Genomic DNA, 56156 nt, shown 5'->3' on the forward strand with positions numbered 1-56156 from the left:
GTCATTTTCAGAAGACGAATGCACCAGTTAATTAGGTGTGGCGGCTGTTGTGCGGCCAGCTCCTGACAGTCCAATATCAGAAGTGATCTGCACCAATCTCGACTATGCTCAATACTCGTGTGCACCAAAGCGAGGTGAGCATGGCGACCGACACCCCACGGATTCCCGAGCAAGGCGTGGCCACTCTGCCTGATGAGGCTTGGGAGCGTGCGCGCCGTCGTGCGGAGATCATCGGCCCGTTGGCGCAGTCGGAGACGGTCGGGCACGAAGCGGCCGATACGGCGGCTCAGGCGCTGGGCTTATCTCGGCGGCAGGTGTACGTTCTGATCCGGCGTGCCCGGCAAGGCAGCGGCCTCGTGACGGATCTGGTGCCCGGCCAGTCCGGTGGCGGGAAAGGCAAGGGGCGCTTGCCGGAACCGGTCGAGCGCATCATCCGCGAGCTACTGCAAAGGCGGTTCCTGACCAAGCAGAAGCGCAGCCTGGCGGCCTTTCACCGCGAAGTCACTCAGGTGTGCAAGGCTCAAAAACTGCGAGTGCCGGCGCGCAATACCGTGGCCTTACGGATCGCTAGCCTTGACCCGCGCAAGGTCATTCGCCGGCGGGAAGGCCAGGATGCCGCTCGTGACCTACAAGGTGTTGGCGGCGAGCCTCCTGCCGTGACCGCGCCGCTGGAGCAGGTACAGATCGACCATACGGTCATCGACCTGATCGTGGTCGATGAGCGCGACCGGCAACCGATTGGCCGCCCGTACCTGACCCTCGCCATCGACGTGTTCACCCGCTGCGTGCTCGGCATGGTCGTCACGCTGGAAGCACCGTCTGCCGTTTCGGTTGGCCTGTGCCTCGTGCATGTCGCCTGCGACAAGCGTCCTTGGCTGGAAGGGCTGAAGGTGGAAATGGATTGGCCGATGAGCGGCAAGCCCTTGCTGCTCTACCTGGACAACGCGGCCGAGTTCAAGAGCGAGGCCCTGCGCCGGGGTTGCGAGCAGCATGGCATCCGGCTGGACTATCGTCCGCTGGGACAGCCGCACTATGGCGGCATCGTGGAACGGATCATCGGCACGGCGATGCAGATGATCCACGACGATCTACCGGGAACAACCTTCTCCAACCCGGACCAGCGCGGCGACTACGATTCCGAAAACAAGGCTGCCCTGACGCTGCGCGAGCTGGAGCGCTGGCTCACATTGGCGGTAGGCACCTACCACGGTTCGGTGCACAACGGCCTGCTTCAACCACCGGCGGCGCGGTGGGCCGAGGCCGTGGCGCGTGTCGGCGTGCCGGCCGTCGTCACCCGCGCCACGGCGTTCCTGGTTGATTTCCTGCCCATCCTCCGTCGTACGCTGACCCGCACCGGCTTCGTCATCGACCACATCCACTACTACGCCGATGCGCTCAAGCCGTGGATAGCTCGGCGCGACCGCCTGCCTGCGTTCCTGATCCGGCGCGACCCGCGCGACATCAGCCGTATCTGGGTGTTGGAACCGGAAGGGCAGCACTACCTGGAAATCCCCTACCGCACCTTGTCGCACCCGGCGGTCACGCTGTGGGAACAACGACAAGCTCTGGCGAAATTGCGTCAGCAAGGGCGCGAGCAAGTGGATGAATCGGCGCTGTTCCGCATGATCGGCCAGATGCGCGAGATCGTGACTGCCGCGCAGAAGGCCACGCGCAAGGCGCGGCGCGACACGGATCGACGCCAGCATCTCAAGGCGTCGGTTCCGCCGAACAAGCCGACGCCGCCGGAAACTGATGTTTCCGACCCGCAGGCAGACAAGCAGCCTCCGGCAAAACCTTTCGACCAGATTGAGGAGTGGTAGCCGTGGACGAATATCCCATCATCGACCTGTCGCACCTCTTACAGGCGGCGCAGGGATTGGCCCGGCTGCCGGCGGACGAGCGCATCCAACGCCTTCGCGCCGACCGCTGGATCGGCTATCCCCGTGCGGTCGAGGCTCTGAACCGGCTGGAAACCTTGTATGCGTGGCCGAACAAACAACGCATGCCCAACCTGCTGCTGGTTGGCCCGACCAACAACGGCAAGTCGATGATCGTCGAGAAATTCCGGCGCACGCATCCGGCCAGTGCCGACGCCGACCAGGAGCACATCCCGGTGCTGGTCGTGCAGATGCCATCCGAGCCGTCGGTGATCCGCTTCTACGTCGCGCTGCTCGCTGCGATGGGCGCGCCCTTGCGCCCACGCCCACGGTTGCCGGAAATGGAGCAATTGGCATTGGCCTTGTTACGTAAGGTCGGTGTGCGTATGTTGGTGATCGACGAACTACACAACGTCTTGGCCGGTAACAGCGTCAACCGCCGGGAATTCCTCAATCTACTGCGCTTCCTCGGCAACGAGCTACGCATCCCCCTGGTCGGAGTCGGCACGCGCGACGCCTACCTGGCCATCCGCTCGGATGACCAATTGGAAAATCGGTTCGAGCCGATGATGCTGCCGGTGTGGGAGGCCAACGATGATTGCTGCTCGCTGCTGGCCAGCTTCACGGCTTCGCTCCCGCTGCGCCGCCCCTCGTCGATTGCCACGCTAGACATGGCTCGCTACCTGCTCACACGCTGCGAGGGCACCATCGGCGAACTGGCGCACCTGTTGATGGCGGCGGCTGTCGCTGCCGTGGAAAGCGGTGAGGAAGCAATCAACCACCGCACGCTCAGCATGGCCGACTACACCGGCCCAAGCGAGCGGCGACGACAGTTCGAGCGGGAACTGATGTGAAGCCAGCGCCGCGCTGGCCGCTGCATCCGGCTCCCAGAGAAGGCGAAGCCTTGTCTTCGTGGCTCAACCGCGTGGCCCTTTGCTATCACATGGAAGTGTCCGAGCTGCTGGAGCACGATCTTGGTCACGGCCAGGCTGATGACATGGATACCGCGCCACCACAGTCGCTGCTGACAATGCTCTCCCGGCGGAGCGGCATCGAGCTGGATCGGCTGCGTTGCATGAGTTTCGCCGGCTGGGTGCCTTGGTTACTGGACAGCCTTGATGATCAGATTCCTGACGCTTTAGAAACCTATACGTTCCAGCTCTCGGTGTTGCTGCCGAAACTCCGCCGTAGGACGCGATCTATCACGAGCTGGCGCGCCTGGCTGCCCAGCCAGCCATTACATCGCGCCTGTCCACTCTGCCTGAACAATCCGGCAAACCAAGCCGTATTGCTTGCGTGGAAGCTGCCCCTGATGCTGAGCTGCCCGCTGCATGGGTGCTGGCTGGAATCGTATTGGGGCGTGCCTGGGCGGTTTCTCGGCTGGGAAAACGCCGACGCCGACCCACGCACGGCCAGCGACGCGATTGCGACGATGGACCGGCGTACCTGGCAGGCACTGACGACCGGCCATGTTGAGCTGCCGCGCCGACGCATCCACGCCGGATTGTGGTTTCGGCTGCTACGCACGCTGCTTGATGAGCTGAACACCCCGCTTTCGGCGTGCGGAACCTACGCGGGGTATCTCCGCCTGATCTGGGAACGCTGTGGGTATCCGCTGCGTGCTGGGCAAAGTCTGTGGCGACCGTATGAAACCCTGAACCTAGCAGTAGGGTTGCAGATGCTGGAGGCTGCGGCAACGGCAATCAGCTTGATCGAGGTGAGGGATATAAGCCCGCCTGGCGAGCATGCAAAGCTATTCTGGTCCGAGCCCCAAACCGAGTTCACCAGTGGCCTGCCGGCGAAAGCGCCGAAGCCCGAACCCGTCAATCACTGGCAACGTGCAGTCCAGGCCATCGATGAAGCCATCATTGAAGCGCGGCACAACCCCGAGACGGCACGCTCGCTGTTCGCGTTGGCTTCCTATGGTCGGCGCGACCCAGCTTCCCTGGAACGGTTGCGAGCCACCTTCGTGAAGGAAGGCATCCCGCCGGAATTTCTGTCACATTACGAGCCTGATGGACCCTTTGCATGTCTTAGACAGAATGACGGGTTAAGTGACAACTTTTGACGGCCTGAGCTTTCCGGCGCACACTGTCACATAATCGAACGTATATGTGACAGGTATGACATGCTGATCGGCTACATGCGGGTATCGAAGGCGGATGGCTCCCAGGCCACTGACTTGCAGCGCGACGCGCTGATCGCTGCCGCCATCGATCCGGCGCATCTTTACGAAGACCAGGCATCCGGCAAGCGCGAGGATCGTCCCGGCTTGGCGAGCTGTTTGAAGGCGTTGCGTTCAGGGGATACCTTGGTCGTATGGAAGCTCGACCGGCTCGGGCGCGACCTGCGCCATCTGATCAATACCGTGCACGATCTGACCGGGCGCGGCGTTGGCCTCAAGGTTCTGACCGGCCACGGAGCCGCCATCGACACGACGACCGCTGCTGGCAAGCTGGTTTTCGGCATCTTCGCCGCACTGGCCGAATTCGAGCGCGAGCTGATCGCAGAGCGCACAGTAGCGGGCTTGGCCTCGGCGCGGGCGCGCGGCAGGAAAGGCGGTCGGCCTTTCAAAATGACGGCCGCCAAGCTGCGCCTGGCGATGGCGGCAATGGGGCAGACTGAAACCAATGTCGGCGACCTGTGCCAAGAGCTCGGTATCACGCGACAGACCTTGTACCGGCATATTTCTCCCAAAGGGGAATTGCGCGCGGATGGAATACGACTGCTGTCCAAGGTGTAAAAGAAAAACTGGCCTCTACATGGTCAGCACGGATTCGAGGATGAAGGCGCTCATCGCGGCATCAATTCACCTATTCACGCCGTCAAATCAGCTTTTTTGTACTGCCATTTGACGCGATGACCGCAAATTGATTGTAAAGGCCACCACAACGATGAATAACACAGCGAATTGCGCTGAGAGTGTTTGCCACGACGGATAGATGCCCAGCAGATCAATGCGTGGGATCGATATTGGGCTGGTATGCAATAACCCTGCTTCTTGCAGACCTGCGATGCCCTTGCCTGCCAAGACCACGGCAAGTATGGCCACCAGCAGTGAGCTGGCAGCGAAGAACTGGCCAATCGGCAGGCGCGCACTGGTGCGCAGCAGTATGACTGCCAGCAGGGCCAGGATTCCCATGCCAGTGCCCAAGCCCGCCAGCAGGGGCCAGCCATTTCCTTCTGTCCAGAGCGCTGCGTAGAACAGCACCGTCTCGAACACCTCACGGTAGACGGCGACGAAGGCCAGCGAAAACAAGAACCATGCCGTGCGCTTGTTCAGCGCCGACGACAGCTTTTCCTTGAGGTAGACCTGCCAACGACCGGCAACGCTCTTCTGGTGCATCCACATGCCCACACCCAGCAAGACCACGGCGGCAAAGAGTGACGAAAAGCCTTCCGTTAGCTCCCGGCTTGCCCCACTGACGCCGACCAAGTAAGTTGCCACTGCCCATGTAATGCCGCCTGCGGCCAGCGCGGATGCCCAGCCTGCATGCACGTAGATCAATACGTCTTTCCGTTCGGCTTTCTTGAGAAACGCCAGCATGGCAACGACCACCAGCAGGGCTTCCAATCCTTCACGTAGCAAGATGGTTAACGCACCGATGAAGGCCGCCACGGCATCGTCGTCGGAGGGAGCAAGCACCTTGTCCGCTTCATCCAGCAAGCCGCGCAAATGCAGCTCCGCTGTCTGCACATCGGCAGGCGAACCATTGGCTATCAATGCCCGGTAGGACACCATCGCGGCTTCGATCTTCTCGAACAGCGGCCGATTGCGAGTGGCCAACGCCGGTTCGACCGGCTCGAAGCCATCGAGGTAAGCAGACAAGGCTAGCTTGGTCGCACCTGCACGGTCGTCAGCCAGCAATGCCGTCACGCTCTCACTGAGTTTGGCTTTGGCAATCGCGGTGCCCTTCGGACTGCTGATATTCAGCGCGCTCGGATTGGCGCGCAAATAGGCCGTCAGGGCTCTGGCGGAAGGCTCATCCAGCCTGTCCGCCAAGACATGCTCAGATGTTTGCGTCAGCACATCCAGACTGACGAGCGTCTGGCGAACCTGCGCGTTGGCTTGCCAGAGCTTGGCTCCTTCGTCCTTGTCGCTTTGCGTATAAGGTAGCGTGCCAACAAAGAACGCCAATGCCCATCGGTCTTCATCCGACAACGCGCCAAAGCCCTGCATAGCGGTGCCCTGGACACCGTTGCTGATAATTTGGTGTAGCGCGAATAAGCTGCGCTCGCGCGCCCGCATGTGATCGGCCAGCGCGGTCGGCTTGGGGTTGAGGGATGCCGCTAGGGGGCCATCACCGCGCCCTTGCTGACCGTGACAGGCCGCACACTGGGCCTGAAACAACTGCCCTCCCTTCGCTAAGACCGGCATGGCAGTCGGTGCGACTGGAAACGGGTACGCCTTTTGCACCGCACTGGACAGCGCGTGCGCCAGTTTTGCTACGCTGGCCGGATCGGCTTTGGCAGCTACCGCAGCACGCAAAGCGGTCGCTTGTTGCAACAAGCGACCCTTGTCGGTCTGGTCAGGTAATTCTCCCAGTTGACGTTCGGCTGTCGCTGAAAATTCCTGCATTTCAGCGTACTCCGACGATTTCAGGACCACACCGTTGGCTACCGCGCCGCCGTAATCGACGGCGACGTAGTCCAGAAGTTGCCAAATCTGTTTGGCTTTGAGTTCGGTGGTGTTGGCTGCGTAGCTTGGCCCGCCGATTAACGAGCAAATCGCCAACAGCAAAGCCATCAGCCAGCGATAGGGTAATCGGCAGGGCATGGGAATTCTCTGGTTAAATCATTGAGAATGATTATAATTCGCAATTGATCCTGTGTCCATCCTCTTTTCCCGGGTCTGCATCTGCATGATGAGCAAAGCAGCGCCCGACGTGATCGCCACGTCAGCGAGGTTGAAGGCGGGCCAGTGCGCGAGCCGCCAATGGAAGTCGAGGAAATCAACCACCTGTCCACGCAACATGCGATCCGCCACATTGCCGAGCGCACCACCAAGGATCAGGCTGTAGCCCATCGCTTCGAGACGTGGCCGTTGCTGGCACAGCATGCGACCCAGCCAAGCAGAAACAACCAGACCCAACGTGATGAAAAAGTAACGTTGCCAGCCGCCAGCGTTCGCCAAAAAGCTGAACGCCGCACCCGGATTCAGGACGTGAACGAGGTTGAAAAACGGAGTGATTTCGACTTGCTCACCGTAGGCAAACGTGCGAATGATGGCGAACTTGGTAAGCTGATCTGTCATGACAATAGTGGCGGCCACGGTGAACCAGATCCAGGCCGACGTGCGACGAGCCGATTGCCATACAGAGGCGGCCAGCGGAAGCAGCCACCGGGCGAGTGCCGTGCAGCTCCATCCCAGCGCCCACCCCGCCAACACATCCGCCGGGAAGTGCATTCCCGCAGCGATGCGCGACCAGCCGACCAACGTGGCATATAGCACCAAGCCGACGCGACCATGGCGGCCCATCAACGGCCAGAGTGCACCGACCACCAGCGCGGCATAGGTGGCATGCCCGCTGGGCAGGCTGTAGTGAAGCTCTTTGTCCCCGATGACGCGCACCAGCTCGCCAAGGACGGCAGGCGGGCGTGGAAAGTCGAACCATAGCTTCAAGACGGTGGCGACCAATAACGCCAGCAAGAAGGCCGCGCTAAAACCAATAAGGCGATGCCGAACGGCCGTGCCACGCGCCGCGTTAGTAGCCGATTTCGACCACCACCACAGACCCAACAGCATCAGCGGCGCTGTCCAGTAACTTCCCACGAGGCTAAAGAACCATGCCAGTGGTTCCAGCGTGGCGGGCGTGCCTGTGTTAATGACTTGAAACAACGCGATGTTCAGGCCACCCCAGTCATAGAGAAAGAGTTTCCAGCTCATCGACGCAACAGCCTCAAGCCGTTGCCGACAACAAGCAAGCTGGCACCCATATCGGCGAACACAGCCATCCACATGGTCGCGTGACCCGTGAAAGTGAGCACCAGAAATACCGCCTTGATGCCAAGGGCCAGCACAATGTTTTGCATCAGCACCTGTGCTGTCGCACGCGACAGACGCACGAAGGTCGGAATCTTGCGCAGGTCATCGTCCATCAGGGCCACGTCGGCGGTTTCAATGGCGGTATCTGTGCCTGCCGCTCCCATTGCAAAGCCAATGTCCGCACGCGCCAAGGCCGGTGCGTCGTTGATGCCATCACCGACCATGCCAACCTTGCCATTTCTGGACAATTGCTCCACTTCGCGCAGTTTGTCGTCAGGCAGTTGGTTGCCTTGCGCACGGTCAATGCCAGCTTGTGCGGCAATGGCCTGGGCCGTGTGGGGGTTATCGCCGGTCAGCATCACGGTGTTGATGCCCAGAGCATGCAGCTCGGCGATGGCTCTCCTGCTGCTGTCCTTGATGGTGTCCGCAACGGCGAATAAGGCATGTACCCCTTTTGCGCCTACCAACATCACGACGGTCTTGCCTACGGTTTCCAGCGCCGCGATGCGCTGCTCCAGCTCTGGTGTGCACTGCCCCAGCTCTTCAAGCATTCGGTGGTTGCCCAGATAGTAGGTCTCCCCGTCGATTTGGCCTTGCACACCCCGACCGGGCAGCGCGCTGAACTCGGCCACGTCGAGCAAGGCAACTCCATCCCGCTGCGCAGCCTGTGCCACCGCCTTGGATACAGGATGATCGGAGCGGGCCGCCAAACTGGCAGCGATACAGCGGCTATCGGAGGCGAGTGCGTTGCCCCATGCGACAAAATCGGTTTGTGCGGGCTTGCCGTGAGTGACCGTGCCGGTCTTGTCCAGAGCCAGCCAGCGCAGCTTGCGGCCTTCTTCCAGATAGACACCGCCCTTGACAAGAATGCCGTGGCGGGCAGCGGCGGCCAAGCCGCTGACGATGCTGACCGGCGTGGAAATCACCAGGGCGCATGGGCAGGCAACCACCAGCAGAACCAGTGCACGGTAAATCCAGTCCATCCATGCCGCGCCCATGAGAAGCGGGGGTAGCAGTGCGACGGCAATGGCTAGGGCGAACACGAGAGGCGTGTACCAACGGGCGAACTGATCGACAAAACGCTGGGTCGGTGCACGGCTACCTTGTGCAGCCTCTACTGCGTGAATGATGCGGGCCAAAGTGGAGTTGCTGGCCAAGGCAGAGACGCGGTACTCGAAGGAACCAGATTCGTTGATCGTGCCCGCAAACACCGGATCGCCGGGGGACTTCTCGACCGGGAGGCTTTCGCCCGTGATCGGGGCTTGGTTGACCGTGGAGCGTCCGTCTAGCACCTCGCCATCGAGCGCGATGCGCTCACCCGGTTTGACCCGGACTCGGCTGCCAATGGCGATTTGCTTGGCACTTACCTCTCGCCAAGTGCCGTCAGGCTGCTGCACCGTGGCCTGCTCCGGGGTCAGGTCGAGCAGTCCACGGATGGCGTTACGGGCGCGATCCAATGACTTGGCCTCGATCACCTCGGCCAGCGCGAAGAGCACCATTACCATCGCAGCTTCGGGCCAGTGGCCGATGAACATAGCACCCGTGACGGCAATCGACATCAGGGCGTTCATGTTGAGGTTACGGTTCTTGAGCGCGATCCAGCCCTTCTTGTAGGTGGACAGCCCCCCCGTCAAGACCGCGACAAGCGCCAGAATGACGACTGACCAATGATTGCCGTCGTGGAACCAGTAGACCGCTTCGGCCGCCGATGCAGCGATGAGGGAAATGCCGAGCGGCCACCAGTTGGTCGGCGTTGTCACAGGGGACGCGGATGGCGACGCGGCCACGGCCTTGTCCTCGACCTGCGCCTCGAATCCGAGTGCTTGTAGTGCCACAAGCACATCCGGCAGAACCCCGTCAGCATGGCGTACCGACAACGTGCGCTGCATCAGGTTGAAATCGAGATTGGCAACCCCGGCCACGGTGCCGAGCTTGTTGCGGATCAACGCCTCTTCGGTCGGGCAATCCATCTTGGCAATGGACAGCTTGGTCGTCTGCCCGGCCGACGCCTCATCCATGCGCACAGCTTGCATGCCGATGGCCTTCAGTGCCTGCTCAACGGGAGACAGCGAAGGCAATTCGTGCCGCACGGCCAAGGTACGCTGCATCAGGTTGAACTCAAGACCAACCACACCCGCCAGCCCAGCCAGCTTGCCTCGGATCAGCGCCTCTTCCGTGGGGCAATCCATGTTCTCGATGCGGTACACCGCTTGAGCCGATCCGGTTGCCAGCGGGGCTTGTGCCGTGGGTTGGATGATTGGCCCAGTCGAGCAGCCACACCCCTTTGAAGCGCATTCGCTCATGGATAACTCCTTCAAATCGTCTATTCAGCCTCCATTAAAAACTCTATAGTCGCTATAGAGTCAAGTGAAAAATGGAGATTGAGGCATGGAAATCAGAATTGGCGACCTCGCCAAGCGCTCTGGGTGCGAGGTCGTGACCATCCGCTACTACGAAAAGGAAGGGCTGCTGCCGAAGCCAGCGCGAAGTGGTGGCAACTTTCGGTTGTACAGCGATGTGCACATCGAGCGTTTGCAGTTCATTCGTCATTGCCGTTCGCTTGACATGACGCTGAGCGAAATCAGGATACTGCTGGGCCTACGAGATAACCCTGCTCAGGACTGCGGCGACGTCAATGCACTACTGGATGTCCATATTCGTCAGACCGAAGAGCGCGTGGAAGCGCTGTTGCAATTGAAGCGGCACTTGCTCTCGCTGCGTGAAAAATGCTCGGGCGCTCGACGAATAGAGGCATGTGGCATCTTGCAAGGTTTATCAGATTGCGATCATCCGGGATGCAACGCATAGCATGAAGTGTCTCGCACGCCGACATTGGCCTGCGATTTTGGGCTCGTGAGCGGCCTGCCTAATTGGCATCGGAGAAGGTCGTGCGGCTGACTTCTGATATTCCGTGCTGTCGTCTTCTGAAAATGACACATCCATCAAGGACTTGGGCGGGATTTTCGTTCTCGAAATCCTGTCTTGATTGTTCTTTCTCGATTGCTTAGGATGTTGGTGAGTTTCGAGAAGGAGAACATTNGGCGCGGCACGGGAATCAAGGCATTGCGATTCTCGAAAATAGTTCTTGAAATTCTATTCTTGATTGCATATCATCTCAACGAGTTTCGATAAGAAAGGATGCCCATGCGACCGTCTGTTGTGCTTGACATGAAGCGAAGCGCAGTGCGTGAAGCGGTAGGCCGCTTTCGCGCCGCGAACCCGCGCGTCTTCGGCTCGGTGCTGCATGGCACCGACCGGGATGGCAGCGACCTCGACCTGTTGGTCGATGCGCTGCCCGGTGCCACGTTGTTGGACTTGGGCGATTTGGAAGAAGAACTGAAATCGCTGCTCGGCGTTGACGTCGATCTGCTGACTCCCGGCGACCTGCCGCCGAAGTTCCGGGCCAAGGTGCTCGCGGAGGCGCAACCGATATGAGCGAGAACCGCCTGCCCGATTACCTCGACCACATTCAGCAGGCCGCAACCGATGCGCGCAGCTTCGTGGAAGGGATGGCCAAGGACGACTTCTTGGCCGACAAGCGCACCCAGCAGGCCGTCATCATGAGCCTGATCGTCATCGGCGAGGCGGCCACAAAGGTGATGGATGGCTACGTCGAGTTCACCCAGGCGCATGCCGACGTGCCGTGGCGCAGCATGCGCAATATGCGTAATCGCATGGCTCACGGCTATTTCGACATCAACCTCGATGTGGTGTGGGAGACGGTACAGGAATGGCTGCCGGCGTTGCTCCAGCAATTGCCCGCCGTGCGTCAGGATGCCGACGATGAAGACCGTAACGACAAAGGCATGGAGCCATGACCAATCAAGCCGCCGATGTTCGGCCCCTCTGGCGTGTTCGATCCCGCGACCTATGAGCCGCGCTCGGGCAAGACCTTCTGGATGGCCGCAACGGACGTGAGTTCGCTGGTGGGCAAGGAGGCAGCAGCCGACACGCTCATCGGCAACTGCACGACCGCACGACCAGCCTCCCGTTCAAATTCGAGTTAGAATTCATATCCAGCCTGTCTGGGGGCACTGTGAAAGAGGGATCTCCGATGACTGTTGAATCGAGAATATTTTCTGTAGCCGAGTATGTTCAGCCGTCCGAAGGCGAGCCTATTCGTTCCGTTGTGCTTGAAACCCGAGACTCAATTATCGTGGTTTGGCATGTCCATCCCGGGCAGGAAATTGCGGCTCACATTCATCCTCACGGCCAAGACACGTGGACTGTTTTGTCGGGAATGGCTGATTACTTTCAGGGCAATGGGATTGTTCGTGCCCTCAGGGAAGGTGAGATAGCCGTGGCAAGACCGGGCCAAGTGCACGGGGCGCGAAATACAGGTACCGAGCCATTTGTGTTCGTCTCGGTTGTGGCATCAGCCAATGCCGGTTTCGTATTGGCTGAGCGATAGAGCCCAATCTCTGGAGTTGGTCCAATGAGCGGTCGGGGAGATAGGTAACAGACATGCAGCGGACACGGCTGCTAAACCAGGTCGCAAACCTCCTTGCGTCGCAGCGTGCCGCAAGCGACGCGATCAATCGAATGGGGTCGGCATGAGACTGAACACCATCCAGTTCCCGACCGCGTAGCCGCCTGTCCTGCCGATCAGGTCTTGACCATCGACGCCTGGGATCAGTCCTGAATGTTCTTGGAGACCACTACGTTATGAGCCGCAGCCGCCGCAAAACACCCATCGTCGGGCACACGACCTGCGGCAGCGAGCGCGAGGACAAGAAGCTCTGGCATCAGCGCTGGCGCACCCGTGAGCGCACGGCGCTGACCAGCGCGTCGCCCGAAGCCCTGAGCGCCCATCTGCCCCTGCTGGAAAACCAGGCCAGCAGCGTCTGGTCGATGGGCAAGGATGGCCGCTCCTACTGGCCCGTCAAGCGCCAGGCCGCCACGGCGGATCGCATCGCCAATCACAAGGGACGCAACCCGCAAGAACGCGCCTCCCTGAAAAAGCGCCTGCTGCGCAAGTGGATGAGCAAATGAAGCTCTCCTTCCATCAGCACATTGCGCTGTTCTGGATGATCGGTGCTCCGGGCGTCTTCGCGCCCGTGATCGAGAACGCCAAGCGGCCCGATGCCGGCGCCGTCATGGCGTGGGGTGTCGCGATCGTGGCGGTGATGATCCTCTTCACCCCTTTGCTGCTGCGCTGTCCACCATTCCGGCGCTGGTATGGCCGGACGGATGCGCTGTCGGAGCGGCAGCGCCAGGCGCTTGCCGAGCGCGGCCTGCGCCGCTACTACCAGACCGCTTTCGATGACGGCTACGTGCCCCGCGTGATGCCCTACGTGTGGCGCATCATCTGGACGGTCGGCGGGTTGATGGCTGTGACCGCCGTACTGCCTACCAACACCGGACGGCCAGCCTTCGATGCCTTGGTGGTCTTCTCGACCTGGTATCCGATAGGCGTGATGCTGCTGGTTTTCGCGTCGAGGCCCCTTGGCCGGTTGATTCGCCAAAGAGCACAGGAGCGGCGGAAATGAGCACGTCAACCATCGAGGCGCTGGCCAGCGCCTGGGCAAGGATTGCCGAGGAAGCGGAATTCCCCGCTGACTACGAGGGGACTGCCACACCACAAGCGCATCGGGCTAGCGAAGCTATTCAGGAGCAGATTCGGGAGCGCATCGTCGCCACCAACGACATGCGGCTGTTCAGCCTGCTGCACCTGCTGGGTCAGGCGTCGCTGCGCATGGAGCAAGCGCTGTGGCCGGAGGATTACGAGCGGATGACGCGCGAGGTTGAGGAAGCCCTGCGGCAAGCCACCGACGCCAACGCCAGATCGTACACCCACGAAGAAGTGATGCAGGCGATGCAGGAACGCATCGACCGGGCGCGAGACAAGCCATGTTGATTGGCTATGCGCGCGTCTCGACGCAGGATCAGAACCTGGAGCTGCAACGCGAAGCCTTGAGCAAGGCCGGATGTAAAAAGGTCTTCGAGGACAAGGTGAGTGGCACGCGGGCAGACCGGCCTGGCTTGGCCAAGACGCTCGAAATGCTGCGCGAAGGCGATACTTTGGTCGTCTGGAAGCTCGACCGGCTGGGCCGGTCGGTCAAGCAACTGGTCGATCTGGTCGGCGAGCTGCACAAGCACGGTGTCCAGTTCAGGAGCCTCACCGACTCCATCGACACCGGCACACCATCCGGGCGGTTCTTCTTCCACGTCATGGCGAGCCTTGCCGAAATGGAGCGCGAGCTGACCGTCGAGCGCACCCGCGCCGGGCTGGAAGTCGCCAAGCAGCTCGGCCGCAAAGGCGGCCGCAAGCCGAAGATGACCGACAGCAAGATCGAGTCGGCCAAGAAGCTGCTGGCCAGCGGGGTGCCGCCCAAGGACGTGGCCAAGAACCTCGGCGTGTCCATTCCGACGCTGTACCGCTGGGTGCCAGCCTCCACGCACGCTTAGCGTGCTTTATTTTCCGTTTTCTGAGACGACCCCTTCATGCTGTCCTCGCGAAAGATGGCCCGGCGAACCTTGCGGCTGGCCGGGCCTGATTCAAGCGGCTGTCGGCTTACCCGCCGATGCCAACACCCTGATCAGGGGCGCGCTGCGGCTGCGGTTTGGGTTGCTTGGGTTCCTGGACGTGGAGTACAAGCTTCTCAGGCCGCTCTGCGCGCGCCTTGGCGATGTCGTACTGCTTTTGAGTCAAAAGCAAATGCTCTTTTTCCGGTTGCCGTGGCCAGACGATCGTGCGGGCGACGTGGGTCATCACCCAGCCGTCACGCTTGCGCTCAATCTGAGCTTCCAGGGTGTTTTGCGGGTACTTATAGGCTTTTGCTGTCGGCCCTTCAGGCTTGATGTAAACCACAGCACCGGGGCGGTCAGCCGCGGGGATTTTGAGCGCTTCAAGCCGTTCTTCCGCCTTGTCCGCAGCCAGCCAGATGGCGGATGGGGAGATCAGGTTTTTTTCGATCTTGCCGCGGGCGGCGTCAATCGCCGACTGGATCGCCTTTTCAGACGCCCTGTCAGCTTCCTCGCCAGTCTGCTTGTTCCGCCCGGCCCCGGCGATGAGGATGGGTTTTTCAAGCTTGCCGTTTTCTTTCATCATGATGCATATCTCCAAGAGATGGACGCGGTGTGACCCGCGCGGTCAGCGTGGAGCGGGCGCCCCACGCATAGGGATATGCACGGGGGCGGCACGAATAGAAAAAGCCCGGCGAACCTTGCGGCTGGCCGGGCTGACCGAAGCGGCAAGAACTCAATCCTTGCCCCTGCCTGTCTCTTTTGGCGGCGGCACGGCGCAGCGGGCGGCGAATTCGGGGTCTTTGTAATAGATGATCTTTTTTGCATAGATCGGCGCATGACCGGCCACGAACACCAGTTCATCCTCGGGCGGCAGGCGCATGCATTCGTCTGCTGTCAGTAGCGGGCGAGACACGATCTGCTCATTCGTGTTGACGTTCTGCAGCACCACAGCCAGGCGGTTGCCCGAATACTGCCGCTGCGTATGCTCCACCGTGGCCGTGCCCGCCATCTTGCTCAGCAGCTCCGCCGTCTCAATCTTGTTGGGCGCGTAGGCGATGCGGATGTGGCAGTTGCTGATGATGGATTCGTCCTTGGTGTAGGCCGCATAAAGCTGGCTCAAATCTTGAACGATGAGCAATGCCTTCATGCCATAGCCCGCGATGAACGCCAGCGCTTCCTGGAACACGTCCAGCTTGCCCAGCGACGGAAACTCGTCGATGGCCAGCAGCAGCCGGTGCGGGTAGCGCGACTTGCCGCCGCCCTCATCAAAGTCCATGCTTTCGGTGAGCCGCCGCACCGTCTGGTTCAGGATCAGGCGCAAAAGGGGCTTGAGGCGGTCCTTGTCCGACGGCGACACCACAAGGTACAGGCTGGTGGCTTGCTGCATCAGGGATTCCAGCGTGAAGTCCGAAACCCGCGTGTTCTCAGCCACAATTGGGTCGCGGTACAGCGAGAGAAACGACAGCGCGGTGGACTGCACGCCCGACGCCTCGTTGCCCGCCTTGTTGAGGAACGACTGCGCGGCCTGCGCCGCGGCCCGCCAGCCATGCGCCGAGAACTCATCGGCCAGGCCGTCGTTGAGCATGGCATGCGCCGTGTCGCGGATCGCGGTCATCACGGCGGCAGACCCCTCCATGCGCTTGCCTCCGCTGTCCTGATCTGCAGCAGCGTCGGCCAGTTGCTCGGCCAATTCACGGATCGGGCCGCCGTCGGACAAAATGGCCTGCACGGTGGAGAGCGACTTGTCCTTGATCGGGTCATACAACAGCACGAACAGCACGATCCCGGTCATCAGGTCGAAGCCGGTTTTGGCCCAGTGGTCGTTCAGGCCCTTGCCGTCAGGGTCGACAATCATGGTGGCGATGTTCTGTACGTCCTTGATCAGATTGCCGTCCATGCGGATTTCCATGAGCGGATTGAAGCGGGCCGAATCCGGGCTGGCCGGGTCGAACTTGATGCAGCGCTGACCCAACGCCTTGCTGCGCCAGCCGGATGTGAAGTGCCAGCATTCGCCCTTGATGTCGTTGACCAGCACCGAATGCTTCCAGGACAGCAGCGTGGGCAGGATGATGCCCACGCCCTTGCCGGAGCGCGTTGGCGCGAACGCCAGGATGTGTTCAGGCCCAGCATGGCGCAGGTACTGGTCGTCGTAATCGCCAAAAAACACCCCGCCTGCATTCTTTTCATCGGGCAGCAGTCCGGTGGCCTCGACCTCTTCGGGTTCGGCCCAGTGCGCCGAACCGTGCAGATCGTTCTTCTCGCCTGCAGCCTTGCGCGTGCGCCGGAATGCCAGGGCCACCGGCATCAGCAGCGACAGAAGCCCGCCCACACCCATGATGAGGTGCGCGTGCTCAAAGACTTTCATGACCGCCAGGCCGTAGTCGAGCGAGTTGTATTTCCACGTCCACACCAGGATGTCGAACGGGAAATACACGGCGGGCGCGATCATGGGTTTGCCCAGCATCGGACTCCACTGCAATGCCCAGGCGGCGTATTCCGTGGCGGCCCACATCGAGACCAGCACGATCATGGTGAACAGGCCCAGGGCCGTCCACACGAAGCGGGTGATGTCCTTCTGCGCGCGGGGGATGTGGTACAGGTCGGGTTGGTGTGTGCTCATTTCTTTGCCCCTTGGGGTTGGTTGGATACCTTGATATGCGCGAGACCGGCAACAAAAAAGCCCGGCGCGCATCCCTGTGGCCGGGCTTGTGCTGCGCGACAAAGTGCGGGGTTTAGAACGTCATCGCGTAGCCGACGCTGAAGCGGCTGACGTCGATGTTCAGGCCAGCGGACACGGGCAAGCGGGTGTAGTCGTAGCCGACCTGCACCATGCCAGAGCCAGCCGCAAAGCCCACGCCCGCGTTTGCGCCCAGGTAAGTGCCGTTTTCAGCGCCGGGCACGCCGGACACCCCGAACGAGCGTCCAACCTTCGCGCCGCCGAACAGTTCAACCGGGTCTGCATCGACCGCAGCCTTGACGCCAACAGCAACGTGCTTGGCGGTGTAGGCGTTGATCTTGTCGTAGCCGATTTCGGCATACGGGGTCACGGCAGCAGACTTGCTGACAGTCACTGGCATGCCCGCAAACACGGAGAACTGTCGGGCATAGACACCTTCGCCGTGGCCGTCGGCCAGATTGCCGCCGAAGGCGACCGGGCCAGCTTGATCGGAAACACCCAGAGCAGCCTGCGGAACCGAGGCTGAAACGCCACCGGCTCGGATGCTTGATGTCGCGATGCCGCCGGTCACGCTCAAGCCACCCGCAAAAGCAGGGGCAATGAAAGCTGCGGCGAGGGTAGATGCGAGGAAGAGTTTTTTCATGATCTATTTAAGAAGAGCAAGCGGAAGTCCCGCTTGCTCGGATATGAGAAAGGGCGGCACTGCGCGTCAGCGTTCCAACCCCACGGTCGCGCGCGGGGCAGGGCGGGACGGGCGCGATGGGATGTCGCGCTGCTCCGGCTTGAATCCCAACTCCGCTGCCTTTCGGTCTTCCTTGGCGAGGATCTGACGATGCTCTTCGATGGCCGGCGCGAACTTCTCTTTCAGATCGGGGTATTCATCGAGCACATGCTGAGGCGGCATGCTTTTGGGTTCCATGCCTGGCGGGCGAACCGCATCTAGCATGTGGTCGTACAGCGCGTTATTGACCCGGTTTTTGTGCATCATGCGCAGGGCATCCTCTGCGGTCGGCCCCTCGGCATAGCCCATCAGTTCACCACGCTGCGCGCTGCCGTTGAACACGGCCCACTCCCGCCCATGGTTCGGGCCGAGTTTCTGCGCCGTGGCAACGGTGGCGAACTCGGCAAAGGTCAGTTCGTGAGGCTGCTTGGACAGCAATTCATTTTCACGCAGAAGTGCCTCCTGCATCCTGTCGGACGCGGAGGGTGCGGATTGAACCTCGGGCTCACCCTTGCCGCGAATGGCCGTCACGCCCAGACTTTTTCCATGCTCAGCCATCAGAAGCTGTTTGGCCGCCTGGTCGAGTTCAGCGACGCGCTCCGTCGGCGACAAGCCGTCCTTGACGGGGACGGGAATGTCGTCCCATCCCTGTGCAATCACAAACCCGCTGGACTGGGTGTTGACGTTCAGGATTTTCTCGACGGTTCCCTTGCCGTGCGTGAACTCGCCGCCTTTGTTTCGGTTCTTGTCCAGCAGGAAGGTCTTTTCGTAGGAGCCGCCCTTTTTGCGCTCCCACCCGCTGGCTTCCAGGGCTTCATGCAGGGTTGGCGGTTTACCCGTGGGTTTGCCTGCCTCTGGATTCAGCCCGCCGTCCACGCTCGGGCCGATGTCTTTTTCTGGCACCAGGAAGGAATAGGTTGCCATCTCGGTGAGCAAGCCTTCGTGACGCCCCATGAAAGGATCGGACATGGAGACCGGCCAGCCGACGCCTTGCTTTCCGACCCAGTCCTTGACGCAGGCGGCTTCGCTCTCGCCCAGTCCGCTTTCATCGCGGTTGACCAGAGCGCTGCCCCAATGCGCGGGCGCGTCGATCTCGATGGTCTTGAGCTTGCCTTGCGCCGGTTTGGGCTGTTGTACTGAGTCAGCCGCCAATTCCGCCACATTTACCGAAGCCTGCCGTTCCTGCGTGATCTGCAGGGCCTGCTCTTTGGCGAGTACGTAGTCCACCGCCTTGCCCGCTTCGGCTGCGGCCCGGAAGATTTCGTTCTTATCCTGCTTGAGCACCTTGGCCCAGGACTGCAGATAGGCGGTGTGCTGGTCATCGTCGTGCGGGATGCCGGTTTCCGCCGACATGAACGCCGAGAAAAGCTCGGCGCGCAGTTCTTCCTTGGCGTACCCCTCGGAGCCGAACGCATGCTTGCCGGTAATGCCCTCACGGTTCAACCGCTTCTCAGCGCCCGTGGCGTGTCCCATTTCGTGCAGCGCCGTGCCGTAATAGCCCTCAACCGACTTGAACGTATCGCGTGGGGGGAGGGCGATCAAATCTCCTGCCGGGGAGTAATACGCACTTGAGCCTTGGTGCACAAAGCGCAGACCGTCTTCCTGCATCGCGGCCATCAGCCGCTCGCCGCGCTCAACGACCGGGATGTTCTGGCGGGGGGCGAGTGGCGGCAGGTTGAGGCCCTCGCATTGCTCCGCGTTGAACACGACGTAGCTGCGCCCGACCAGTAAGTTCAGATCGCGCTCGGCCTGTTTCCAGGTGTAGTCGCGGGACATAACCCCGGCCCCTGTGCGTTGTTCGTGTGTGACCGTGATCTGACCTGGCGACACGACGCGCCCGCCGACCAGATGCACGCCCTCAGCATCGACCCCGCGCTTCGCGTCGACCGCGACAACGCGCCCGCCGAGCGTGAGTTCGACATCCTTGCGCGTCCAGAACGGCTTGTTGTCCCAGCGCTCAATCATCACGCCTTTTTCGCCCTTGCGGACATGTCCGCCCAAGTCGTTCGACTGCTTGACGGTCATCCAGCGCGGGTCGGTGTAGCCCTTTTCCATCGCCGCTAGGCCCAGCACGACGCGGTTGCCGCCAGCGTAGGGTTTGTCGGACACTGCGTTGCGCGGCAGTCCCTGCATCGTGTACCAAGGCTTGTCCCACGGCAGTGCGTTGCTGGAGTCGATGGCGGCAATCACTTTGTCGGTGAACTCCTGGCGGAAGTCGCGCGGCGGGGCCTTGTCTTGCAACTCTTTCTTTGCCCCTGCCTTTGCCTTTGCGCCGCCAGAGGCGGGCGCTTCTTGCTGCCTCGCAGGCGTAGCATCCAGTGCTTCTTGCAGCAAGCCCATGTTGCGCAGGTCCGGCAGATCAACCGAGACCGTGCGGTTCGCGTTGATCGTCAAAGCGCCATCTGGCACGGCGCGGAAGGCGTCGGCGATGGTGCGCGCGTTGGGCGAGTCATAGCGGGCGTTGATGATGTCGGCAAAGTCGGAAAACGAATAGGCGCCAGGGCCTTTGTCGGCCACAAGAAAGCTGTAAGCCTGCACGCCAAGGCGCAGGTCGGGACTGAGGTCTTCGATTGCGGTGTTCATCTCACACCCCCAGTCCGATGTCTTCGACGCCAAGCTCCAGCGCGTCCATCAGCGCCCGCTCCTGCTCAGCATCCGCGTCGTCAATGGCGGCAAGATCGTGATCGATGACGGCGCCTACGCGCTGCGCGTCGCGCGCAAGAATTTCAGTGCTTGATTCATTCATGACGGTTCTCCAAATCCTGGTTGATTTCTTTCAGTAGCCCGGTGATCTGGTTTTCGATGCGCCACGGCAGGCCCATCGACCAATCGACGCCGGACAGATCGCAACCGACCCATTCGGCCAGACAAAAAACAAGCCGGTCGTCGAGGCCCAGCGCTTCACGCACCAGGGCCTCGCGATCCGATTGGCTCAAGCGGCTCACGGTCAGAACCCGATGCCCTGGCCCATGTCCATGCCCCGCCCGGTACGCCCGGAGCGGAAGACGGCAGGTGCGGGGATGGCTTTTTCTTCGGACTTGATCTCGCGCTCTTGCTTCTCTTCGCGGCCCTCCTGCTTGGCCGCTTTCTCCGCGATCTCTTTGTCCAGCGCCTTGTCCGCATTGCGCACCAGAAGGCTCTTTTCGTCGGCCTCCTGCGCCTGGGTCTGCGCGGCGCTGCGTTCGACTTCCTGTGCCTTGGCGATGCTTGCGGCCAGTTCCTCGTTCTCGCGCACGCGCTCACCAGCAGTCATGTAAGCCACCTTGAACACTGGCTCCAATTCCTTGTCGAGCGATTCGCGGGTGCGAATCACGCGGTCATCGCGCACGATCACCACGTCCCGTGCCAGTTCCGTCAGGGAACCGTTGCGGGTCAGGTTGGGCGCGAGTTCCTTGAGCTTGCCGATGTCCACGCCACCATCGGGTTTGCGCAGATCGGCTTCGGCCAGAATGTGCAGCGCGACGTTCTGGGTTTCGCGAAACGCGGCACCGGCGGCCAGCACGCGCTCGGCAGGCATGACCACCACGCCATCGCCGTTCGCAGTGACACCCAGCGTGCCAGCCTGCTCGACCGTCAGCGGGTCAGCGCGCAGTTGCACCGGGCCTGTGCGCTCGGCAATCGGCTTGGCCACCGCCAGGTCACCCGTGATGCCGCGCTCGACGCTGGGCATCACTGCCCGCTTGAGTTGCGGGTTGGTGTCGCGGCCCTTTTTCCAGGCCATCAGCACTTCGGGCTCACTGTTCTGCAGCGGGTAGCCCAGCTTGCCCGCGATCTCCGCGGCTTTAACCTTGAAGGCGAGATCGCCGGTCAGCATCAACCCCTTTTGCAGATCGAACTTTTGCGCAGAAATCTTCAGCGCCGCCTCGATGTCGCGGTCATCGTTGCGCTGCACGTCCAGGCGAGAGCCGCGGTCATGGATCACGGTGCGCAGGCCGCGCTTGTAGTGAATCTGGCCGTCCTTGTCGATGTTGTTCACCAGGTCGGACAACGTGACCGCTTTGGGCGGCACACCACCGAAGCCTTCAATGCCGGAATCAGGAGCCTTCTTCGCTTCTTCCAAAAGCGACTCCAGCACGGGATCACCAGGGTTTTCCTGCGCCTTTTCGCCCAGGAAATCGACCCAGCGCGCCGGGCGCGGCATGGACTTGTCCAGTTCGCGCGCGGCGGCATCCTTGCGGGCCTCAAATTCCTCGACCAGCACGGCGGTTTCCTTGGCCAGCAGGCTGTCGTGCAGGTGAGCATCCACGCCCTCGGCAGTCAGCGATTCCGAGCGCTTGGCGCGAGCTTCCTCGACTTCGCCCTGCAGCTTCATCCAGCGCTCGCGCCAGTCCGCGTCGAAGGCGTCGATGGCGGTGTTGCGCTCGGTGCGCTGCGGCGCGGTCAATTCCTCGTATTCGTGGAGCAGATCGATGCGCTTTTGCTGCTCAACGGAAAGCTCCGGGTCAGCGTTTGCGGAAACATCGGGGGCAAGAGATGCGGACGGGGCGGGCTGCGCCTCGACCTCTGGTTGTTGATGCGGTTCGGCGGCAACTTTGGCCTGGGAAATCAGGGAGTCGAGGGTATCGAGTGCGCTCATGGAGTTCTCCGAAATAGGGTCTGTATGACTGGATATGGCGTGGACACGGCACGCTGCAGCAACGCCTCGCCTGGATCAGCGCTCGATGTCGGCCATGGGTTGGCGCTGCACGGACACGGGCCGGCCCTGGACAAGCGTAGGAACCGGCACCTTGTCCCACTTCTGGGCGTTGGCGATGGGTTCGCGGATGGTGCGCTTTGCGGCATCCTGGAGGGTCTTGTCGCGCCGGACTTCATCGAGCACGGTTTCTGGCGCCGGAAACAGCTTGTCTGCCCACTTGTGCGCCTCGGCCATCACGCCCAGCAGGTTTTTCTGCTCCGGGCCATAGTCGATCTGCGCCACCTTGCCATCCACAGCCCGCGCGGCTTCGTGTGCTGCACGTTTGGATGCAACGGTGTTGTCGGGCACCACAACAATGTCCTTGGCCTTGAGCGTGTTCTTCGCGAACTCGGCCACCGACTTCATGTTGTCCGGCGTGAACGAGGGAAGCACAATCGCCCGTTCCCCTGTCGCGTGGTAAATCGCCAGTGCGGACGCCACGGAATGCGTGACGACGACCTGGTTGCCGAACTCGACCGGGTCGGGCGCGTCTTTTGCAGTCATCGGCTCGCCCGCCATCATCTTGAACCGCATGGTTTCGGTCACAGGAATGATGGAAAACGACGCGGCGCCGAACTGCGAACCAGGGTAGATCGCCGCTTTGTCGGGGTTGACCTCGACTTTCTGCGCGCCGTCCAGTCGCAGCGTCTCGCCGACGACACGGAAAACCGGTACGGCGAACTGCGCAGGCTCGCCGCGCATCGCGGCAGCCATCGCCTGCCGGGTGAACTCGGGGCTTTGCTTGCCGAAGTCGGCTTCAAACTCGGGGTTCTTGAACATCGTGGGCTCCTTGGTTCAGCGGCCAATTTCAGCAATTGCGCGGGCGGGGTGAGACAACCCTATGGCTGGGGGCGGCGCGGCGTTTGAAATCGGCTCAAGAATCAGTCGACGGACATCGATGTCCCTCGCTTGTTCGGTCGCGTCGATCAGCGCTGACATGAGGTTGTTTTGCCCAGGCTGGAATGGCACGTTCGCCACCAAGGCGCCTGTTTCACGCGCCGCATTGCGCGCCAGCGCCCGCGACAGAATGTTGTTGTCGGGCACGATCACCACGTCAAAGCCAGCGGCGCGCATGTCGGAGGCCACCGCGCGAAAGTTCTCCGGGCGCATGGCTGCGATCGCATTTCGGCCGCCTTTCGCGCTTATTGCCAGTGCGGACTGGGAACTATCAGTAATAACCACCTTTGGCATCGCTCTGTTGAGCTCTTCGAGCTTGGGCAGTATTCCGTTGGCGGCGCCCAGCCGTTGATGGAATTGCTCGTAGCGCCACGGGGCGGCAAATGCGGCAGGATGGAGGCTTTGTTCTACGCCACTGTCCGGATACAGTGCGCTGAACTCGGCACGGTCGGCGCCATGCAGGCGCAACTTATGTATCGAAACCAGTTGCAGGGTGTCGCCAACTGGCGCGAGGACAGGAATCAAAAATGATGTTTCTTGGCCTGCGAGCGCCCGGCGGATGCCGTTGTCGAAATTGGCATTGCTAAACGCTTTGAGCCTCTCAAAATTGAAATTCGGGTCGTGGTCGTCCATAAAGAGTCTCCAGATGGGGATGTATGGATATAGCGTGGACACGGCATATCAGCGGTTAAGTTCGGCGTAATGCTCGATTTCCTCGCCCCTGTTTTTCTGCAGCAGATCGAACGCATCCACTCGATCAGCCCGCACCTGATCCGGCGAACGCGCTGCATCAATAAATTCGCGCACTGCGGCCATGCCTGCGCGCAGGTCGTGCTTGCGCTCTATGAGCAGGTCGTGCGCGTCGAAGCCGGGCTTGTTGCTGTCCACCAGCGCGACTTTCCCGCCGCAAATTTCGGCCGCCTCGACGGCCTTCTTGATTCCGACGAAATCGGACTTGCGAAGGTCGTTGTCGGCGGCGATCACCACTTCGTGCGATGCCGCCACTCCCGACGCCTTGAGCCAGCGCGCGAGAGCGGGCAGGTTGTGCGCGGACAGCGCCGCCAGCACCACGGTTTCTTTGCTCCCTGCCGCGGCCCACTGCGCCGTCGCCGTGCGCACCGCTTGCCCGGTGCGAACGCCCTCTGTGACGACAATCCGCGTGCCAGACGGAAGCCAGTCGGCGCCGATCTTCGCGCCAGCCTCGAAGAATGACTGGCGAAGCGGCAGCGGCACGAACGCGCCAGCCGTGCGCGAACCCGAAACGATGTACTTGTCCGGGGTCGCTGTTGTGTCCCGTAAAAGCTGCTGCGCGCCGCAAAGCTCGATGGACAGCGACCCTGGCGCGACAGGACGGAACAACGGGGCAATGAGATCGCCAGCATGCCGGTGCCCAGGCGGAAACTCACGCAGCCCCCCAGGGTGTACCCACGCGCCGCCCTTCACGAATTGCGGGTGATCGTCGCGTGGGAAAACTTTGGCATCCCATGCTGCGCGGACACCGGAAACACATGTGGGGTCAACGGGCTCGACCGCCGGTGGCGGCACCAACGCGCGTGATGGCGCATGGCGGATCGTTGACAGGTCAATGCCAAGGTCGCGCGCCGTGATGTAAGCCGTGGGCGACCCATCTTTTGCTTCTCGCCCAGCCCGCCAAGGAGCGGGGAGATCAACTCCGCCGCGATGCGAGGTGACGACCGCGATGCTGTCTTTGATCAGGATCGTTTGCGCATCGGACGATCCCGCGCCGTCGTTAGCCCGGTACATCGTGCCGTCGCGGCCTTGGTGCGGCTTGCCGATTCTCCAACCTCTGAACTCAAGATCGTTCAATACAGCCTGCTCGAATGCGGACATAAAAAATCCCCAGTAGTGCTTCTACGGGGATATGCGCGCGGGCGGCACGGCATAAAAAAGCCCGGCGCACCTCGCGGCTGGCCGGGCTAATCTCGGGAAGGGAAGGGCGAGCGTCAGTCGATGTGGTTCATCCGAATGCTCACACCGCCGGATTGCCCGTCGTGTGACAACCCAGGTTTGCGACGGTTTGCCTCGTATTGCAGGCTCTGCGCCCCACTCTTTAACGTGTCCGCCAAGCTGCGGCCCTTTGGCTTCGGCGCGTTGTCTTTTTCGAATTGGCGCTGCGCGGCAGAAGCATCCGCAGCGTTGGCCGCAGGCGAAGCATCGGCGCTTGCGCCGATTTGCGACTGAGTAGAAGCAAAGCCATTGCCACCCGGCGTTGAGCCAACCGTCGTGCGCGCCGAAGACAGCCCAGCTTCTTGTGTCGCTGGCGCATCGGCTTTGCCAAGTTCCGCGCCGGACTTCACGCCCTCTACAGCCTTGCCTGCGCCCTCTGCGGCTTTGCCTGCAACCTTGCCAGCGCCCTCTACAGCTTTGCCTGTCGCCTCAAGCCCCTTGCCTGCGACCTTGCCAGCCGCTTCGACACCGGTTCCGACCGCCGCACCCACCGCGGCAATGGCCTGCCCGGCAACCGGGATGACATTCGCAGCGCCGGACGCAGCCTTGATGCCGGTTCCAGCGGCAGACCCCGCGGCGCTAACCCCTTGCCCCGCTGTCTGCAAGCCCTTGCCCGCACCGGACGCCAAGGATTCCAGTCGCGAAGTGCCAGACACCCCGCCGACCGGACCGCCGCCCAGCATCGCACTACCGCCAATGCCGCCTTTAGCTCCACCCGATCTTGAGTCTGGAAGCAGCCCTGCAAGCGCGCTTGCGCCTCTCATACCCGCAGCGCCGCCAGCCAAGCCCGCCGCAATCGGAGCCACAGCCATGCCGCCTGCAGCGGCCCCGGCGTTCGACAGGCTCATGGCGGGCGAGCCATTCATCATCGACCCGGCAATGCCCGGCACCAGATAGCCCACCGCGCCATAGGCCAGCGCAGTCGCTCCCGCGGTCAGGAAGTCCACCGGGCCGACGACATTGTTTGGCGGCGCACCGGCCTGCACGGCCGCCCAGTGTTGAATGATGATGTTCGCAAGCTGTCCGCCAAACCCAGCAACCAGGTAAATCGTGAACAGCTTGATGCCGACACTGACCGCGTAGCCAAAGTATTTTTCAGCGAAGGGCAAGGTCCAGCGGCTTCCAGCGAACCCCAGCATAAGCGCACCGCCGCCGATCACGATGTAACTCTCGATCGTCGTGATCAGCAGCTGGATCGCGATGGCGAGGAAGCCGAGAATGATCATCAGCCCTGTCATGCCGATGAAGATTGCCGACAGAAATCCTTGTCCAAGCGCGGCGATAGAGTCGCCGGGGTGAAAAATGCTGATGCCGCTGGACGTTTGCTGCCCGTTGATGCCATTCGCCACGGAAATCACTTTCGCCGCGGTATTGATGCCAGCGTCCAGAATTTCTGACGGCCCGACCGCGCTTGAAATGGACGTCGCCCCGCCGCCGCCGACGGTCTGCCCGGCCTGGACGAAGCTGTTGATGATGGGGGGAATCCAGGTCGGCGCTTCGGTCAACAGCATGGCGAAAAACGCGATGCCGAGAATCTTGAGCGTTATCGAAGTCAGCAGTTCACCGAGGTCGTTTTTGCGCAGCGTGTAGTTGATCGCAGCCCAGGCAAACTCCAGCCCCGCGAGCCCGAAAAACAGCGGGCGGGCGAGATTGAGCGATGCGGTCATCCAGCCCGTCGATGCCGACTGAAACGCGGTTTGAATCTGGTCGAGGACGCCATTGCCTGCGTATGCGGCAGGGGCAGCGAGGGCGAGCAGCAGGAGTGGCAGGAGCCAGCGCTGGGGGCGGTTGATTTTCATGGGTCACCTGTTGTTGCGAGGGTTGTCAGGTGGATATGCGAGACAGCGGCACCGATGCGACCGCGCCGGAAAGAACAAGGGGCAAGGAAGCCACGGGTTCCTTGCCCCTGTTGCTTGCTTTGGCCTCAAGCGGGATCAGTAGAACCCCGCGCCCGTGGTCTGCACTGCGGCGCAGGTGCCGGTTGCGCCAAGGGTTTCTTTGCCCAAAGACTGGCACCACGCAGCCTGTGCGGTGCGCTCTTTGGGGTGCGCCTTGAACCAGCCGTGGTCGCGCCCTGCATAGGGGCCTTGGGCCTGATCGACTCCGGCGTAAAGGTTCTGGCAGGACACCGTGCCGCGCCGCTTGGTCACGGCATCGGCACTCGCAACCGCATTGCCCTGGGCGTCCTTGCCGCCGCACCACAGGGCTTCTTGCCATGCCGGATCGGCGGCTTCGCCGACCACGGCGTGACTGTTCAGTTGCGCGGCGTACCAGGCCACGGTTTGCCCGCCGAACGGGCCTTCACTGGCATTGATCTTCGCCCCAGCAACCGGGCCAACGCCAGGTGCGGTGACGGACGATGCTTGTTGCCCGCAGCCCGACAGCAGGGCGGCGGCAACGATAAGCATCGCGGGAATGGAAAAACGTGCAGACGGTTTCATGGGGCGCTCCTTTGCGCTTGAAAGTGTGGGAATTGGGACTGTTTCTATGAGTCGCCCCGCACTCGCGCCCGAAGGCCGTCTGTACTCTGGATGTTACCGAAGGCGGCAAATCAGTAAAAGCCCGCACCGGTTGATCCGTTCAGAAAGCTCTGGTTGATCTGGTTCTTTTGCAGGTCTTGCGCGTTTTTCGCGCCGACGGCGTTCAGCTCGACTTGGCTGTTGGTCATGATCGTTTGCTGCAGGCCCTGAAGTTGGTTGACCAGCATCCCGGAAATCTGGTTGCCCGCCTGTAGTACCTGCATCCGCCCCGTCGCCGACTGGCTGGCGTTCTGGATTTGCTGTAGCGCCTGCTGCTGCGTCTGGAAGTCCTGCGCCTGCAATCCGTAGGAATTGAGCGCCTGCTGGATCTGGCTGGTCAGGTTGCCGTTCCACTGTGACAGGTTGGCTTGGTAGCTTTGCCCGTTCACGCCGTACTGCGCCTGAACCCCGGCAGCCGTGTTCTGCGAGGCGTAGGTCAACCCCTGCGCTTGTCCGACAAGCGTTACAAGCGACTGCAACTGCCCGGCGATGTTCGGCCAGATTTGATCCGGCAGATTTTTCAGGTTCATCGCCTGGTTGTAGACCATCTGGAACTGCGCTTGCAGTTGCTGCGCCTGGGTGGCGTACTGCTCGACGGCGGTCAGTTCCTGAACGATCTGTTCAGGAAACGTGGCCCCGGCGATCATGCCGGTGGCGTGAGCGGGCGTGCTGGCGAGGGCGGCAATCGCGCCCAAGGCGACGATGGATTTTTTCAGAGTCATGAGGGTTCTCCTGCGAGGTGAGAGGGTTACTGGCCTTGCGGCACGCCGGTTTGTGCGCCGATGTTCTGCAGCGTGGTGCTGGACTGATTCGCTGCGGCGTTCTGCGCTGCGGTGTTGAGCGTGCTGCCGATGCTGGGCGACAGGGCGTTCTCTTGTGCTGCAGTCGCGTTTCCGGTGGCAATCGCTTGGCTCTGGATGTTCTGTTGGTAGTCGTAAAGGCCTTGCTGCTGGTCAACCTCGTTCTGCGCGATGCCCGCGGCCTGCGTCCAGGTAGGGTCGCCCGTGGACTGCGCCTGAGCGTTGTCGTAGCTGGCAATCTGGTTGGCGGCATTGCGCGAATACTCGGCGCTCAACCCAGCGAGACCGGCCTGCGCTGCGATGACGGCGGCGTTCTGGTTCTGCTGCGCCGCTGCACCCAGGGCGTTCTGCTGGGCGTCGGCAGCGGACGTGTAGGACGTGTCCGTACTGGCCGCGGTTGCCGATTGCCCTTGCTGCACGCCGGTCTGCGCGGTCGTTTGCGCGAGCGCCTGCTGGGTATTCGTCGATCCTGCCGCCTGACCCTGCTGCACGCCTGTCATGGACTGAATCTGTTGCAGCGTGCCCTTGGCGCTGTTCAGCGCCGATGCGGCGGCTGCGACGTTCAGCGCCGTGCCCAGTACCGGGGCTGCGGCGACGTTGGCGGCATAAGCGCCGTTGGCAATGTTCTGCTCAACCGCATTGGCGGCCATCCAGCCCGCAGCACACCACGGATTGCCGCAGGACGCGGCGTTTTGCGCGTCCTGGTAGGCGGCTTTGTTCGCGGTGAAGCCGGTAGTCGTCAAGCCGTTCATCGCGGCCTGCGTTGCTGCCCCGGCGATCAGGTATTCGCCCGTGTTATTCGTCACCGTGGGTTGACCTTGCTGGACGCCGGTGCTCTGCGTGATGCTGGCCGTTGATTGTGCGGCGCCGGACGACGCAGCGGACTGCGCGGCGGAGTTGTTGGACTGTGCGACGGCGGGTGCAGCGGACACCTCGGCGTTATATGACGCGCTTTGAGACGTGGCCGCCTGCTGCTGCACAGGAATCTGGGCGCCAGCTTGTGCCTGGTTGTCGTTGGCGACCGATTGCGCCTGATCAGCGGCTTGCTGCCAGGCGTCGCTGTAGCCGCCGCCGCGCCCTCCGTAGTAGTCGCTTCCGACGTTCGCCGCATCCTGATTCGAGATGTCCTGCGCCGTGTTCGACGCAGCCTGGTACGCCTGCTGGTTGTAGTAAGACATCCCGCCGTTGTAGGCGCTGGTCGAGTTTTGATTCGCAGACGCGCCCAGGCTCTGCTGGGCAGTCGGATCGGGCGTGGGCGCCGGGGCTGGATAGGTCTGCGCGGACGCCAGCAACGGCAAAGCCGCCAATGCGGCGGCGAGGGTGAATTTTTTGAGATTCACGGCAAATTCCTTTCTGGCCCCTTGTTGGGGCTGTGTCTGGTTATGCTGTGACCACGGCAAAGCGATCAACCCACGGGCACGACACGCGCCTTGCCGCCATACAGATTGCCGATCACCTCGACACGCTGCCCGGCGACAAGATGCACATCGGCAGCTTGCGTGATCGCCACAGCTTGCCCGTTGTCCAGCCGGATCGTGATCTGCAGGCCCTGTTCGCGGGTTGCAGCGCCCTCTGCCGCGCTTCCGGCGATGCCGCCAGCGACAGCGCCGATGATGGCCATGGCTGTAGAGCCATGGCCGTTGCCGATGCGCGAGCCGAGATAACCCCCGGCAGCAGCACCGCCCAGCGTGCCGATGCCGGTGGAGTTCGGCGCGATCAGCACGGGCTGAATCGCCATCACCGTGCCGAACTGGACGGCCTGCGCCTGTTGCGAGCCCTGGACGGTGTAGTTCAGGGCGGATGCGTCAGGCACGCCGGGGTTGGCGCACGCAGACAGAAAAGCAGGGGCAAAGAGAATGGGGATCAGGAGTTTGCGCATGATGGACTCGCGTGTTGAGTGCTGATGCCTGGATATACGAGGGGGCGGCACGAGGCGGAGTCGGTTGATGAAGCCACACTTTCCTTGCCCCTGTCTGTGCGCCGCCGTAGGCGGGTGCAGTTGCACCGCGCGCAGCGTCCGGTCAGTACCCCTCCCAGGTCTGGGCAGCATCAAACTGCCCGCGCTCGCGCAGCCACTGCGCAGGCCAGGCATCGCCCAACGTGTCGCGCAGTTCTCGAATGCGCGCGATGTCTTCCTTGCCTGACACCCCTACAAAAGCCAGTTCGGGCGCGGACAGCCCCAGTTCGAACAACCGGCGACCGTCCGGGTGAATGACGTAGTACTGACGCTTCGGAGTGGCCATCGTCAGAATCTCGATCTGGCGATGATTCAGCCCGACACCCTCATAGAGGGGCCGGATGTTCTCGGTCATCGCCTCGGGGTTGGGCAAAAAAATCTTAGTCGGGCAGGACTCGAAGATCACATCGGCAATGCCCGATTTGGTCAGATCGGTCAGCGATTGCGTGGCGAACACCACCGCGACGTTGGCCTTGCGCAGCACCTTGAGCCATTCCCGAATCTTGGCCTTGAACGCCGGGTGTCCGAGCATGATCCAGGCTTCGTCCAGCACGAGCAAGGTCGGCTGACCCTTGAAGCGCTGCTGGATGCGGTGAAACAGGTAGGCCAGCACCGGCAGCACCACCTTGTCGCCCTTGTTCATCAGATGTTCCATTTCGAACACCTGGAACGGATCTTCCGCCAGCGCGTCGGTCTCGGCGTCGAGCAAGTGCCCGGCTGCGCCGCTGATCGTGTAATAGCTCAGCGCGTCGCGCAGTTCCGCATCCTGCAACTGAATCAGGAAGTTGGTCATCGTGCGCTGGTTCATCGCGTCGGTGGATTGACCGAGTTGCTGAACAGCGCGATAGATTTTCTGGCGATGCTCCGGCGTGACGCGCACGCTCTGCAGTTCGCATAGTTGCTCGATCCACTCTGCGACCCAGGCCTGCTCGTGGGGTTCATCACAGCGGCCCAGCGGACAAAAGGCCAGATCGCCGTGCTCGCCGCCGATGTCGTAATGCTGGCCGCCTGCGCCCCAACACAGGGGCAACATGGAATAGCCTTTGTCGAAGGCGAACACCTGCGCTTTTTTGTAGCGAAACTGCTGTGCGACCAGCGTGGACAGCAGGGTGGACTTGCCCGAGCCGGGCGGCCCCAGAATCACGGTATGCCCCAGATCGCCCGCGTGCAGACTCAGACGAAACGGAGTCGCGCCATCGGTCTTGGCGTACAGCAACGGCGGGCTGGCAGGCGGATAGAAAGGGCAAGGATTGCTGTCCGGCCCAGCCCAAACCGCCGTGAACGGCAGCAGATGCGCCAGGTTCAGGGTGTTGATCAGCGGACGGCGCACGTTCGCGTGCGTGTTGCCCGGCATCGTGCCCAGATAAGCCTCAACCGCATTCACCGTTTCGATGCGCGCGCCGAAGCCGGCGTTCTCGATGATTTTCTTGACTTCGCGGGCGATTTCGTCCAGCGTCGTGCTGTCGTCATGCGCAAGCAGAATGACGCTCGTGTAGTAGCCGAAGCGCACCGCGCCTGATTGGTTTTCGCTGATGGCGGCCACCGCATCTTCGGTCTGTTCGACCGCGTGCATGTTCAAGTGCGTCGCCGCGCCACCCGAGGCTTCGCGCACCAGGTTCATCATGCTCTTGCGCTTTTGCGCCCACTTGCTGCGGTAGCTGTTGAGCACCTTGTCGGCCTGGGCTTGCGACAAGTAGATGAAGCGGTTGCTCCAGCGATAGGCCACCGGCAGGCGCGACAGGAAATCGAGGATGCCAGGGGCAGAAAAAGCCGGGAAGCCTTCAACGGCCAGGCAGATCATGGGCCGACCGTCCAGACGGGGCTCAAAGCCAGTCGTGAAGTCGTGCTGGCCGATCACCGCGTCCAGGTACATCGGCACTTCGGGCATGCGCACCCGGCGCGGCGCTTGCAGCGTGATGCACGAGTCCAGATAGCCCAGCAGTTCGCTGGTGACCGCGCCAGTATGTTCATCGACCGAATCGGTCATCCGATTGATCTTGACAACCGTGGACAGGCGGGATTCGACTTCGCGGATGCCGTCCTTGAAGCGCTGCAGGTTGCGCGCGGCAACGCCGGTTTTTTCACCGCCGTCAATAAACATGGACGCGGCTTTGTCCGCAGCGTCAGGATCGGGAAACCAGGAAATGGTGAGCGCAAAGCGGCTCTCGAATCCTGCATGCTGACCTTCGTGCCGAGCCTTGCGCATGTCATCGATCAACCGCGTGGTGCGGTCGGGGAATGCCCCGGCCTTGGCATAACCGGGAGCCTGCTGGCGGATCGCATCGCAGTTGACCACCCAGCCGTCGTCGAGCAACAGCGCGTTGTTGATGCGCGCGGCCATGGCGCCGAGTTCGCCCTTGGTGGCGGAATCCAGATCAGGGCCTTGGTACCACCAGCCAGCAAGCAGCGCACCAGCCTTGGTCAGCACAATGCCATCATCGACCAGGGCCGCCCAGGGCAGCAAGTCGGGCAATCCGGCGGCGCGGTCACGGAATTCTTTGAGGGCAAGCATGGGTGTTCCTTTGTTGGTTGCTTCCGGGGTCACTTCCGGGGGTTACTTCCACTCGCGCGACTTGCCAAACGGCGTGGCGCGACCGGAGTAAAAGCGTTTGAATGCAAGAGAGCGGCGTCCGGTTTTGGAAAGCTGTGGATCAAACGTTGCGGCGCGGGACAGCGCCCAGGTGCCGAGCACCCAAAGGCCGATCCCGAGCCCCGCAGCCCACAGCTTGGCCAGCGAAAACACGAACACCCCGGCGAGAGTCATCAGACCAAGAACCAGGGTGCGCTCACCGCCCAGCATGAGCAGCGGACGGTTGAGCGAACCGTGGATCGGCGCGGAAATGTTCTGATCGTCCACGGCTGCTCCTCAGATGACCGCGCCGGACAGGCCGAGCGCCGACAGGAACTTGTTGCCCATGACGATCATGGCCACGCCCAGCACGACGTACAGGGCCTTCTTGGCGATCCCGCCCAGCTCTTCGCCGAATACCAGGGCGGCGCCCGCAGCGAGGAAAGCAATGACGCTGATGCCGGTGGCAACCGGGCCGGTCAGATCGTTCTGCAGGGTCTGGATGGGCGTATCCCAGGGCAGGCCCCCAGAGGTGGAAGCGAACGCTTCCATGGTGGTCGCCGCAAACACGGCGGCAGCGAGGGTGAGGCGACGCACGACGGCGGCGCGCAGGTTGCGGATGGTAGAAAACTTCATGGCTGATCCTTTCGTGATCAAGTAACTGGTTGGGGCGCGGCGGAAGCCTTGCTTGAGTGGATATGCGCAGGGGCGGCACGGCGCGATTCAGCGCAGGGGCGGATCACGGGGTAGGACGGGGCGACGCGGGCGGGATGGACTGCGCTCGACTTCGATTTGCGCGCGTTCCTGCTCAACGACCTGTTGCAGGTCGGCATCCTTGACGCCAACACCCAGGCGAGCGGCCTGTCGTGCAGCCTGCTCGCGGAATGCGGCGTCGCCAGTGATGTAGACCTCGCCACCAAACTTCTGAGCAGCCAACCGCAGTCCGGCCTCAATCGTGTCGGCATCCGCGATGTGGACATCGACGCGCGGGCCGGAATCGGTCATGCGCACGCGCCCGGCTTGGTCGTGGTATTCGATGCGCTGGTGGCGGCGATCGACCTGGATGCGGGCGTCTTCGAGCGCAAAGGCTTTCCTTGCCCCCGCTGTTGGGTCTGGCGGAGCACCGCCAATGGAGCCAGCCATAGCGCGCGGCTTTAACGGGTCAAGGTCTTCGCCCTCGAAGCCATTCTTGCCTTTGTTCTTTTGCTGTCCCTCGCGGTAGCGAATGCCGCGCAGCGCCGATGCGGCTGCTTCATCGTCCGCCATGGCTTGGCGCTCAAGCCAGTCCACCCAACCCACGCTCGGCGCATCCTTAGTCAGAGATGTACGTTCGGCTTTCTGCCGCTTTTGCAGTTCCTGTCGCCGAATGACCGCTTCGGCAGCCCACAGCCCCTGCGCGATTTGCTTGCTGCCATGCTTGGCGGTGAGTTCTGCAATGCGCACCGGCTTGATGGCCTTGAGTTCTTGCCGGAGCGTGGCGCGCTCGGCCTGGTGATGCGCGCGCAGGCTGGAAACCAGCGTGCCACGGGCCTGCTTCTGCGTCGCCTGCTCACGCTTGAATGTGTCCGCCAGTTCCTTGCGTGCCAAGGCGCGCGCCTCGCGCTTCGCCTGCCGTTCCGGGGTTGACCCCGTGCGTCCGGGGATTTCCTGCAAACCCGGTTCAGTCCCGGCGCGCACGCCATCGACAAAGCGGGCATAGGTTTTGGCGGGCTGCACGCGAGCGGCAGAAACATCAGGGGCGACGAAGGGTGAACCAAACTTTTTCTCCAGCCGGCCCAGGCTCAAGGAGTAATGCACGCCGCTGGCCTTGGTGCTGGTGGCGCGACCATCGGGCAGGTTGGTGTCGATGACCAAGCCGCCACCGCTCTGCCGCAAGGTGCAGCCGCGCTCGGCCAGCGTTTGATGTAGTTCCTGCCACGACCGCGCGGCGAGCAGTTCATCCTTGGCGCGTTTGCTCAGCCAGTCCGACAGGCTGGGAACGCCGCTGTGGACTTCCGCAGCACGCGCACCCGGCGTCGGCGCCCGATCGGTCTTGCGCAGGCCCAGTTGTTCGCGCTGGGCTTTGCTCAGGCGCTGAACTTCGCCGTCGATGACGACATACGGCCCCTTGTCATGCGCCCATCCCTGCGCAAGCTCAAGTTCGCGCATGCACTTGTCCAGCACCAGAAAATCCAGCTTTGGCGGACCGGACAAATGGAGTTTTTCCGGGTGAACGCGGTTGGCTAGGATGTGGATATGCCAATGATGGTCGCGGTCGGTGTGCAAGCCCCAGACCGCTTGATTTTCAGACAGTCCAAGCGCCTTGAGCGTGTGCGCTGCAGCTTCACGGCACTGCTCCGGCGTGGGGTGCTCGCCCTCGCGCCAGGAAATGGCGTAGTGATAGAAAGGGTTGCTGGTGAACCGATTGCGCAAGCGGCCCGCCTCGGCGGTGTAGTCCATCATGCGGATGGCCAGAGCGCGATCCAGCGGGTCGGTCAGATCGAGGTCGCCCATCTCCAGGTTGAAGCTGCCACCGGTGACGTTGCGATCCAGCGCGTGCTCTTCGCCGCCCTCGCGGAAGATGTATTGCACGCCGTGGTGCGCGGAGACCCGCCCGCCGCGCTCGTTGTGCAGCTTGATGACTTTGGCGAGCATTCAGGCAGCCTCGTGCTCGTCGCCTTCATTCTTGCCGCCCGCGAGCCTGTCGGCGTGCTCCAGCACGGCTTGCATGGCCGACCAGTAGTGTCGCTTTTCCTCATTCGTCCAGTTGGACTCTTTTGGGTACTGGCCCTTGAGCATCGCGCCCAGGCGGCGTAACTCAAACACCGCGCTTTCATCGACGCGGGAAGCAATGCGCAGCTTGCCGCCAGACAGAGCGAGGTCGCGCACAAAGACGCCGGGCCGCATGCCGGCTTGCGCGGCATGGGCGTTGATGACGTCGATTTCCGCGCGCGTGCAGCGGAAATGAAAAAAGAGTTCGCGCGGCGCGCGTTTGGTTTTTTGAGTGATGTTGGTTGCCATGAAAGTCCCCATGTGTGCTTATGGGGATATGCGCGTGGGCGGCAACACAAACAGCACCCGCGCTGCGCGCGGCGCCCAGGCAAAGGCAGGGGCAAAGAAAAGGGCGGGCGGGGGATGCTCAACGACCGAGGTCGATGTCCGGATTTTGTCGGTGTATTGCCGACAGCCCGGCGCTGCGGCCTGCTGAGCGTGTGTAGCGGTCGGCCTGTTCCAACGCCCACTTGATGGATGCATCGAACGCTGGCTTGTCGGGAGCGCGGATCGCATCCCATGCCGCTTGCGCCGCCCGTGATGTGGTCATGGCATGCAAGGACTCTCGAATCGCATCGAGCCGGTCGCCAGGCAAAAAAACCTGCATGGACTTCGCGACGTGCCCAGCCGCGCTGTGCGCGACGACCGCGCGCCAGTCAAACAGGTCGCGGGGCGTCAATGCCCATCCGCGATAGAACAATTTCTTTGCGAGGACTTCATCCACCGGCTCAAGTGCGAAAGGCACCTCGACATCGGACGCATGCTCATCGGGCAAGCCAAGCAGCGACATGCTCACGATGAAGTCGATTTCCCCGGCAGGGAGTCGAAGTTTCAGCGCTGTGGCGGACTCTTCATATCCCGTCATGACGGACTCAAAGCGATCGTTCAGCCGGGGAGTGAGATACCCGATCCACTGTGGATCACGGATAAACAGGTCAATGTCATCGCTGATCCGGTGTTCGAAGGCCAGCATGAGCCGCGTTCCACCACCCAGCTTGGGGTCCATCTTGGACCCAGCGCGTTGCTCCGCATCGGCCACCATCTCGGCAGCAGCACGGGCGAGTTCGCGCCACGGGCCGCTGGCCTTGAACTGAGACACGTCGTCGCGCGTGGTCATGTCCGATCGGCAACCAGTTGCTCCCACGCCTTGACACGCGGCATGCCGTCCGCCAGGGTTTCGGCGTAAAGCTGATGGGCGTGTCGCCAGTCGGTCTTCGCTTCGCGGGCGCAGCTCAGGATGAGCGCAGGGTCGATTTCCGTAAAAAGGCTGTGCAGCAGTCCCCGAACGATGCGGGTCTTCTGTCCGGCAACGATATGCGCAACGGTGCCTTCGCGCAGCGCAAGCGCAAGATCAGCCGGGCGAACCACCGGGCCGGTCGCCGCGTTCAAATGCCCGACGGCAAGATCGAGTTTGCTGTCCATAGGTGCATTTTGCAGCAGGCGGCCCCTTCAAGCCAGCCGCTCGACGTGGAACCCGCCGCTGGACGACCAGCCGCGCACGGCGGCCACTTCTTCGACCCGGCGACCATCGGCGGTGCGCTTGATCGAGACGACCACATTCACCGCTTCGGCGATGAGTTCGGGGTTGGGCGGCACGCCAGCTTCTTGAATGAGCTGGCCGATGCGGATCAGCGCAGCGCTGGCGTCATTCGCATGCACCGTGCCGACGCCGCCTGGATGCCCGGTGTTCCAGGCTTTGAGCAAGGCCAGGGCGCTACCGTCACGCACCTCGCCCACAACGATACGGTCTGGCCGCAGCCGCATGGTGGCGCGCAGCAGTCGGGTCATGTCGGTATTGTCGCTGGTGCGCAGGAACACGACGTTTTCAGCATTGACCTGCAGCTCGCGCGTGTCTTCGATCACCACAATGCGGTGTTCCCCGTCAAGCCGGGCCACGGCGTCGAGGATGGCGTTGGCCAAGGTGGTCTTGCCTGTGCCGGTGCCGCCGCTGACCAAAACATTCAGCCGGCCAGCGACCGCCTCTTCGAGCGCTTGGCGCTGGGCGCGCGTCATGATGCCCTTGACGACATAGTCATCTAGGGTAAAGACCAGAGTGGCTTTTTTGCGCAAGGCAAAGCTCGCGCGCTCGACCAAGGGAGGAATCAGCGCCTCGAACCGGCTGCCGTCCAGCGGTAGCTCGCATTCGAGGATGGGTTGCTGGGACGTCACCACGGTATCGAGCATGGCCGCCACGGTGTTGACGATGGTCAGCGCCCGCACAGCGTCGATGCGGCCGGTCTGCCGCATGCCCTCGCCCAGGCGATCCACCCAGAGCGTGCCATCTGGGTTGAGCATGATTTCGACCACACGGGGATCACCCAGAGGATCGAGGATTTCACTGCCCATCGCCCGTCGCAGGGCCTCGGTTTGCCGTGCGCGTGCCGCTGATTGTTGTTCGTCTGCCATATTCCTGCTCCTGTATCACACACACAGATATGGAAAACGGCGGCAAACAAACGACGATGTTGATTATTCGATGATTATAAGTTGATATTCGACATTACTGGTGCGCGCTGAAAAAATTGTGGTCACTGCAGTTTAGGAGGAACCACAATGGACGCAGAAATAATGACAAAAACGGAAATCCGGGTGATGCGCATCATCCATGGCTTGCCTGACAGAAAGCCGGGCTTTACATGGCGCGATTTCTGCAATTCGCCAAGTGCATTTTTGAAAACCTGGCCCCTGGGCCGCGCGGGCCGCAGGCTAGCATTCCTGCTGTCGCGCAAACAAAAAACCGCGGCGCGCAGCGGCCTGGTTGTTGCTCGACACGCGAAACTGGCGCTGGAAAAAATGGCCCAGAAAATCAAATCGCGTGGCGGCGATCTGGCGCGGCAGTTTATCGGTTTTGTTGTGCTGCTCGGAGTTTGGGCTGCGCGCACGATTTCTGTGGTGCTGCCCGACGTGCCGCTAAAACGGCAGCGGAAACTGGCTCTCGAATCGCAGCTTCAGATCGAGATCTGAAACCACCAACACCAAAGACAAAAGGAATGAAAATGAAAAATGAACTCTCACTTACCCCGCTGCAAACCTGGGGTGCCGAGTCGATTTACCAGGAAGCCATGCGGGCCGCGCGCCGTTGGCGCAGCGAGCCAGCATTCAATTCTGGCGGGCCGCTTGATTATGTTGAAGACCGTGCGCAGGAAGTTGTTTGCCACGCCTGGGGATACATCAAAAAGCGTGGCTTTAGCGAGGAAGAGTTGTGTATGGATCAGGTGACCCTTTTCCACCGGATCGCAGAATACTCAAAATTTGGAATGATACAGCGATGCTACGCTGTAAAAACGACCGAAATTTTTGCTGACGAAGCTAGCGACGAAGACGCGCGCACCGACAATGCGTCTGGATGTACGGAAGATGCGGAGCATGAGGAACGCGATCAAGAAACGCGAAGCCGCATCAAAGAGATTTTCAGGGCAGTCGGAATTACCGATGCCGACTGGGCCATTTTTGGCGACGCAAACAGCGATCTGACAGAATCTCTCGGCGTCTGTCCGCGAGAAGTTCGGAATATCAAGTCGGATCGCAGTAAGGCGATTATCAAGAGGTTCGAAAAACTTGGCCTGCTGGGCGAAATAAAATCAATTCTCGGCGTCCGGCAACTCAACAAGCTCAACCCGATTTGATCGCCGCTGATCACCACTTCACAGCCAGCCCGCCGCCCTGGGGCGCCAGCGGGCTTGCCTGCGGCGTCCAGGTGATGACGGGGCGAACAGGCGGCAGCGCGCCTATGTTTGCCGGATCACTGCTTGCCCACTGCGCCAGCTTGCCGCCCGGAATGGCTGGCACGAAAACGCCAGCTTTCCCGAACACCTTCTCCCCATAAGCCATTCCCACAGGGCTGTGGAGCTGGCCGGTGTTGTACGCTGACAAGGTGGCGCGTAGATCGCCCGAACGCATCCATCCCTCCATCAGAACCGTCTGCGCGGCGCGCAGATTCGCGCAGGGGTCGAGAACCTGATCGACGCCCAGCCCCAGCCGGGGCAGGTTCCTGCTGTTGATCTGCGCCAGTCCGATGTCCACCGAGTGTCCTCGCGCGATCAGCTCGCGTGCGATGCGCGCAGCTTCCGCCACGCTCGCAGGCCGATAGCTCTTTCCGCCGGTGTTGTCGTGCACGGCCAGCGGATCGCCCCCGCTTTCCTGCTGCACAATCGCCGCCAGCGTCACGGGCGCAATCTGGGGTGCGCATTGCTGAAGCATGGCAACCGGCGTCATTTCGCGGCTCCACCAAGCAGGCCGAACCAGACGCTTGCCATCAACGCAGCGGACGCAATGACGGCAACGGCAGCAAGCGTGCCGAGAAACCATCCGGAATCCTCAAGCTCTTTGATCCCAGAATCGTTGCGCCCAGAATCCCCGTTACTCACATCGCCGTTGCTCATCTCATCGCCCCCCACTTCGTGCCAAGCTTGCCTTCATCCTTGCTGTCGGGCCCTTGCAGGTCGGGCACTTCGGGCCGGCGCCTGCAGCGCTCGATGTTTTTTGCGCAGTCTCGCCTGCCGGTCTGTCCTCGAAACGCTTGCCCGGCTTGCCGCCGTCATCGCCGAATGCGGCTTGGCAGTCCATGCAGCGGTGATAGACGTTCCCGGCCTTGCTTTTGAGTTGGGCGCAGCGACTGCCGCCGCATGCAGGACAGGCATGCATGACCATCTGGCCGTCCGTCAGCTTGCCCTCCAACAGCGCCCGCGAAAACTCCCGCGTTGCATCCACCTGGACCTGCATGAACGCAGCCAGCGCTGCACGCCCTGCGGCGATGTCCGCCAGCGCGTCCTCCTGCAATGCGGTGTAGCCTGGGTCGGCCAGATCAGGCGCGACCTTGCGCAGCATGTCGATCAGCTGCACACCTCGGTCGGTCGGGTGGATTTCCTTCTTGCGGCGCTCGGCGTACTCGCGCGTGATCAGCACCTCGATCATCGAGGCCCGCGTCGCCTCGGTGCCCAGCCCTGACGTCTCCTTCAGTCGCGCCTTGAGCTTTGGATCCGTCACCAGCCTATGCACGCCAGTCATGGCGGCGATGAGCGTGCCGTCGGTGTAGGGCTTCGGCGGTGTGGTGCGCTTGGCGACGACCTCACCGCGCTCACAGGTGCGGACTTCACCCTCGCGCAGATCGGGCAGCGCACCCTGGGCTTCGCCTTGCTCTTGCCCCTCGTCTTCATCCTTGGCGCCGAGCCGCGTCCAGCCGGGATCGAACACCACGCGCGCCGCCGCGCGGAACGCAAGCCCGTCGATCTCGAACAACCCTTCGCGAGTCTCGAATTTCTCGGGCGGCATGAACAGGCGGATGTAGGACTCGCGGATCAGATCGAACACCCGCTTGGCGTTGGCCGACAGGCTGGCCGCATCGGGGCTCTGCCCAGTCGGGATGAGTCCGTGGTGCGCCTCGACCTTGGCGGTGTTCCAGGCCGCGTGCTTGCGCGCCGGGTCGATCCCCGCAACATCCGCGCCACCAATGGCCTTCAGAATGCCCGCCGCTGCACCATGCATCTCAACGGGCAGGTAGGGGCAATCAGTACGCGGGTAGGTGGTGACCTTGGCTTCGTAGAGTTCCTGTGCCGCAGCCAGCGTGTCCTTGGCCGACAAGCCCAGACGGCTGCTGGCGGCCTTCTGCAACCCGCCCAGCGTGTAGGGAATCGGTGCGGCACGCTCACCCGCCTTGCGGGTGAATTTGGTGACTCGCGCAGCCTTGTCGGTGATTTGGCGAGCAACCTCGTCCGCCTTGGCCTTGTCCAGCAACCGCCCATCTTCATCCACCAGATCGTCCGGCATCTGCCATACAGCCCTGATGCCGCCGTCCAGATACGCAATGACCTGGTAGAAGTCGCGGGGCTTGAAGTGATCGATCTCGCGCTTGCGATCGACCAGCAGTGCCAGAGTCGGGGTCTGCACCCGCCCGACACTCCAGGCGCCCGGCACGCCGCAGCCTTGCAGATTGCGGCTCAAGGCGATGGAGCAGTTCATGCCCATCAGCCAGTCGGCCCGCTGACGCGCCAGGGCGGATTCGTAGACGGGGCGCATAGCGGCGTTGTTTTTGATGCCAGAGAGCGCTTTACGCACACTGGCATCATCCAAACTGGACAGCCACAGGCGCGAGGTCTTGCCCTTCCAGTTCAGGAACAGCAAGACCTCATCGACCAGCAGTTGGCCTTCGCGGTCGGCGTCCCCCGCGTTGACGACCTCGGCGGCTTCTTTGAGCAGATCGCGGATCACCTTGACTTGCTTGCCTGCACCACCGTCGCGCGGCGACAGCTTCCAGGTCGTGGGGATGACGGGTAGATGCGACGCGAGAACCTTGCCGCCATCTACATACTCTTCCGGCTTGGCCTGTTCCAGCAGATGGCCGAAGCACCAGGTGACGCGGGTCTTGGCCTGCGGGCAATCAATGAATCCGTCGCTGCGTTTGGCTCCGCCGATGACACCGGCGATGGCTTGGGCTACGGAAGGTTTCTCGGCAATGATGATGCGCATATCCGGCTCCAGAAAAAGGAGCCGGGTGCGTCGGCACCACCCGCGAATCGCGGCAAAGGAGCAACGCAGGAAATCCGCGAACCGCACCCGGCATAGAGATATACGCCGGGGCGGCACGGGCGGGCAGGTGTCGCGGAAGAACGAAAAGCCAAGGCAAAGGAGGGGGCAAAGAGAGGGTACAGCGCAGCGCAGTTATCCCAACTTCTTCGCCAGCTTTTCCGCCTCGATGTGCGTGTAACGCTTGAGCATGGACAGGCTTTTGTGTCCCGTCATGCTCGCCACTTCCATGACGCCCAGGCCCTTCTCAAACAGCCGCGACGCGGCTTCGTGTCTGAGGTCGTGGAAGCGAAGATCAGCCAGGAATGCGGGATCTGGCTTCTTGCCGGACTTGGCGCACTCTTCTGCATAGGCCGCTTTAGCGCGCACGATGCAGCGCTGCCAAGTTTTCTCGAATGAGTCCTTGGCTTGCCAGCCAAACACGCGCCCATCGAGGCGTCGAGGCAGGCTATGCAGTGCGTCCAGTGCGGCGGTTGACAGCGCGACGGTGCGTGCGCTGCCGTTCTTGGTGTCCACCAGGTGTGCCGTGCGCCTGGCCAAGTCGATGCGTGACCATTCCAGCCCGAGCAGTTCCCCCAGGCGCATCGAAGTCTCGACGGCAAGAATGATGATCTGTCGAAGCCCAACCGCACGCGCCTGCGCGGCAGCGGCCAGCAGCGCATCGACTTCGCCTGCTCGCAGCCGACGATCCCGCGCTGGCGGCGCGGCTGGTTTGCGTACCTTGCTCGCCGGGTTGCCTGCGGGCAAATCGATGCTCAAATCTTTTTCGACGAATGAAAACAGGGCTGAGAGCACGTTGATGTGGTGGATGACGGTTTGCGGTGCCAGTCCTTCTTGCAGCAGATCATCGCGCCAGCCCGACACGTCCACCCCGCGCACATTGGACAAGTAGTGAGCGCCGAAGCGCTCGCGTGCCTTGCCGAGGCGCGCGCGAACATCCTTCGCCGATTTCATGGCCTGCACCGGCCCGGCAAGGTAGCGATCCATCACTTCGGCGACTGTCACGCGCTGCGCATCTTGTCGCAGCACAGCAACGTTGCCCCGCTGGGCTTCGCGCTCGATTTCCCGCGCCCAGGCTTCTGCATCGGCTTTCAGGTCAAACGTGCGGCTCAACGTCGGCATGCCACGTCGCCGAATCTGCGCCATCCACCCGTTTTTTCGCTGTTCAAAGTATGCCATGACCGAACCCCCAATTCCCACTCAATTCCCACAAACCAATGGGAAAATACTAGCAGATCAAGCGTTTATGCGGGTTCTAGGCATACTGTATTTAGACCTGTCACGCCGGGGGTCGCGGGTTCGAGCCCCGTCCACTCCGCCAATAAAATCAATGGGTTAGCGATTTCGCTAACCCATTTTTGTTTCTGCGGCTGCCATGATGCTTGGCCCTTTACTTAGCACGAGTTCGGCGAAGGCTTGGGCGGCGGGGCTGAGTCGTTTGCCGTCGCGTTGCACCAGATACCACTGGCGCTTGAGCGGAAAACCTTCTACGTCGAGGACGCTCAACTGGCCAGAGGTGAGTTCCGCTTGGACCGTGTGTAGCGAGACCAATCCCACGCCCAGACCGGCTTCGACGGCGTGTTTGATCGCCTCGTTTTTGTTCATTTCCATGGTCGGCTTGAACGGTAACTGTCGTTCTCGGATGAAGTTCTCCAGGGCGCCGCGGGTGCCTGATGCGGGTTCCCGCACGACCAGTGGCTCTTCGAGCAGGCGCTTTAGGGGGATTGCGCGTTTTCTGGCGAGCGGGTGGTCGGGGGCGGCGATGATGACCAGCGGGTTGTCCATGAAGGGTTGCGCGCTGAGTTGATATCCCTCGGGCGGCGTGCCCATCAGCGCGAGATCGCTGACGTTCTCGGTTAAGTGACGCAGCAGGGTTTCGCGGTTGACGACATTCAGGCTGACCTCGACGTCTGGAAACTGGCGTCGAAACAGCGCCATAAGGCGAGCGGCAAATACGCTGGCCGTGCTGGCGACAGACACCGTCAGCACGCCGCCTCTGAGTCCTTTCAAGTTGGACAGAGACTGTTCGAGGTCGTTTAGTTCGCGGGTGACGATTCCGGCGCTGCGCAGGGCGACGTTGCCAGCTTCGGTGAGTCGGATTTTTTTGCCCGCATGCTCGAACAGGGGCATATCGAGCAAATTCTCCAATTGTTTGATCTGCATCGAAACAGCAGGCTGGGTGAGATGTAGCTTTTCGCTGGCGCGCGAAAAACTGCCGCAGTCCGCTACAGCTTGGAGAATTTCGAGTTGCCGGAAGGTGATTCTGATCATCAGTGAAAAATTCTCTAACTGCAAAAAAGTCTTAGTTTACCTTATGAACTAAGCGATCCTATAGTTGATTTTTTTCAACCCACCCGGCCGACAAAGGCCAACGCACAGAGGAACGACATGGCTCACGATCAATCCAGCCGCTACGCCAATCTCGATCTCAAGGAATCGGATCTGATCGCCGGTGGCAAGCACATCCTTGTTGCCTACAAAATGAAGCCCAAAGCGGGCTATGACTATCTGGCGACGGCGGCGCACTTTGCGGCCGAATCGTCCACCGGCACCAATGTGGAAGTCAGCACGACGGACGATTTCACCAAGGGGGTCGATGCCCTGGTTTATTACATCGATGAGGCCACGGAAGACATGCGCATCGCCTATCCGATCGAACTGTTCGATCGGAATGTGATCGACGGCCGCTTCATGATCGTGTCCTTCCTCACGCTGGTGATCGGCAACAACCAGGGTATGGGGGATGTCGAGTACGGCAAGATGATCGATTTCTATGTGCCCGAGCGCGCGATCCAGATGTTCGACGGCCCGGCCACCGACATCTCCAACTTGTGGCGCATTCTGGGTCGGCCGATCAAGGACGGCGGCTACATCGCCGGCACCATCATCAAGCCCAAGTTGGGTCTGCGCCCGGAGCCATTTGCCCAGGCGGCCTATCAGTTCTGGCTGGGAGGCGATTTCATCAAGAACGACGAGCCGCAGGGCAACCAGGTGTTCGCCCCGGTGAAAAAGGTGATTCCGCTGGTCTATGACGCCATGAAACGCGCGCAAGACGAGACTGGCGAGGCCAAGCTGTTCTCCATGAACATCACCGCGGACGACTATCACGAGATGTGCGCCCGCGCTGACTTCGCGCTGGAAGTCTTCGGTCCCGATGCTGACAAGCTGGCCTTCCTGGTGGACGGCTACGTGGGCGGCCCCGGCATGGTCACCACCGCGCGTCGCCAGTATCCGAACCAGTACTTGCACTATCACCGTGCGGGTCACGGCGCCATCACCTCGCCCAGTTCCAAGCGCGGCTACACCGCCTTTGTGCTGGCCAAGATGAGTCGGCTGCAGGGGGCTTCGGGCATTCACGTCGGCACCATGGGTTACGGCAAGATGGAAGGCGAGGGCGACGACCGCAACATCGCCTACATGATCGAGCGCGACGAGTGCCAAGGCCCGGTCTACTTCCAGAAGTGGTACGGCATGAAGCCCACCACCCCCATCATCTCCGGCGGCATGAACGCGCTGCGCCTGCCCGGCTTCTTCGAGAACCTGGGCCACGGCAACGTGATCAACACCGCGGGCGGCGGCTCCTACGGCCACATCGACTCGCCAGCGGCTGGCGCCAAGTCGCTGCGCCAGGCCTATGAGTGCTGGAAGGCCGGAGCCGATCCGATCGAGTACGCCAAGGAACACAAAGAGTTCGCGCGCGCATTCGAATCCTTCCCGGGCGATGCCGACAAGCTCTTCCCGGGCTGGCGCGACAAACTGGGCGTCCACAAATAAGCCGCTCCTGACGACGTCGTTTTTGAAGGTTTCAGCGCCCCCGGTTTCACGGGGGCGTGTTGTTTTGGAGGTGGATGCATGAGCATTGACGCGCAGCAGTACCGGGTTCAAGCAGAGCCCTATTACCAGCCGCAGGGCCGCGAGGTGGCCTTGTTTGAGGCCGCCTACCGCAATCGTTTGCCGGTCATGGTCAAGGGGCCGACGGGATGCGGCAAATCGCGCTTTGTCGAGCACATGGCGTGGCGGCTGGGCAAGCCGCTCATCACCGTGGCCTGCAACGAAGACATGACGGCGAGCGATCTGGTCGGACGTTATCTGCTCGAAGGCGGCGGCACGCGCTGGCTCGATGGGCCGCTGACCACCGCCGCGCGCATCGGCGCGATCTGCTACCTCGACGAAATTGTCGAGGCGCGTCAGGACACCACCGTGGTCATCCACCCGCTGACCGACCACCGCCGCACCCTGCCGCTCGACAAGAAGGGCGAGCTGATTCAGGCGCATCCCGATTTTCAGTTGGTGATTTCGTATAACCCGGGCTATCAGTCGCTGATGAAGGATCTGAAGCAGTCCACCAAACAGCGCTTCACCGCCTTCGATTTCGACTACCCCGAGGCCGGGCTCGAAACCACCATTCTGTGCAAGGAAAGCGGCCTCGACGCCGAGACTGCCGCCAAGCTGGTGAAAATCGGCCACGCCGCGCGCAACCTCAAGGGGCACGGTCTCGACGAGGGCATTTCCACACGCCTGATGGTGTACGCCGCGCAGTTGATCCACGACGGCGTTGATGCAGGAGACGCCTGCCGCATGGCGCTGGTGCGCCCCATCACCGACGATGCCGACATTCGCCAGACGCTCGATCACGCCATCGACGTGACCTTCGCCTAAGAGGGTGCGAACAAATCCGCCATGTCCGCTCCTCGCGCCCAAACCCTCCCACTCTGCGTTGCAAATGCGCGCTGTGCCGACGGGCACGGCTGTGCTTTGCGCCTTGATCGGAAGCGTTTGGGCGCGTTGCTCGGCCACGCCGGATTCATTCACACCCTCTGTGCGGCAGACCAAGCCGAACCATGGTGAGTGACGCCCTGATGGACGATTCGATACGCGCCAGTTGGGCGCGGCTCGACACGCGCTTTCCTCTCGTGGAGGCCATCTTCCCGGCCTGCATGGCCGATGCCCAGAGCGCGCTCACGCCCGATGGACTGAGCGCCTTCCTCGAAGCGGGCCGCATCATCGGCAAACTGGGGCGGGGCGCCGAGCCTTTGCTGGCCTTTCTGGAAGCCTGGCCGTCCACCGCCCGCGCCGTGGGTGAAGACCTGCTGGCGCCCGTGATGGCCGTGGTGCAAGGGCTGCAAAAATCGCCCAACGGTCGGGCCATCACGCCCTTTTTGCAGACCCTGGCTCCCGTGGCGCAGCGCCTGCAAGCGGGCGAGCAACTCCAGCACTATCTCGATCTCACGCTCGACCTGATGGCGCGCACCACGCGCTCCATCCACGGCTTTCACACCACCTATCCCAGTCCAGGGCTGCCGGACTTTTTCAATCAGGCGCCGACCTTGCTGGCCCAGCTCGACATCGGCGGCTTGCAGCGTTGGGTCGATTACGGCGTGCGCAACTATGCCACCCATCCCGAACGGCAAAAAGATTACTTCAGCCTGCAATCGGCCGACGCGCGCGCCGTGCTGCAGCGCGAGCGCCACGGCACGCTGCTGGTGGATGTGGAGCGCCATCTCGATCTGTATCTGCGCGCTTTGTGGCGGGACGGCGATCTGCTGATCCCTTACTCCACCGCCTTCGACGAACTGCGCAAGCCGGTTCCCTATTACGACCCGCTGGGCATTCGTCTGCCCGATGTGCAAGATGATGCTTTCGGCGTCTCGGGCCTCGATCGTTACCGGGCGATGCTCGCCCACATTGTCGGCCACCGCCGCTGGTCCACCCCGCAGATTGCCGACAACTGGAGCCCGTTTCAGCGCATGGCGGTCGAGTTTTTCGAGGACTGCCGGGTTGAAACCCTGCTGATCCGCGAATACGCCGGGCTGCGGCGGCTATTTCTCGCCCTGCATCCCCGGCCTGTCGAAGACGCCTGCAATCCCGAGACCACCTCCTGCCTGCGCCACCGTCTGGCGATGTTGTCGCGGGCGTTGCTCGACCCCGAGCACGGCTACCGCGACGCCGATCTGAATACCTTCGTTGCCCACTTTCACGCGCTGATGGCGCAGGGCGCCTCATCCACCCGAGACATCGCCGTGCTGGCTCTGGCCTATGTGGCGAAAACCCGCCGCCAGAGCGACCAGTTTGCCAAAGTGCACTTCGAAAACACCGTTATCGACTACCGCGACGACAACCGGCATCTTTGGCGCTTCATCGAACAAGGGGACGAGGAGGAGCGCTTCGACGAAACCCGCCGCAACGATGCGCAGGACGACTTGCCGCGCCTGCCGCCGCGGCACTATCCCGAATGGGACTATCACAGCCAGACCTATCGGCCCGACTGGGTCAGCGTGTACGAGGGTTTGCATCCGTCTGCACAGGCGGGCGACATCGACCGCTTGCTGCAAAAGCACGCCCCGCTGGCCAAGCGCCTGCAAAGACTGCTGGAACTGCTCAAACCGCAAGACAAAGTGCGCATTCGCTATCAGGAGGAAGGCAGCGAACTCGATCTCGACGTCGCTATCCGTTCGCTGATCGATTTCAAGGCAGGCTCCAACCCCGATCCGCGCATCAATCTGAGCCACCGCACCAACGGGCGCGATATTGCCGTGACCCTGCTGCTCGACCTCTCCGCCTCGCTCAACGACAAGGTGAAAGGATCAGAGCAGACCATCCTCGAACTCTCGCAGGAGGCCGTCTCGCTGCTCGCCTGGGCGATCGAACGCTTGGGCGATCCGCTGGCGATCGCCGGTTTTCAGTCCAACACCCGGCACGAGGTGCGCTACCTGCACATCAAGGGTTTTGGCGAGCCGTGGGGCGATGAAGTCAAGGCGCGTCTCGCGGCGATGCAGGCCAACTACTCCACCCGCATGGGGGCGGCGCTGCGGCACGCCGCCCACTCGCTGCGCGCGCGCAAGAGCGACAAAAAGCTGCTGCTCATCCTCACCGACGGCGAACCTGCCGATATCGATGTGCAAGACGAGCGCCTGCTCATCGAAGACGCCCGCCAGGCGGTGCGGGAGCTTGAGCTCGATGGCCTCTTCACTTTTTGCATCAGCCTCGACCCGCGCGCCGATGCCTATGTGTCCGACATTTTTGGCCGCCGCTACACCGTGATCGACAACATCGAGCGCCTGCCCGAGAGATTGCCGGAAGTGTTCCTGGCGCTGACCAAATAGCGCGCGTTCCTCAGTGGTTTCAAACCCTCGCCCCGGCACAGAGATGGGGGGCTGTGGACAATACGGCCTGTCCCCACCCAGCCTATTCACTCCACGGTCTATCTCTCTATGCAATCCTTGCGACAGCTTTGGCGTGACTGGCGCAGCGGCGAGCTGCGGCTCTTATTCTTCTCGCTGGTGCTGGCCGTGGCCGCGTTGTCGGCCGTGGGCTTCGTCGCCCAGCGGCTGCAAGGCGCGCTGGTGCGCGATGCTGCGCAGTTGATCGGTGGCGACGTGGTGATCGTCAGCGATCATCCGCTGAAACCGCTGTATTTGCAGCACGCGCAAGCGCAGGGGCTGCGCTCTATGCAGACGGCGGTGTTTCCCAGCATGGCGCTCGACGTCACGGGTGACCGCACCCGGCTGGTCTCGCTCAAGGCGGTAGGCGCGCATTACCCCTTGATCGCGCAGGTGGTGCTGCGCGACGGGCTGCAGGCGCCAGAGGTGTCGCGCAGCGGGCCGCCCGAGCCCGGTACGGTCTGGGTGAATGCCAGTGTGCTCGGCGCTCTGCGGCTGCAGGTGGGTGATCTGTTGCAGTTGGGCAATGCGCGGTTGCGCATCGCGGCCATTCTGGTGCGCGAGCCCGATACCGGCGCGGGCTTCATCAATTTCGCCCCGCGGGTGATGATGAATCGTGCCGATTTGCCTGCTACCGGGCTGATCCAGCCCGCCAGCCGGGTGACTTATCGCCTCGCGCTGTCTGGGCCATCGCAGGCAGCAGCCGCCTACGCCAAGTGGGCGCAGGAGCAGATTCGCCAAACCTCCGCGCGCGGCATGCGGGTGGAAACCGTGGCCGACAGCGGCCCGGCGCAAGAACAGACGCTCAAGCGCGCCTCTGATTTTCTGCATCTGGTGGCGCTGATCACCGCGCTCATGGCCGCTGTGGCGGTGGCGCAGTCGGCGCGCGACTTTGCGCGCCGACGTTTGCAGCCCTGCGCGGTATTCAAGGCTTTGGGGCTGCGTCAGGGCGTCTTGCTCCGTCGCTACGCCGCCGAGTTTGTCTGGCTGGGCGGCTTTGCGGCGGCGCTGGGGGTGTTGCTCGGCCTGGCGGTGCAGGCGGCGATGATCGGGCTGCTGCACGGGCTGATTCAGGTTCAGGTGCGCGAGCTGCCCGCGCCCGCTTGGGCGCCCGCGTTGTTCGCCGGGGCGACGGGCATGGTGCTGCTGCTGGCCTTTGGCCTGCCCTCGATTCTGCAGTTGGCGCGCGTACCGCCCCTGGCGGTGCTGCGCCGCAGTCTGGGCCACCTGCAGTCCGCGCCGTTCATCACGGTGCTGGCAGGCGTGGGGGCATTCGGCCTGTTGCTGTGGCTGCAGGCCGGCGACCTTCGCCTAGGGCTGATTGCCGCCGGTGGTTTCATCGGTCTGACGCTGGTGTTTGCCTTGCTGGCCTGGCTGATGATGCGGGGTTTGCGGCGCTGGATACGCGGCCATGCGGCGTCATCCGTCGCCACTGGCGGTTTGATGCAGATGGCGGCGCGTCAGTTGGCCACCCGGCCTTGGAGTGCGGTGATTCAGATCACGGCGCTGAGTCTGGGTTTGTTCGCGCTGGTGTTGCTGGTGCTCATGCGCACCAGTCTGATCGACGCCTGGCGTGCCTCCATACCCGCCAACGCGCCCGACCGCTTTGTCATCAACATCCAACCTGCGCAGAGCCAGGATTTTTTGGCCGCGCTGCGCCGCGATGGCGTGAACCACGAAGACTGGTATCCCATGCTGCGCGGCCGTCTGGTGGCCATCAACGAAAAGCCGGTCTTTGGACGCGACTACGACAGCATCCGCGCCCGCGACCTGATCGACCGCGAATTCAATCTTTCAGCCAGCGCCACCCTGCCCAAGGCCAATACCCTGGTCGCCGGCGACTGGAACGATACCGCCGGGCCCGATGCCAAAGGCCTGTCGGTGGAGCAGGGCATCGCCAAAACCCTGGGCTTCAAACTCGGCGATACCCTGACTTTCGACATTGCAGGCCAGCGCGTGACCGCACCCATCACCAGCGTGCGGCATGTCGACTGGAGCTCCATGCATGCCAACTTCTTTGTGCTGCTGCCGCAGGCCATGCTGAAAAATCAGCCCGTGACCTATCTGGCCGCCTATCGCGCTCCCGGAGACGCGCAGCGCATGGACGACACCCTGGTGCGGCAGTTTCCCAATCTCACCGTGGTCGATGTCGGCAGCCTGCTCGCGCATTTACGCAAGCTGGTCGAGCAGGTCATCACTGCCGTGCAGTTTTTGTTTTTGTTCGCCCTCGCGGCCGGGCTGGCCGTGCTCGCCGCTTCGCTGGCATTGTCGCGGCAGGACCGCTCGCGCGAAATGGCGGTGTGGCGCGCCCTGGGCGCCTCTTCGCAGTTGCTGCGGCGTATGGCCTTGGTGGAAATGATGTGGGTCGGCGCGCTGGCCGGACTGCTCGGCGCCGCCGGGGCGGCGGGGGTGAGCGCCGCGCTGGCGCACTGGGTGTTTCTGTTTCCCTGGCAGCCGCCGTGGTGGCTCTGGCCCGCGGCCATGCTGGCGGCCTCCATGCTGGCGATGGCGGCCGGGTGGTGGAGTCTGCGCGATGTGCTGCGCCGGGCGCCGGGTCAGAGTTTGCGCACCTTGACTTGAAAATGAGCTGAAAATCTTTTGCCACTTTGCGGGACGATTGATTGCAGATTGACCTGAGGCAAGTTCTGCCGGGGCGCATCTCCCATAATCGCGATTCTTTTGTTTCAGCCTTGTTTGCAAACTGCCCCGCTCCATGTCAGAAACCATTGCCATCACGCCCGCCGCACCTGTCCCCCAGCCGGTTTCCAGCACGCCTTATCAGCGCCTCGGCGGCGCGGAGGGTGTGCGTCGGTTGGTCCATCATTTCTACGACTTGATGGATCTGGAGCCGCAATATGCCGATCTGCGGGCCATGCATCCCACCAATTCCGAAGAAACGCGGGAGAAGCTCTACCTGTTTCTCAGCGGCTGGCTGGGCGGACCCGATCTGTATTCCCCGCAATATGGGCATCCGCGCCTGCGGATGCGCCACTTTCCCTACGCCATCGGCACCAAGGAGCGCGACGAGTGGATGGCCTGCATGGTGCAGACCCTCAACGAAGTCGAGATGGACGACACACTGCGCCGCCAGTTGCACGAAGCCTTCGCCGGCACGGCCGACTGGATGCGCAACAAAGCCGAGCCCGGCAATATGCCGGCGGGCAATGTGGTGCATGGTTGACCGCTTTGCCCAATGAGCCCGCCGCTCTGTGCTCTCATCTTCGCTCTCAAATCGCGGGCTTGTTTTGAACGTTGTTTTAACCGCCGCGTTCAGTGCGCCGGGCCGAGCGCAGCAGCACCACCAGAGCTCCGGCGCCGCCATCGCTGGGCCGGGCCTGCACATAGGCCATCACTTCGTCGCGCTGCATCAGCCAGCTTCGCACCTTGTGTTTGAGCACCGGCTCGCGCAGCGGCGAACTCAGCCCCTTGCCGTGGACCACCCGCACGCAGCGCCATTCGCGCTGCAGCGCGGTGCGTAAAAACTGACCCAGAGCCTCGCGCGCCTCGTCACGGCGCAGACCGTGCAGGTCGATTTCGTTCTGGATCGTCCAGTGCCCCCGGCGCAGCTTGCGCAGGGTGTCCGATCCCACGCCTTCTCGCCGCCAGGATAGGGCGACGTCGGTCTCCAGCAAATGATCCAGATCGAGCTCGTCGGACATCGCCTCTAACAGCACCAACCGTTCGTCGCGCAGCGATTGGTGCGGAATGGGTTTGGGCGGCGCGGGCTGCAATCCTGGCGGGGGAGGGTGGATCGATGCCCCCAAGACCTTGGCGCCCGCAGTGGCCGCGCGAAACAGGGCGCGATCTGCGGAGGTGGGCACAGACTCGGCGGGAGCGGCCGCGATGGGTGGCGGAGTTGGCCCAGGTTTCGTGCGCGCAGGCTGCGGCGGCTGGCGCAGGCGCCGGCGCAAGTCGCGCAATGCGTCCTGGCTGCTTGCCTTGAGCGCAGGCGCGGCGGGTTTCACAACAGACCCCGTTCGGCAAACGAAACCACGCTATGCCGGGTGACCACCAGGTGATCGAGCACGCGCACATCCACCAGGGCCAGCGCCGCTTTCAGGGTTTGCGTCAGCGCGCGGTCGGCCGCGGACGGTTCGGCCAGGCCGCTGGGGTGGTTGTGCGCCAGAATCAGCGCGCCGGCATTCAGGCGCAGCGCGGCTTTCACGACCTCGCGCGGATAGACGCTGGTGCTCGCCAGCGTGCCGCGAGAAAGCTCTTCCGAGGCGATGAGCTGGTGCTGGTTGTCGAGAAACAGCACCGCGAAAATTTCCACCGGTTGCGGCCCGAGCCAGAGTCGCAAATAGTCGCGCACCGCAGCGGGCGAATCGAGCAGGGGTTGCTGCATCATCTGCTCGTTCAGGGTGCGGCGAGCGAGTTCCAGCACGGCGGCAATCTCGGCATATTTGGCCGCGCCCAGTCCTTTGATTTTGCGGAGTTGCTCGGATGAGGCGTTGAGCAGGCCGTGCAGGCCGCCAAACTGATCGAGCAAGGCGGCGGCCAAATCGAGGGCGCTCTGCCCGCGCACCCCGGTGCGCAGCACGATGGCGACCAGTTCGGCGTCGGCCAGGGCGTGCGGGCCGCGCGCCAGCAATTTTTCGCGCGGTCGTGCATCGGCAGGTAGATCGGCGATACGTGTGGCCATGCAGGGTTCCCCCTAAAATGCGGTTTACGTCGCCTTTGCGGCTCGCTTTCAGCCGCTATTTTGCCTGCCCACCCATCATCGTGCCTTGCGTCCAGCCTGATTCCTATCTCACCCTGCATTACCGCCTCAGCGATCCGGGCGGCGTCGATGCGGTCAACACCTTCGGCGGAACGCCTGCGACGTTTACGCTGGGACAGGGGCAACTCAGCCCGGCGCTGGAGGCCTTGCTCGTCGGCCTCGATGAAAACACGCACACCCGTTTCGATCTGCCTGCGGGCGCAGCTTTTGGCGCGCGCATTCCGGGCTTGCTGCGTTGGGTTTCGCGCGGGGAGGTTGAGCGTGCGCGCGAATATCCCGGGCCCGCGGCGCAGGTCGGCGATGTGATGCGCCTGCGTCTGCCGACCAGTGCGGATGGCGAAGCCGGTCTGCTCACCGCACTGGTGCGTGAAATTGACGAAGGCGGCGACGCGCTGCTGCTCGATTTCAATCACCCCCTGGCCGACTGCCCCACGACTTTCGAGGTCAAGATTCTCGCCGTGCTATGAAGCCAGACGCTTTCGCCTCATCGCCAGACCCTGAAGTTTCAGCGTCCGAACCGCAAGTGTTGCTGGCGAGCCCGCGCGGTTTTTGCGCCGGTGTAGACCGGGCCATCGACATTGTCGAGCGCGCGCTGGAACGCTTTGGCGCGCCCATCTATGTGCGCCATGAAATCGTGCACAACACCTATGTGGTCAACGACCTGAAGGCCAAGGGCGCGGTTTTTGTCGAAGAACTCGAACAAGTGCCCCAGGGCGGCACCGTGGTGTTTTCTGCGCACGGGGTGTCGCAGGCCGTGCGTGCGCAGGCGCAGGCGTTGGGCTTGCAGGTGTTCGACGCCACTTGTCCGCTGGTCACCAAAGTGCACGTTGAAGTGGCCAAGATGCGGCGCGACGGGCTGGAAATCGTGATGATCGGTCACGCCGGTCATCCAGAGGTCGAAGGCACCATGGGGCAGGCCGAGGGCATCCATCTGGTGCAGACCCTCGACGATGTCGCGCGCCTGAACATTGCGCCCGATGCGCCGCTGGCCTTTGTGACTCAAACCACGCTGTCGGTCGATGATGCCGCCGAAATCGTCGCGGCTCTGCGCGCGCGGTTTCCTCAGGTGCATGAGCCGAAAAAGCAAGACATCTGCTACGCCACCCAAAATCGCCAGGACGCGGTGAAGATGCTCGCCCCACAGGTCGATGTGGTCATCGTGGTCGGCAGTCCGACCAGTTCGAATTCCAATCGCCTGCGCGAAGTCGCCCAGCGGATGGGCAAGCCCGCCTACATGGTCGATCAGGTCGAAGACCTGCGCGCGGAGTGGCTGGAGGGCGCGCGCCAGATCGGCCTGACAGCGGGCGCTTCGGCTCCCGAAGCCCTCGTCGATCAGGTCGTGGCCCGGCTGAAGGCATTGGGCGCCTTAGCGGTGCGGCAGCTCGACGGCGTGACCGAATCGGTACAGTTTCCGCTGCCGCGCGGCTTGGTGGTCAAGGCCGACTCCTGACCGATTCACCGCCCAGCCACCGGCGCAAGGCTTGGCCCGGATCGCTCGGCGACGGCTTCATTTCTCGTTCAACTCAAACGCATCATGCTCGACATCACCCTGCTGCGCAAAGACCTGCCCCACGTCATCGCCCGGCTCGAAACCCGTCAGTCTCCTCAGCCCTTCCTCGATGTGGCCCGCTTTGAAGCCCTCGAAGCCGAGCGCAAAACCCTGCAGAAACAAACCGAAGATCTGCAGGCGCGGCGCAACCTGCTCTCCAAGCAGATCGGGCAGGCCAAAGCCAAAGGTGAGGATGTCGCGCCGATCATGGAAGAGGTCGGCCACATCAAAACCACGCTGGAAGCAGACGCCGCCCGGCTCGACGCCTTGCAAGCCGAACTGCAGGGGCTGCTCATGGCCGTTCCCAATTTGCCCGCGGCCGACGTGCCCGTCGGCGCGG

56 protein-coding genes (1 of these 56 running past the window's edge) are annotated in these 56156 nt (G+C 62.4%); 23 read left to right on the forward strand and 33 right to left on the reverse strand.

Features of this window, described 5'->3' with window-relative positions:
* Window positions 1–140: 140 nt before the first annotated feature.
* The 4 genes from BIO17B3_RS00005 to BIO17B3_RS00020 are packed head-to-tail and all read left to right on the forward strand — an operon-like array spanning window position 141 to window position 4620.
* A complete protein-coding gene (locus tag BIO17B3_RS00005; protein WP_013124600.1) occupies window positions 141–1820 on the forward strand; it encodes a DDE-type integrase/transposase/recombinase in 1680 nt (559 codons plus the stop codon).
* A gap of 2 nt (window positions 1821–1822) precedes the next feature.
* Complete coding sequence (locus BIO17B3_RS00010; protein WP_013124601.1) at window positions 1823–2731, forward strand: TniB family NTP-binding protein; 909 nt, start codon at window positions 1823–1825, stop codon at window positions 2729–2731.
* Window positions 2728–3945 (forward strand): TniQ family protein, encoded by a 1218-nt coding sequence (locus tag BIO17B3_RS00015; RefSeq protein ID WP_041109345.1) that lies wholly within the window; start codon window positions 2728–2730, stop codon window positions 3943–3945. Before BIO17B3_RS00010 ends, BIO17B3_RS00015 begins: the two co-directional genes overlap by 4 nt.
* Window positions 3946–4005: 60 nt before the next feature.
* Complete coding sequence (locus BIO17B3_RS00020) at window positions 4006–4620, forward strand: recombinase family protein (protein ID WP_013124603.1); 615 nt, start codon at window positions 4006–4008, stop codon at window positions 4618–4620.
* Between the two features lie 87 nt (window positions 4621–4707).
* Here the strand turns inward: BIO17B3_RS00020 and BIO17B3_RS00025 are convergent, their stop codons facing one another.
* Genes BIO17B3_RS00025 through BIO17B3_RS00035 form a run of 3 tightly spaced genes read right to left on the reverse strand, consistent with a single transcriptional unit; the run spans window position 4708 to window position 10166 of the window.
* Window positions 4708–6624 (reverse strand): cytochrome c/FTR1 family iron permease, encoded by a 1917-nt coding sequence (locus BIO17B3_RS00025; RefSeq protein ID WP_049774732.1) that lies wholly within the window; start codon window positions 6622–6624, stop codon window positions 4708–4710.
* A gap of 48 nt (window positions 6625–6672) precedes the next feature.
* Window positions 6673–7764: a signal peptidase II gene (lspA, locus tag BIO17B3_RS00030; RefSeq protein WP_013124605.1), complete on the reverse strand. Its 1092-nt coding sequence runs from the start codon at window positions 7762–7764 to the stop codon at window positions 6673–6675.
* Complete coding sequence (locus BIO17B3_RS00035; protein ID WP_062791214.1) at window positions 7761–10166, reverse strand: heavy metal translocating P-type ATPase; 2406 nt, start codon at window positions 10164–10166, stop codon at window positions 7761–7763. Before BIO17B3_RS00035 ends, lspA begins: the two co-directional genes overlap by 4 nt.
* Before the next feature lie 85 nt (window positions 10167–10251).
* On the opposite strand from BIO17B3_RS00035, the gene cadR reads away from it, so the two are divergent.
* From cadR to BIO17B3_RS00080, 9 genes are all read left to right on the forward strand, one after another.
* Window positions 10252–10671: a Cd(II)/Pb(II)-responsive transcriptional regulator gene (gene cadR / locus BIO17B3_RS00040; protein ID WP_013124607.1), complete on the forward strand. Its 420-nt coding sequence runs from the start codon at window positions 10252–10254 to the stop codon at window positions 10669–10671.
* 336 nt (window positions 10672–11007) lie between these two features.
* Entirely contained in the window at window positions 11008–11298 is a 291-nt protein-coding gene (locus BIO17B3_RS00045) for a nucleotidyltransferase family protein (protein WP_001247892.1), read from the forward strand.
* On the forward strand, window positions 11295–11681 hold the full coding sequence (locus BIO17B3_RS00050; protein WP_003100872.1) for a DUF86 domain-containing protein: 387 nt from the start codon (window positions 11295–11297) through the stop codon (window positions 11679–11681). The genes BIO17B3_RS00045 and BIO17B3_RS00050 overlap by 4 nt, the downstream gene beginning before the upstream one ends.
* 15 nt (window positions 11682–11696) lie before the next feature.
* On the forward strand, window positions 11697–11870 hold the full coding sequence (locus tag BIO17B3_RS00055) for a hypothetical protein (RefSeq protein WP_003154411.1): 174 nt from the start codon (window positions 11697–11699) through the stop codon (window positions 11868–11870).
* A 47-nt stretch (window positions 11871–11917) separates the two neighbouring features.
* Window positions 11918–12274, forward strand: a complete 357-nt coding sequence (locus BIO17B3_RS00060; RefSeq protein WP_003465043.1) for a cupin domain-containing protein — start codon at window positions 11918–11920, stop codon at window positions 12272–12274.
* Between the two features lie 254 nt (window positions 12275–12528).
* Window positions 12529–12855: a hypothetical protein gene (locus BIO17B3_RS00065; protein ID WP_003100858.1), complete on the forward strand. Its 327-nt coding sequence runs from the start codon at window positions 12529–12531 to the stop codon at window positions 12853–12855.
* On the forward strand, window positions 12852–13352 hold the full coding sequence (locus BIO17B3_RS00070; RefSeq protein WP_003100856.1) for a hypothetical protein: 501 nt from the start codon (window positions 12852–12854) through the stop codon (window positions 13350–13352). Before BIO17B3_RS00065 ends, BIO17B3_RS00070 begins: the two co-directional genes overlap by 4 nt.
* On the forward strand, window positions 13349–13720 hold the full coding sequence (locus tag BIO17B3_RS00075; protein WP_003100853.1) for a hypothetical protein: 372 nt from the start codon (window positions 13349–13351) through the stop codon (window positions 13718–13720). The genes BIO17B3_RS00070 and BIO17B3_RS00075 overlap by 4 nt, the downstream gene beginning before the upstream one ends.
* On the forward strand, window positions 13714–14271 hold the full coding sequence (locus BIO17B3_RS00080; RefSeq protein ID WP_004118524.1) for a recombinase family protein: 558 nt from the start codon (window positions 13714–13716) through the stop codon (window positions 14269–14271). The genes BIO17B3_RS00075 and BIO17B3_RS00080 overlap by 7 nt, the downstream gene beginning before the upstream one ends.
* Window positions 14272–14377: 106 nt before the next feature.
* Here BIO17B3_RS00080 and BIO17B3_RS00085 read toward each other — a convergent pair whose 3' ends face one another.
* From BIO17B3_RS00085 to trbB, 23 genes are all read right to left on the reverse strand, one after another.
* Entirely contained in the window at window positions 14378–14914 is a 537-nt protein-coding gene (locus BIO17B3_RS00085) for a hypothetical protein (RefSeq protein WP_064971531.1), read from the reverse strand.
* A gap of 150 nt (window positions 14915–15064) precedes the next feature.
* Complete coding sequence (locus tag BIO17B3_RS00090) at window positions 15065–16951, reverse strand: type IV secretory system conjugative DNA transfer family protein (protein WP_084440237.1); 1887 nt, start codon at window positions 16949–16951, stop codon at window positions 15065–15067.
* Window positions 16952–17063: 112 nt separating this feature from the next.
* Complete coding sequence (locus tag BIO17B3_RS00095) at window positions 17064–17651, reverse strand: hypothetical protein (RefSeq protein WP_064971532.1); 588 nt, start codon at window positions 17649–17651, stop codon at window positions 17064–17066.
* 66 nt (window positions 17652–17717) lie between these two features.
* Window positions 17718–20312 carry an ArdC family protein gene (locus tag BIO17B3_RS00100; protein ID WP_064971533.1) on the reverse strand — a complete coding sequence of 865 codons (2595 nt, stop codon included), beginning with the start codon at window positions 20310–20312 and terminating at the stop codon, window positions 17718–17720.
* A gap of 1 nt (window position 20313) precedes the next feature.
* Window positions 20314–20475: a hypothetical protein gene (locus tag BIO17B3_RS00105; RefSeq protein WP_156052516.1), complete on the reverse strand. Its 162-nt coding sequence runs from the start codon at window positions 20473–20475 to the stop codon at window positions 20314–20316.
* Window positions 20468–20665, reverse strand: coding sequence for a hypothetical protein (locus BIO17B3_RS00110; RefSeq protein ID WP_156055401.1), 198 nt, complete (start codon window positions 20663–20665; stop codon window positions 20468–20470). Before BIO17B3_RS00110 ends, BIO17B3_RS00105 begins: the two co-directional genes overlap by 8 nt.
* 11 nt (window positions 20666–20676) lie before the next feature.
* Entirely contained in the window at window positions 20677–22305 is a 1629-nt protein-coding gene (locus BIO17B3_RS00115; protein WP_064971535.1) for an LPD7 domain-containing protein, read from the reverse strand.
* Window positions 22306–22380: 75 nt separating this feature from the next.
* A complete protein-coding gene (locus BIO17B3_RS00120) occupies window positions 22381–23184 on the reverse strand; it encodes a hypothetical protein (protein WP_064971536.1) in 804 nt (267 codons plus the stop codon).
* A 15-nt stretch (window positions 23185–23199) separates the two neighbouring features.
* Window positions 23200–23934 (reverse strand): hypothetical protein, encoded by a 735-nt coding sequence (locus BIO17B3_RS00125; RefSeq protein ID WP_064971537.1) that lies wholly within the window; start codon window positions 23932–23934, stop codon window positions 23200–23202.
* A gap of 48 nt (window positions 23935–23982) precedes the next feature.
* Entirely contained in the window at window positions 23983–25152 is a 1170-nt protein-coding gene (locus BIO17B3_RS00130) for a hypothetical protein (protein ID WP_156052518.1), read from the reverse strand.
* A 113-nt stretch (window positions 25153–25265) separates the two neighbouring features.
* Window positions 25266–27068 carry a P-type conjugative transfer protein TrbL gene (gene trbL / locus BIO17B3_RS00135; protein WP_064971539.1) on the reverse strand — a complete coding sequence of 601 codons (1803 nt, stop codon included), beginning with the start codon at window positions 27066–27068 and terminating at the stop codon, window positions 25266–25268.
* 135 nt (window positions 27069–27203) lie between these two features.
* Window positions 27204–27710 (reverse strand): hypothetical protein, encoded by a 507-nt coding sequence (locus tag BIO17B3_RS00140; RefSeq protein ID WP_064971540.1) that lies wholly within the window; start codon window positions 27708–27710, stop codon window positions 27204–27206.
* Between the two features lie 110 nt (window positions 27711–27820).
* On the reverse strand, window positions 27821–28510 hold the full coding sequence (trbJ, locus tag BIO17B3_RS00145; protein ID WP_064971541.1) for a P-type conjugative transfer protein TrbJ: 690 nt from the start codon (window positions 28508–28510) through the stop codon (window positions 27821–27823).
* Window positions 28511–28536: 26 nt separating this feature from the next.
* On the reverse strand, window positions 28537–29928 hold the full coding sequence (locus BIO17B3_RS00150; RefSeq protein WP_064971542.1) for a hypothetical protein: 1392 nt from the start codon (window positions 29926–29928) through the stop codon (window positions 28537–28539).
* Between the two features lie 65 nt (window positions 29929–29993).
* Window positions 29994–30467, reverse strand: coding sequence for a glycine zipper 2TM domain-containing protein (locus BIO17B3_RS00155; RefSeq protein WP_064971543.1), 474 nt, complete (start codon window positions 30465–30467; stop codon window positions 29994–29996).
* 142 nt (window positions 30468–30609) lie between these two features.
* A complete protein-coding gene (locus BIO17B3_RS00160) occupies window positions 30610–33057 on the reverse strand; it encodes a transporter (protein WP_064971544.1) in 2448 nt (815 codons plus the stop codon).
* Window positions 33058–33099: 42 nt separating this feature from the next.
* Window positions 33100–33402 (reverse strand): conjugal transfer protein TrbD, encoded by a 303-nt coding sequence (gene trbD, locus BIO17B3_RS00165; protein ID WP_232054130.1) that lies wholly within the window; start codon window positions 33400–33402, stop codon window positions 33100–33102.
* A gap of 9 nt (window positions 33403–33411) precedes the next feature.
* Window positions 33412–33750: a TrbC/VirB2 family protein gene (locus BIO17B3_RS00170; protein WP_084440238.1), complete on the reverse strand. Its 339-nt coding sequence runs from the start codon at window positions 33748–33750 to the stop codon at window positions 33412–33414.
* Window positions 33751–33837: 87 nt separating this feature from the next.
* Entirely contained in the window at window positions 33838–35748 is a 1911-nt protein-coding gene (gene traI, locus BIO17B3_RS00175) for a TraI/MobA(P) family conjugative relaxase (RefSeq protein ID WP_064971545.1), read from the reverse strand.
* On the reverse strand, window positions 35749–36114 hold the full coding sequence (locus tag BIO17B3_RS00180; protein WP_156052520.1) for a hypothetical protein: 366 nt from the start codon (window positions 36112–36114) through the stop codon (window positions 35749–35751).
* Window positions 36115–36232: 118 nt separating this feature from the next.
* Complete coding sequence (locus BIO17B3_RS00185) at window positions 36233–36982, reverse strand: nucleotidyl transferase AbiEii/AbiGii toxin family protein (RefSeq protein WP_156052521.1); 750 nt, start codon at window positions 36980–36982, stop codon at window positions 36233–36235.
* The gene (locus BIO17B3_RS00190; RefSeq protein ID WP_013106262.1) at window positions 36979–37287 is read right to left on the reverse strand and encodes a hypothetical protein; all 309 of its coding nucleotides are present in this window, start codon (window positions 37285–37287) and stop codon (window positions 36979–36981) included. The genes BIO17B3_RS00185 and BIO17B3_RS00190 overlap by 4 nt, the downstream gene beginning before the upstream one ends.
* Before the next feature lie 27 nt (window positions 37288–37314).
* Window positions 37315–38271: a P-type conjugative transfer ATPase TrbB gene (gene trbB, locus BIO17B3_RS00195; RefSeq protein ID WP_064135054.1), complete on the reverse strand. Its 957-nt coding sequence runs from the start codon at window positions 38269–38271 to the stop codon at window positions 37315–37317.
* Between the two features lie 147 nt (window positions 38272–38418).
* Here trbB and BIO17B3_RS00200 point away from each other — a divergent pair, with 147 nt between their 5' ends.
* Together BIO17B3_RS00200 and BIO17B3_RS00205 are read left to right on the forward strand one after the other, a co-directional pair.
* Window positions 38419–38829: a hypothetical protein gene (locus BIO17B3_RS00200; RefSeq protein WP_141130566.1), complete on the forward strand. Its 411-nt coding sequence runs from the start codon at window positions 38419–38421 to the stop codon at window positions 38827–38829.
* A gap of 32 nt (window positions 38830–38861) precedes the next feature.
* Complete coding sequence (locus BIO17B3_RS00205) at window positions 38862–39491, forward strand: hypothetical protein (RefSeq protein WP_141130565.1); 630 nt, start codon at window positions 38862–38864, stop codon at window positions 39489–39491.
* Between the two features lie 10 nt (window positions 39492–39501).
* Here the strand turns inward: BIO17B3_RS00205 and BIO17B3_RS00210 are convergent, their stop codons facing one another.
* The 5 genes from BIO17B3_RS00210 to BIO17B3_RS00230 all read right to left on the reverse strand — a co-directional run bounded on the left by BIO17B3_RS00210 (window position 39502) and on the right by BIO17B3_RS00230 (window position 44658).
* Window positions 39502–40080, reverse strand: coding sequence for a lytic transglycosylase domain-containing protein (locus BIO17B3_RS00210; RefSeq protein WP_064135051.1), 579 nt, complete (start codon window positions 40078–40080; stop codon window positions 39502–39504).
* Window positions 40077–40247: a hypothetical protein gene (locus BIO17B3_RS00215; protein WP_156052522.1), complete on the reverse strand. Its 171-nt coding sequence runs from the start codon at window positions 40245–40247 to the stop codon at window positions 40077–40079. Before BIO17B3_RS00215 ends, BIO17B3_RS00210 begins: the two co-directional genes overlap by 4 nt.
* A 1-nt stretch (window position 40248) precedes the next feature.
* Window positions 40249–42330 (reverse strand): DNA topoisomerase 3, encoded by a 2082-nt coding sequence (locus BIO17B3_RS00220; protein WP_079668488.1) that lies wholly within the window; start codon window positions 42328–42330, stop codon window positions 40249–40251.
* A gap of 192 nt (window positions 42331–42522) precedes the next feature.
* The gene (locus tag BIO17B3_RS00225) at window positions 42523–43509 is read right to left on the reverse strand and encodes a site-specific integrase (RefSeq protein WP_232054131.1); all 987 of its coding nucleotides are present in this window, start codon (window positions 43507–43509) and stop codon (window positions 42523–42525) included.
* A 225-nt stretch (window positions 43510–43734) separates the two neighbouring features.
* Window positions 43735–44658, reverse strand: coding sequence for a LysR family transcriptional regulator (locus BIO17B3_RS00230; RefSeq protein WP_156052523.1), 924 nt, complete (start codon window positions 44656–44658; stop codon window positions 43735–43737).
* 117 nt (window positions 44659–44775) lie between these two features.
* Here BIO17B3_RS00230 and BIO17B3_RS00235 point away from each other — a divergent pair, with 117 nt between their 5' ends.
* From BIO17B3_RS00235 to BIO17B3_RS00255, 5 genes are all read left to right on the forward strand, one after another.
* Entirely contained in the window at window positions 44776–46161 is a 1386-nt protein-coding gene (locus tag BIO17B3_RS00235) for a ribulose-bisphosphate carboxylase (RefSeq protein WP_156052524.1), read from the forward strand.
* 78 nt (window positions 46162–46239) lie between these two features.
* Window positions 46240–47046, forward strand: a complete 807-nt coding sequence (locus BIO17B3_RS00240) for a CbbQ/NirQ/NorQ/GpvN family protein (RefSeq protein WP_156052525.1) — start codon at window positions 46240–46242, stop codon at window positions 47044–47046.
* A 182-nt stretch (window positions 47047–47228) separates the two neighbouring features.
* On the forward strand, window positions 47229–49490 hold the full coding sequence (locus tag BIO17B3_RS00245; protein ID WP_156052526.1) for a nitric oxide reductase activation protein NorD: 2262 nt from the start codon (window positions 47229–47231) through the stop codon (window positions 49488–49490).
* A gap of 108 nt (window positions 49491–49598) precedes the next feature.
* The gene (locus BIO17B3_RS00250; RefSeq protein ID WP_156052527.1) at window positions 49599–52127 is read left to right on the forward strand and encodes an ABC transporter permease; all 2529 of its coding nucleotides are present in this window, start codon (window positions 49599–49601) and stop codon (window positions 52125–52127) included.
* A gap of 133 nt (window positions 52128–52260) precedes the next feature.
* Window positions 52261–52728: a group II truncated hemoglobin gene (locus tag BIO17B3_RS00255; RefSeq protein ID WP_156052528.1), complete on the forward strand. Its 468-nt coding sequence runs from the start codon at window positions 52261–52263 to the stop codon at window positions 52726–52728.
* 76 nt (window positions 52729–52804) lie between these two features.
* Here the strand turns inward: BIO17B3_RS00255 and BIO17B3_RS00260 are convergent, their stop codons facing one another.
* Window positions 52805–53512, reverse strand: a complete 708-nt coding sequence (locus tag BIO17B3_RS00260; protein WP_156052529.1) for a Smr/MutS family protein — start codon at window positions 53510–53512, stop codon at window positions 52805–52807.
* A complete protein-coding gene (radC, locus tag BIO17B3_RS00265) occupies window positions 53509–54189 on the reverse strand; it encodes a DNA repair protein RadC (RefSeq protein ID WP_156052530.1) in 681 nt (226 codons plus the stop codon). The genes BIO17B3_RS00260 and radC overlap by 4 nt, the downstream gene beginning before the upstream one ends.
* An 80-nt stretch (window positions 54190–54269) precedes the next feature.
* On the opposite strand from radC, the gene BIO17B3_RS00270 reads away from it, so the two are divergent.
* From BIO17B3_RS00270 to serS, 3 genes are all read left to right on the forward strand, one after another.
* Window positions 54270–54734, forward strand: a complete 465-nt coding sequence (locus tag BIO17B3_RS00270) for a peptidylprolyl isomerase (protein ID WP_156052531.1) — start codon at window positions 54270–54272, stop codon at window positions 54732–54734.
* Window positions 54731–55717: a 4-hydroxy-3-methylbut-2-enyl diphosphate reductase gene (gene ispH, locus BIO17B3_RS00275; RefSeq protein WP_156052532.1), complete on the forward strand. Its 987-nt coding sequence runs from the start codon at window positions 54731–54733 to the stop codon at window positions 55715–55717. Before BIO17B3_RS00270 ends, ispH begins: the two co-directional genes overlap by 4 nt.
* Window positions 55718–55801: 84 nt before the next feature.
* Window positions 55802–56156: the beginning of a serine--tRNA ligase gene (serS, locus tag BIO17B3_RS00280; RefSeq protein WP_156052533.1), read on the forward strand. It continues 938 nt past the right edge of the window; 355 of the gene's 1293 nt are visible here — the first part of the coding sequence; the start codon lies at window positions 55802–55804; its stop codon lies beyond the right edge, outside the window.

The organism is Thiomonas sp. OC7 (assembly GCF_900634595.1).
GTDB classification, from domain to species: Bacteria; Pseudomonadota; Gammaproteobacteria; order Burkholderiales; family Burkholderiaceae_C; genus Thiomonas; species Thiomonas arsenitoxydans.

Bases quoted from the DNA above. Each gene is read 5' to 3' on its own strand.
- BIO17B3_RS00240 (WP_156052525.1), top strand. From the start codon at position 46,240: ATGAGCATTGACGCGCAGCAGTACCGGGTTCAAGCAGAGCCCTATTAC.
- BIO17B3_RS00060 (WP_003465043.1), top strand. From the start codon at position 11,918: ATGACTGTTGAATCGAGAATATTTTCTGTAGCCGAGTATGTTCAGCCG.
- BIO17B3_RS00205 (WP_141130565.1), top strand. From the start codon at position 38,862: ATGAAAAATGAACTCTCACTTACCCCGCTGCAAACCTGGGGTGCCGAG.
- BIO17B3_RS00220 (WP_079668488.1), bottom strand. From the start codon at position 42,330: ATGCGCATCATCATTGCCGAGAAACCTTCCGTAGCCCAAGCCATCGCC.
- ispH (WP_156052532.1), top strand. From the start codon at position 54,731: ATGAAGCCAGACGCTTTCGCCTCATCGCCAGACCCTGAAGTTTCAGCG.
- BIO17B3_RS00180 (WP_156052520.1), bottom strand. From the start codon at position 36,114: ATGGCAACCAACATCACTCAAAAAACCAAACGCGCGCCGCGCGAACTC.
- BIO17B3_RS00020 (WP_013124603.1), top strand. From the start codon at position 4,006: ATGCTGATCGGCTACATGCGGGTATCGAAGGCGGATGGCTCCCAGGCC.
- BIO17B3_RS00230 (WP_156052523.1), bottom strand. From the start codon at position 44,658: ATGATCAGAATCACCTTCCGGCAACTCGAAATTCTCCAAGCTGTAGCG.
- BIO17B3_RS00215 (WP_156052522.1), bottom strand. From the start codon at position 40,247: ATGAGCAACGGCGATGTGAGTAACGGGGATTCTGGGCGCAACGATTCT.
- BIO17B3_RS00050 (WP_003100872.1), top strand. From the start codon at position 11,295: ATGAGCGAGAACCGCCTGCCCGATTACCTCGACCACATTCAGCAGGCC.
- BIO17B3_RS00245 (WP_156052526.1), top strand. From the start codon at position 47,229: ATGGTGAGTGACGCCCTGATGGACGATTCGATACGCGCCAGTTGGGCG.
- BIO17B3_RS00160 (WP_064971544.1), bottom strand. From the start codon at position 33,057: ATGCTTGCCCTCAAAGAATTCCGTGACCGCGCCGCCGGATTGCCCGAC.
- BIO17B3_RS00185 (WP_156052521.1), bottom strand. From the start codon at position 36,982: ATGACCACGCGCGACGACGTGTCTCAGTTCAAGGCCAGCGGCCCGTGG.
- BIO17B3_RS00035 (WP_062791214.1), bottom strand. From the start codon at position 10,166: ATGAGCGAATGCGCTTCAAAGGGGTGTGGCTGCTCGACTGGGCCAATC.
- BIO17B3_RS00075 (WP_003100853.1), top strand. From the start codon at position 13,349: ATGAGCACGTCAACCATCGAGGCGCTGGCCAGCGCCTGGGCAAGGATT.
- BIO17B3_RS00235 (WP_156052524.1), top strand. From the start codon at position 44,776: ATGGCTCACGATCAATCCAGCCGCTACGCCAATCTCGATCTCAAGGAA.
- BIO17B3_RS00045 (WP_001247892.1), top strand. From the start codon at position 11,008: ATGCGACCGTCTGTTGTGCTTGACATGAAGCGAAGCGCAGTGCGTGAA.
- BIO17B3_RS00095 (WP_064971532.1), bottom strand. From the start codon at position 17,651: ATGAAAAAACTCTTCCTCGCATCTACCCTCGCCGCAGCTTTCATTGCC.
- BIO17B3_RS00190 (WP_013106262.1), bottom strand. From the start codon at position 37,287: ATGGACAGCAAACTCGATCTTGCCGTCGGGCATTTGAACGCGGCGACC.
- BIO17B3_RS00055 (WP_003154411.1), top strand. From the start codon at position 11,697: ATGTTCGGCCCCTCTGGCGTGTTCGATCCCGCGACCTATGAGCCGCGC.
- radC (WP_156052530.1), bottom strand. From the start codon at position 54,189: ATGGCCACACGTATCGCCGATCTACCTGCCGATGCACGACCGCGCGAA.
- lspA (WP_013124605.1), bottom strand. From the start codon at position 7,764: ATGAGCTGGAAACTCTTTCTCTATGACTGGGGTGGCCTGAACATCGCG.
- BIO17B3_RS00140 (WP_064971540.1), bottom strand. From the start codon at position 27,710: ATGAAACCGTCTGCACGTTTTTCCATTCCCGCGATGCTTATCGTTGCC.
- BIO17B3_RS00100 (WP_064971533.1), bottom strand. From the start codon at position 20,312: ATGAACACCGCAATCGAAGACCTCAGTCCCGACCTGCGCCTTGGCGTG.
- traI (WP_064971545.1), bottom strand. From the start codon at position 35,748: ATGCTCGCCAAAGTCATCAAGCTGCACAACGAGCGCGGCGGGCGGGTC.
- BIO17B3_RS00115 (WP_064971535.1), bottom strand. From the start codon at position 22,305: ATGAGCGCACTCGATACCCTCGACTCCCTGATTTCCCAGGCCAAAGTT.
- BIO17B3_RS00005 (WP_013124600.1), top strand. From the start codon at position 141: ATGGCGACCGACACCCCACGGATTCCCGAGCAAGGCGTGGCCACTCTG.
- BIO17B3_RS00065 (WP_003100858.1), top strand. From the start codon at position 12,529: ATGAGCCGCAGCCGCCGCAAAACACCCATCGTCGGGCACACGACCTGC.
- BIO17B3_RS00155 (WP_064971543.1), bottom strand. From the start codon at position 30,467: ATGCGCAAACTCCTGATCCCCATTCTCTTTGCCCCTGCTTTTCTGTCT.
- BIO17B3_RS00255 (WP_156052528.1), top strand. From the start codon at position 52,261: ATGTCAGAAACCATTGCCATCACGCCCGCCGCACCTGTCCCCCAGCCG.
- BIO17B3_RS00210 (WP_064135051.1), bottom strand. From the start codon at position 40,080: ATGACGCCGGTTGCCATGCTTCAGCAATGCGCACCCCAGATTGCGCCC.
- BIO17B3_RS00085 (WP_064971531.1), bottom strand. From the start codon at position 14,914: ATGATGAAAGAAAACGGCAAGCTTGAAAAACCCATCCTCATCGCCGGG.
- BIO17B3_RS00105 (WP_156052516.1), bottom strand. From the start codon at position 20,475: ATGAATGAATCAAGCACTGAAATTCTTGCGCGCGACGCGCAGCGCGTA.
- BIO17B3_RS00070 (WP_003100856.1), top strand. From the start codon at position 12,852: ATGAAGCTCTCCTTCCATCAGCACATTGCGCTGTTCTGGATGATCGGT.
- trbJ (WP_064971541.1), bottom strand. From the start codon at position 28,510: ATGACTCTGAAAAAATCCATCGTCGCCTTGGGCGCGATTGCCGCCCTC.
- BIO17B3_RS00225 (WP_232054131.1), bottom strand. From the start codon at position 43,509: ATGCCGACGTTGAGCCGCACGTTTGACCTGAAAGCCGATGCAGAAGCC.
- BIO17B3_RS00125 (WP_064971537.1), bottom strand. From the start codon at position 23,934: ATGGACGACCACGACCCGAATTTCAATTTTGAGAGGCTCAAAGCGTTT.
- trbB (WP_064135054.1), bottom strand. From the start codon at position 38,271: ATGGCAGACGAACAACAATCAGCGGCACGCGCACGGCAAACCGAGGCC.
- BIO17B3_RS00200 (WP_141130566.1), top strand. From the start codon at position 38,419: ATGGACGCAGAAATAATGACAAAAACGGAAATCCGGGTGATGCGCATC.
- BIO17B3_RS00025 (WP_049774732.1), bottom strand. From the start codon at position 6,624: ATGGCTTTGCTGTTGGCGATTTGCTCGTTAATCGGCGGGCCAAGCTAC.
- BIO17B3_RS00170 (WP_084440238.1), bottom strand. From the start codon at position 33,750: ATGAAGTTTTCTACCATCCGCAACCTGCGCGCCGCCGTCGTGCGTCGC.
- BIO17B3_RS00090 (WP_084440237.1), bottom strand. From the start codon at position 16,951: ATGAGCACACACCAACCCGACCTGTACCACATCCCCCGCGCGCAGAAG.
- BIO17B3_RS00080 (WP_004118524.1), top strand. From the start codon at position 13,714: ATGTTGATTGGCTATGCGCGCGTCTCGACGCAGGATCAGAACCTGGAG.
- BIO17B3_RS00130 (WP_156052518.1), bottom strand. From the start codon at position 25,152: ATGTCCGCATTCGAGCAGGCTGTATTGAACGATCTTGAGTTCAGAGGT.
- trbL (WP_064971539.1), bottom strand. From the start codon at position 27,068: ATGAAAATCAACCGCCCCCAGCGCTGGCTCCTGCCACTCCTGCTGCTC.
- BIO17B3_RS00120 (WP_064971536.1), bottom strand. From the start codon at position 23,184: ATGTTCAAGAACCCCGAGTTTGAAGCCGACTTCGGCAAGCAAAGCCCC.
- BIO17B3_RS00250 (WP_156052527.1), top strand. From the start codon at position 49,599: ATGCAATCCTTGCGACAGCTTTGGCGTGACTGGCGCAGCGGCGAGCTG.
- cadR (WP_013124607.1), top strand. From the start codon at position 10,252: ATGGAAATCAGAATTGGCGACCTCGCCAAGCGCTCTGGGTGCGAGGTC.